Annotated in this window: 43 protein-coding genes, 1 pseudogene and 3 riboswitches (1 of these 47 running past the window's edge); of the genes and pseudogenes, 17 read left to right on the forward strand and 27 right to left on the reverse strand. The window is 69.7% G+C overall.

Translation table 11 applies throughout. From position 1 onward, the window contains the following. The first annotated feature begins 272 nt into the window (after window positions 1–272). Complete coding sequence (locus tag BLQ75_RS08085) at window positions 273–1,076, forward strand: DUF8017 domain-containing protein (protein WP_244515328.1); 804 nt, start codon at window positions 273–275, stop codon at window positions 1,074–1,076. A 99-nt stretch (window positions 1,077–1,175) separates the two neighbouring features. Here the strand turns inward: BLQ75_RS08085 and BLQ75_RS08090 are convergent, their stop codons facing one another. After that, complete coding sequence (locus tag BLQ75_RS08090; protein ID WP_092600202.1) at window positions 1,176–2,924, reverse strand: proline--tRNA ligase; 1,749 nt, start codon at window positions 2,922–2,924, stop codon at window positions 1,176–1,178. 244 nt (window positions 2,925–3,168) lie between these two features. On the opposite strand from BLQ75_RS08090, the gene BLQ75_RS08095 reads away from it, so the two are divergent. The 4 genes from BLQ75_RS08095 to cobM all read left to right on the forward strand — a co-directional run bounded on the left by BLQ75_RS08095 (window position 3,169) and on the right by cobM (window position 6,753). Then, complete coding sequence (locus tag BLQ75_RS08095; RefSeq protein WP_092600205.1) at window positions 3,169–3,444, forward strand: HC3 family zinc finger protein; 276 nt, start codon at window positions 3,169–3,171, stop codon at window positions 3,442–3,444. Window positions 3,445–3,577: 133 nt separating this feature from the next. Continuing rightward, window positions 3,578–4,318: a peroxide stress protein YaaA gene (gene yaaA, locus BLQ75_RS08100; protein ID WP_092600208.1), complete on the forward strand. Its 741-nt coding sequence runs from the start codon at window positions 3,578–3,580 to the stop codon at window positions 4,316–4,318. Between the two features lie 489 nt (window positions 4,319–4,807). Further along, a complete protein-coding gene (cbiE, locus tag BLQ75_RS08105; protein WP_244515329.1) occupies window positions 4,808–6,013 on the forward strand; it encodes a precorrin-6y C5,15-methyltransferase (decarboxylating) subunit CbiE in 1,206 nt (401 codons plus the stop codon). Continuing rightward, complete coding sequence (gene cobM / locus BLQ75_RS08110; protein ID WP_092600517.1) at window positions 6,010–6,753, forward strand: precorrin-4 C(11)-methyltransferase; 744 nt, start codon at window positions 6,010–6,012, stop codon at window positions 6,751–6,753. Before cbiE (BLQ75_RS08105) ends, cobM begins: the two co-directional genes overlap by 4 nt. Before the next feature lie 280 nt (window positions 6,754–7,033). Here the strand turns inward: cobM and BLQ75_RS08115 are convergent, their stop codons facing one another. Further along, window positions 7,034–8,134, reverse strand: coding sequence for a cobalt-precorrin-5B (C(1))-methyltransferase (locus BLQ75_RS08115; RefSeq protein ID WP_092600211.1), 1,101 nt, complete (start codon window positions 8,132–8,134; stop codon window positions 7,034–7,036). A 250-nt stretch (window positions 8,135–8,384) separates the two neighbouring features. Here BLQ75_RS08115 and BLQ75_RS08120 point away from each other — a divergent pair, with 250 nt between their 5' ends. Next, complete coding sequence (locus tag BLQ75_RS08120; RefSeq protein WP_092600214.1) at window positions 8,385–9,134, forward strand: cobalt-precorrin-6A reductase; 750 nt, start codon at window positions 8,385–8,387, stop codon at window positions 9,132–9,134. Here the strand turns inward: BLQ75_RS08120 and BLQ75_RS08125 are convergent. Genes BLQ75_RS08125 through cobG form a run of 3 tightly spaced genes read right to left on the reverse strand, consistent with a single transcriptional unit; the run spans window position 9,122 to window position 12,677 of the window. Further along, entirely contained in the window at window positions 9,122–10,666 is a 1,545-nt protein-coding gene (locus BLQ75_RS08125; protein WP_092600217.1) for a precorrin-2 C(20)-methyltransferase, read from the reverse strand. The two genes, BLQ75_RS08120 and BLQ75_RS08125, sit on opposite strands and share 13 nt — an antisense overlap. Further along, on the reverse strand, window positions 10,663–11,289 hold the full coding sequence (locus BLQ75_RS08130; RefSeq protein WP_092600220.1) for a precorrin-8X methylmutase: 627 nt from the start codon (window positions 11,287–11,289) through the stop codon (window positions 10,663–10,665). Before BLQ75_RS08130 ends, BLQ75_RS08125 begins: the two co-directional genes overlap by 4 nt. Then, window positions 11,286–12,677 (reverse strand): precorrin-3B synthase, encoded by a 1,392-nt coding sequence (gene cobG / locus BLQ75_RS08135; RefSeq protein WP_092600223.1) that lies wholly within the window; start codon window positions 12,675–12,677, stop codon window positions 11,286–11,288. The genes BLQ75_RS08130 and cobG overlap by 4 nt, the downstream gene beginning before the upstream one ends. A 124-nt stretch (window positions 12,678–12,801) precedes the next feature. Continuing rightward, a riboswitch (cobalamin riboswitch) is annotated at window positions 12,802–12,926 on the forward strand. A gap of 131 nt (window positions 12,927–13,057) precedes the next feature. On the opposite strand from cobG, the gene cobN reads away from it, so the two are divergent. After that, complete coding sequence (gene cobN / locus BLQ75_RS08140) at window positions 13,058–16,672, forward strand: cobaltochelatase subunit CobN (RefSeq protein ID WP_092600226.1); 3,615 nt, start codon at window positions 13,058–13,060, stop codon at window positions 16,670–16,672. Between the two features lie 158 nt (window positions 16,673–16,830). On the opposite strand, the gene cobA is transcribed toward cobN, so the two are convergent. From cobA to BLQ75_RS08195, 10 genes are all read right to left on the reverse strand, one after another. After that, window positions 16,831–18,066, reverse strand: a complete 1,236-nt coding sequence (gene cobA, locus BLQ75_RS08145) for a uroporphyrinogen-III C-methyltransferase (RefSeq protein WP_092600229.1) — start codon at window positions 18,064–18,066, stop codon at window positions 16,831–16,833. An 81-nt stretch (window positions 18,067–18,147) separates the two neighbouring features. Then, a complete protein-coding gene (locus BLQ75_RS08150) occupies window positions 18,148–19,218 on the reverse strand; it encodes a HoxN/HupN/NixA family nickel/cobalt transporter (RefSeq protein ID WP_092600232.1) in 1,071 nt (356 codons plus the stop codon). A 53-nt stretch (window positions 19,219–19,271) separates the two neighbouring features. Beyond that, window positions 19,272–19,467: riboswitch (cobalamin riboswitch) on the reverse strand. Between the two features lie 120 nt (window positions 19,468–19,587). Beyond that, a complete protein-coding gene (locus tag BLQ75_RS08155) occupies window positions 19,588–20,688 on the reverse strand; it encodes a pyridoxal-phosphate-dependent aminotransferase family protein (protein ID WP_092600521.1) in 1,101 nt (366 codons plus the stop codon). A gap of 526 nt (window positions 20,689–21,214) precedes the next feature. Beyond that, complete coding sequence (locus tag BLQ75_RS08160) at window positions 21,215–21,715, reverse strand: cobalamin biosynthesis protein (protein WP_092600235.1); 501 nt, start codon at window positions 21,713–21,715, stop codon at window positions 21,215–21,217. Then, complete coding sequence (cbiE, locus tag BLQ75_RS08165) at window positions 21,712–22,920, reverse strand: precorrin-6y C5,15-methyltransferase (decarboxylating) subunit CbiE (RefSeq protein ID WP_092600523.1); 1,209 nt, start codon at window positions 22,918–22,920, stop codon at window positions 21,712–21,714. Before cbiE (BLQ75_RS08165) ends, BLQ75_RS08160 begins: the two co-directional genes overlap by 4 nt. 155 nt (window positions 22,921–23,075) lie before the next feature. After that, window positions 23,076–24,716 carry an SAM-dependent methyltransferase gene (locus tag BLQ75_RS08170; protein ID WP_092600238.1) on the reverse strand — a complete coding sequence of 547 codons (1,641 nt, stop codon included), beginning with the start codon at window positions 24,714–24,716 and terminating at the stop codon, window positions 23,076–23,078. A 498-nt stretch (window positions 24,717–25,214) separates the two neighbouring features. After that, entirely contained in the window at window positions 25,215–26,612 is a 1,398-nt protein-coding gene (locus BLQ75_RS08180; protein WP_092600244.1) for a cobyrinic acid a,c-diamide synthase CobB, read from the reverse strand. After that, window positions 26,609–27,223: a cob(I)yrinic acid a,c-diamide adenosyltransferase gene (gene cobO, locus BLQ75_RS08185; protein WP_092600247.1), complete on the reverse strand. Its 615-nt coding sequence runs from the start codon at window positions 27,221–27,223 to the stop codon at window positions 26,609–26,611. Before cobO ends, BLQ75_RS08180 begins: the two co-directional genes overlap by 4 nt. 333 nt (window positions 27,224–27,556) lie before the next feature. Then, window positions 27,557–29,761: a VWA domain-containing protein gene (locus BLQ75_RS08190; RefSeq protein WP_092600250.1), complete on the reverse strand. Its 2,205-nt coding sequence runs from the start codon at window positions 29,759–29,761 to the stop codon at window positions 27,557–27,559. A gap of 57 nt (window positions 29,762–29,818) precedes the next feature. Next, window positions 29,819–29,944: riboswitch (cobalamin riboswitch) on the reverse strand. 66 nt (window positions 29,945–30,010) lie between these two features. Next, on the reverse strand, window positions 30,011–30,487 hold the full coding sequence (locus tag BLQ75_RS08195) for a GNAT family N-acetyltransferase (RefSeq protein ID WP_092600253.1): 477 nt from the start codon (window positions 30,485–30,487) through the stop codon (window positions 30,011–30,013). A 140-nt stretch (window positions 30,488–30,627) separates the two neighbouring features. Between BLQ75_RS08195 and BLQ75_RS08200 the strand changes: the two genes are divergently transcribed. After that, entirely contained in the window at window positions 30,628–31,629 is a 1,002-nt protein-coding gene (locus BLQ75_RS08200) for an adenosine deaminase (protein WP_211481236.1), read from the forward strand. A gap of 90 nt (window positions 31,630–31,719) precedes the next feature. Here the strand turns inward: BLQ75_RS08200 and BLQ75_RS08205 are convergent, their stop codons facing one another. Continuing rightward, window positions 31,720–32,583 (reverse strand): S1 family peptidase, encoded by an 864-nt coding sequence (locus BLQ75_RS08205; RefSeq protein WP_092600527.1) that lies wholly within the window; start codon window positions 32,581–32,583, stop codon window positions 31,720–31,722. Between the two features lie 322 nt (window positions 32,584–32,905). Here BLQ75_RS08205 and BLQ75_RS08210 point away from each other — a divergent pair, with 322 nt between their 5' ends. Further along, a complete protein-coding gene (locus BLQ75_RS08210; protein WP_092600256.1) occupies window positions 32,906–33,541 on the forward strand; it encodes a LysE family translocator in 636 nt (211 codons plus the stop codon). Between the two features lie 19 nt (window positions 33,542–33,560). Here BLQ75_RS08210 and BLQ75_RS08215 read toward each other — a convergent pair whose 3' ends face one another. Then, window positions 33,561–34,367: a S1 family peptidase gene (locus tag BLQ75_RS08215; RefSeq protein WP_092600259.1), complete on the reverse strand. Its 807-nt coding sequence runs from the start codon at window positions 34,365–34,367 to the stop codon at window positions 33,561–33,563. 491 nt (window positions 34,368–34,858) lie between these two features. Here BLQ75_RS08215 and BLQ75_RS08225 point away from each other — a divergent pair, with 491 nt between their 5' ends. Next, window positions 34,859–35,404 carry a YbhB/YbcL family Raf kinase inhibitor-like protein gene (locus BLQ75_RS08225; RefSeq protein WP_092600265.1) on the forward strand — a complete coding sequence of 182 codons (546 nt, stop codon included), beginning with the start codon at window positions 34,859–34,861 and terminating at the stop codon, window positions 35,402–35,404. A gap of 115 nt (window positions 35,405–35,519) precedes the next feature. Here the strand turns inward: BLQ75_RS08225 and BLQ75_RS08230 are convergent, their stop codons facing one another. Together BLQ75_RS08230 and BLQ75_RS08235 are read right to left on the reverse strand one after the other, a co-directional pair. Then, window positions 35,520–36,872, reverse strand: a complete 1,353-nt coding sequence (locus tag BLQ75_RS08230; RefSeq protein WP_211481237.1) for an MATE family efflux transporter — start codon at window positions 36,870–36,872, stop codon at window positions 35,520–35,522. Next, entirely contained in the window at window positions 36,869–38,407 is a 1,539-nt protein-coding gene (locus tag BLQ75_RS08235; RefSeq protein ID WP_092600268.1) for a cellulose synthase operon protein YhjQ/BcsQ, read from the reverse strand. Before BLQ75_RS08235 ends, BLQ75_RS08230 begins: the two co-directional genes overlap by 4 nt. Window positions 38,408–38,881: 474 nt before the next feature. Between BLQ75_RS08235 and BLQ75_RS08245 the strand changes: the two genes are divergently transcribed. The 3 genes from BLQ75_RS08245 to BLQ75_RS08255 all read left to right on the forward strand — a co-directional run bounded on the left by BLQ75_RS08245 (window position 38,882) and on the right by BLQ75_RS08255 (window position 41,969). Next, window positions 38,882–39,676 carry a CDP-alcohol phosphatidyltransferase family protein gene (locus BLQ75_RS08245; RefSeq protein ID WP_244515330.1) on the forward strand — a complete coding sequence of 265 codons (795 nt, stop codon included), beginning with the start codon at window positions 38,882–38,884 and terminating at the stop codon, window positions 39,674–39,676. A gap of 2 nt (window positions 39,677–39,678) precedes the next feature. After that, window positions 39,679–40,098, forward strand: a complete 420-nt coding sequence (locus BLQ75_RS08250; RefSeq protein ID WP_092600273.1) for an FAD synthase family protein — start codon at window positions 39,679–39,681, stop codon at window positions 40,096–40,098. 146 nt (window positions 40,099–40,244) lie between these two features. Beyond that, window positions 40,245–41,969 carry a right-handed parallel beta-helix repeat-containing protein gene (locus tag BLQ75_RS08255; RefSeq protein WP_244515331.1) on the forward strand — a complete coding sequence of 575 codons (1,725 nt, stop codon included), beginning with the start codon at window positions 40,245–40,247 and terminating at the stop codon, window positions 41,967–41,969. A gap of 144 nt (window positions 41,970–42,113) precedes the next feature. On the opposite strand, the gene BLQ75_RS08260 is transcribed toward BLQ75_RS08255, so the two are convergent. Together BLQ75_RS08260 and BLQ75_RS08265 are read right to left on the reverse strand one after the other, a co-directional pair. Beyond that, the gene (locus BLQ75_RS08260; protein ID WP_244515332.1) at window positions 42,114–43,745 is read right to left on the reverse strand and encodes a hypothetical protein; all 1,632 of its coding nucleotides are present in this window, start codon (window positions 43,743–43,745) and stop codon (window positions 42,114–42,116) included. Window positions 43,746–43,779: 34 nt separating this feature from the next. Next, window positions 43,780–44,976, reverse strand: a complete 1,197-nt coding sequence (locus BLQ75_RS08265; RefSeq protein ID WP_092600279.1) for a glycosyltransferase — start codon at window positions 44,974–44,976, stop codon at window positions 43,780–43,782. Window positions 44,977–45,204: 228 nt separating this feature from the next. Here BLQ75_RS08265 and BLQ75_RS08270 point away from each other — a divergent pair, with 228 nt between their 5' ends. Beyond that, window positions 45,205–46,494, forward strand: a complete 1,290-nt coding sequence (locus BLQ75_RS08270) for an O-antigen ligase family protein (protein WP_092600281.1) — start codon at window positions 45,205–45,207, stop codon at window positions 46,492–46,494. 64 nt (window positions 46,495–46,558) lie between these two features. Continuing rightward, on the forward strand, window positions 46,559–47,761 hold the full coding sequence (locus BLQ75_RS08275; RefSeq protein WP_092600283.1) for a glycosyltransferase: 1,203 nt from the start codon (window positions 46,559–46,561) through the stop codon (window positions 47,759–47,761). Window positions 47,762–47,889: 128 nt separating this feature from the next. On the opposite strand, the pseudogene BLQ75_RS08280 reads toward BLQ75_RS08275, so the two are convergent. Next, a pseudogene (locus tag BLQ75_RS08280) lies at window positions 47,890–48,877 on the reverse strand (SGNH/GDSL hydrolase family protein). Between the two features lie 260 nt (window positions 48,878–49,137). Continuing rightward, window positions 49,138–50,670 (reverse strand): sugar transferase, encoded by a 1,533-nt coding sequence (locus BLQ75_RS08285; protein ID WP_092600284.1) that lies wholly within the window; start codon window positions 50,668–50,670, stop codon window positions 49,138–49,140. 394 nt (window positions 50,671–51,064) lie between these two features. Between BLQ75_RS08285 and BLQ75_RS08290 the strand changes: the two genes are divergently transcribed. Continuing rightward, window positions 51,065–52,462, forward strand: a complete 1,398-nt coding sequence (locus tag BLQ75_RS08290) for a mycothione reductase (protein ID WP_092600531.1) — start codon at window positions 51,065–51,067, stop codon at window positions 52,460–52,462. Between the two features lie 215 nt (window positions 52,463–52,677). On the opposite strand, the gene BLQ75_RS08295 is transcribed toward BLQ75_RS08290, so the two are convergent. Next, window positions 52,678–53,994: a CynX/NimT family MFS transporter gene (locus tag BLQ75_RS08295; protein WP_043572166.1), complete on the reverse strand. Its 1,317-nt coding sequence runs from the start codon at window positions 53,992–53,994 to the stop codon at window positions 52,678–52,680. Window positions 53,995–54,043: 49 nt separating this feature from the next. On the opposite strand from BLQ75_RS08295, the gene BLQ75_RS08300 reads away from it, so the two are divergent. After that, window positions 54,044–54,727, forward strand: a complete 684-nt coding sequence (locus BLQ75_RS08300; protein ID WP_043572169.1) for a FadR/GntR family transcriptional regulator — start codon at window positions 54,044–54,046, stop codon at window positions 54,725–54,727. A 52-nt stretch (window positions 54,728–54,779) separates the two neighbouring features. On the opposite strand, the gene BLQ75_RS08305 is transcribed toward BLQ75_RS08300, so the two are convergent. The 3 genes from BLQ75_RS08305 to BLQ75_RS08315 all read right to left on the reverse strand — a co-directional run. Next, window positions 54,780–56,303, reverse strand: coding sequence for a cobyric acid synthase (locus BLQ75_RS08305; protein ID WP_092600533.1), 1,524 nt, complete (start codon window positions 56,301–56,303; stop codon window positions 54,780–54,782). Between the two features lie 85 nt (window positions 56,304–56,388). Continuing rightward, complete coding sequence (map, locus tag BLQ75_RS08310) at window positions 56,389–57,246, reverse strand: type I methionyl aminopeptidase (RefSeq protein WP_043572172.1); 858 nt, start codon at window positions 57,244–57,246, stop codon at window positions 56,389–56,391. 123 nt (window positions 57,247–57,369) lie between these two features. Continuing rightward, window positions 57,370–57,671: the 3' portion of a type II toxin-antitoxin system VapC family toxin gene (locus BLQ75_RS08315; protein ID WP_092600535.1), read on the reverse strand. Its footprint extends 112 nt past the window's final position; only the last 302 of its 414 coding nucleotides appear in the window; its start codon lies beyond the right edge, outside the window; its stop codon occupies window positions 57,370–57,372.

The raw sequence follows: 57,671 nt of genomic DNA on the forward strand, positions 1-57,671 counted from the left end.
GCCCCGCGCGGAACCGCTCCGGGCGAGCCCGTGGTGTGGCGTCGGTCCACTCGGTGGTGGCGAACCGCCCCCGACTCGGGAGCGGTAATCTTGTTGATGTGACGCAACCACCCGGTGGGCCGTACGACACGTCCGGCCAATCAGGATTCGGTCCACGAGGCGGCCAGCGGTATCCACAATGGCCGTCCCATTCGGGCGGTTCCCCGGGCGGGTGGTCGACGGATTCCCGTTCCAGCCCCTACGGCTGGCAACAGGACTCCAGCCGCTCGGGCATGCCGAGGGAGTCCGTCTACCGCGGCTTCGGCACGTTCGACGAGCCAAGCGGTGGTCCTCCCCGCAAACCCGGATGGGGAGTGATCACCGGGCTCACGCTGGCGGTGCTGATGCTGGTGGGGGCGATCACCATCAGCATCTACTACGGCACCACCTCCTCACCGACGAACGGCGACACGGCCGCTGGCGGGGACCTGCCCTCGACCACCACCTGGACACCTCCCCCGGCTCCCGAACCGCGGATCGACGGCTGGCAGGTGGGCTACAACAGGCGGATCCAGCTGGCCTACGACGTGCCGGAGAACTGGAACGTACTCCCCTCGGACCAGCGGTACTCGATTCCCGAGCTCGGCGACATGACCTTCCGCGGCCTCGTGGACGGCCCCTCCTACCAGTGCGGCGGCACGACCCTGGTCGGCGGACGCGCGGTGAGCACGCGGGTGCTCGCCGAGGACACCATGTCGCGAACCGCCGAGGCCTTCTTCGACGCGGCCGGGGCGAACTTCTACGACCCCGGTGGTGACGCGCGCGACATCTCGCTCGAACCCGGCGAACCGCGCGAGACCACGGTGGAGGGATACGACGCGGTTCGACTGTCGGGGACCGTGAAGCTGCCCGCCGACGGCGGGGCCAAGTGCGTCCCCACCGAGGCCACGATGGCGGTGCTGGTTGTGGAGGCCCGAGACGACTACGTCGTGCTCGTGGCTAGCGCGGACAGCGAGCGTCCCGCCCCGTCACCGAACGCCCGGGGCGATCGGATCGTTCCCCGGATAGTGGAAAGCGCACGCCCGGTACGCCGGTGAGCCGGGAAGCGGCTCACCGGATACACCGAGAACCGCGTTACCCGCGACGGGCGAACCGCGCCGCCGTCGACCACCCGGGAGTGCCGGAACGACCGCCGATCAGCCACGCACCAGACCGACCAGGTGCCCCACGATCCGGTCGGCGGCGACCTCGGTGCGCTCGCCACTCGCGCGATCCTTCACCTCGACCACACCGTTGACGAGCCCCTTGCCGACGACCAGGATCGTCGGCACCCCGACCAGTTCCGCGTCCGCGAACTTGACACCGGGCGAGGCGTTCCGGTCGTCGAGGATCACGCGAACCCCGGCGTTGTCCAGCTCGGTGGAGATCCGTTCCGCCTCACCGGCCAGATTCTCGTCCTTGCCCGCGATCACCACGTGCACGTCGGCGGGTGCGGCCTCCTTCGGCCAGACCAGACCGAGTTCGTCGTGGTGCTGTTCCGCGATCGCCGCGACCAGGCGGGAGACCCCGATCCCGTAGGACCCCATGGTGACCCGCTTCGGCTTGCCGTCCTGCCCGAGCGCGTCCAACGAGACGGCGTCGGTGTACTTACGGCCCAGTTGGAAGATGTGCCCGATCTCGATGCCGCGCGCGGAGCGCAGCACGCCACTGCCGTCCGGTGAGGGGTCGCCCTCCCGCACCTCGGCGGCCTCGATCGTTCCGTCCGGGGTGAAGTCACGGCCGCAGACCAGGTCGACCACGTGGTGATCGGGCTTGTCCGCGCCGGTCGCCCAGGCGGTGCCCCGCACGACCCTGGGATCGACGAGGTAGCGCACGCCGTTGTCCCGCAGCGCCAGCGGGCCGACGTAGCCCTTGACCAGGAACGGATTGGCCTCGAAGTCGGCATCGTCCAGCAGGGCGACCTCGGAAGGTTCCAGAGCCGCCTCCAACCGCTTCATGTCGACCTCCCGGTCGCCGGGAACGCCCACCGCGAGCAGTTCCCACTCCGCCGACCCCGGGGCGCGCGTCTTGACCAGCACGTTCTTCAACGTGTCCGCCGCCGTGAAGGTGCGTTCCCCACTCTCGGAGTTGAGGAAATCGACCAGGGTCTCGATCGTGGGAGTGTCCGGGGTGTGATGCACCTCCGCCGGAGGGTGGTCCTCGATCCTGCCCTCGGGCGGCGCCGGAGTCGTGACGGCCTCGACGTTGGCGGCGTAGTCGGACTCGCTACTGCGTACGAACGTGTCCTCACCGGTGGCGCACTCGGCCAGGAACTCCTCGGAAGCGGACCCGCCCATGGCGCCGGAGGTCGCCGACACCACGGTGTAATCGAGCTCCAACCGGTCGAACAACCGGACGTAGGCCTCGCGGTGCAGCCGGTAGGAGCTCAGCAGCTGTTCGTCGTCCAGATCGAAGGAGTAGGAGTCCTTCATCACGAACTCCCTGCCGCGCAGGATTCCGGCACGTGGCCGCTCCTCGTCGCGATACTTGGTCTGGATCTGGTAGAGGATCACGGGAAAGTCCCGGTAGGAGTTGTACTCGCCCTTGACCGTCTGGGCGAACAGCTCCTCGTGGGTGGGCCCGAGCAGGTAGTCGGCCTGCTTACGGTCCTTGAGGCGGAACATGTTCGGCCCGTACTCGGTCCAGCGACCGGTCGCCTCGTAGGGCTCCTTGGGCAACAGCGCGGGCAGATGGATCTCCTGGGCGCCGATGGCGTCCATCTCCTCCCGAACCGCCCGCTCGATGTTGCGCAGCACGCGCAACCCCAACGGCAACCAGGAGTAGATGCCCGGTGCGACCCGGCGTACGTATCCGGCGCGCACGAGCAGACGGTGACTCGGCACCTCCGCGTCCGCCGGATCCTCCCGCAGGGTACGCAGGAACAACGTGGACATCCTCGTGATCACGGCTACGCGCTCCTTTACGCCCGGCACTGTCCTCGCGTATTACCGGGAAGCGTAGCTGCCGGATTCGTGGTCGATGGCGGCGGACTCCCTCCCCGGGGAGCGACTCCCCTCCACGCACCGTGCATCGCCCGGGCGGCGGTCCCACGATCGAAGCACGACAGTCGATCTCCCCACATCCGCCACGCGGGAGTGTGGCTCAATCGTTCCGCACCTCGACCGACCCGAGCGCACGATGGGAGTTGTGATGAGCTCGGACGAATCCAGCGACGGAGGGCTGTTCTGGCACCCGGCGCGGAAATTCGACGGGAAACGACACGCGATCCGCGGTGACCGACCGCCGCGCGGCTGGCCGGAGGTCGAGGCACTGTGCGGCTCCCGGCTCGACCCGGCTCCGGTCAGCTCGACGGAGTGGCTGCTGCACCCGACCTGCGAGTCGTGCTGGGAGAGCCTGGTGCGGCAGCAGGTGCCGGACTACCCGTGGGCGAACCCCGGGGACGGCCGGTCGTCCGAGGACCGCTAGGCTGCGATGCCCTCGGTGGCTCTCGCGGCGCCCCACCCCGCCACGATCCCGCTCTCCACCTCCGCCCCGCGGGACGGGCCCCGGACCACCGGCCCCGAACCGAGGAATCCGACCGGAAAGGACCCCGAGTTCCGTGCTGGTGCTGCTTCCCCCGTCCGAGACCAAGTCGAACGGTGGCACCGGAGCGCCGCTCCGGCTCGACTCGCTGTCGTTCGGGGAGCTCAACCCGACCCGGCGGCGACTGGCCGACGCGCTGACGGAACTGGCCGACGACCCCGACGCGAGCCTGCGGGCCCTCGGGCTCTCCGAGCGGATGGCCGGCGAGGTGAAACGCAACGCCGCCCTGTGGAGCTCACCCACCGCTCCCGCCCTGGAGCGCTACACCGGAGTGCTCTACGACGCGCTGGAGGTCGATTCGATGTCGGCGGTCGAGCGCTCCCGTGCCGACAGCAGGCTGGCGGTGGCCTCGGCGCTGTTCGGCCTGGTTCGCGGTGGAGATCCCGTCCCCGCCTACCGGCTCTCCGCCAACTCGGCACTGCCGGGTGTCGGCGGGTTGCGCTCCGTGTGGCGCCCCGCGCTGGAGCCGGTGCTGGCCGCCGAGGCGGAGCCGGTGGTGGATCTGCGCTCCGGGGCGTACGCGGCACTGGCGAGGGTGCGCGGGGCCGTGGAGGTAAACGTGGTCACCGAACTCCCGGACGGCTCGCGGAAGACGGTGAGCCACCACAACAAGGCTCACAAGGGACGGCTGGCACGCGCGCTGGCTTCGACCCCGGAGGAGCCGGAGGATCTCGACGACATGGTCACTGTGGCGGAGCAGGCCGGGATCAGGGTGGAACGAGCGGGAGAACGAGCGCTGCGCGTGATCGCGGGTTGAGCGGTCCGGCACCGCTCACCCTCGTCCCGAGGTGCGATAGAGTGTTCCCTCGCGTCCGGCCGCGGCGATGGGCGCCGCAACGGCGCTCCGCTCGGCTATGACGCTCGCGGAGCAGTCCCACTGATCCGGCCGGGAACCGGCCACGACGTCCGGACCTCACCGATCCCGGCGGGTCGGCGCCCCCACCGACCACCTCGCACGGCGGTCGTGGACCGTGCACCGCCTCGGGCGGGCCCGGCGGCCGTCGACGTCGCCGACGGCGGTGGCCCCTGCTCCGAGGAGCACCCGATCCCGTGGAGAAGGAGACAGCGCGAACGTGTCCGAATACCTCACCGGTGGGGGACCGGGCCCGCTGCCCGGCACGAACGGGAAACCACGCGCGGCCCGGGAAGACGTGGCGACCGGAACCGTCCCGAACGGGAGCCCGGTGTCCGGGGCACCGGGGCGACTGTGAACGGGACGGGAACGGACCCCACCGAACGAGTGCGCGTGGTGGGCATCGGCGCCGACGGCTGGGAAGGCCTCTCCCCAGCCGCCAGGGAGGCGGTCACCGAAGCCGAGGTGCTGCTGGGCAGCCGTCGCCAACTCGACCTGGTACCGGAACCGAGCGGGCTCCGGGTCGCCTGGCCCTCACCACTGCTGCCCGCGCTGCCCGGCCTGCTCGCCGAGTACGCCGACAGGTCCCGTTGCGTGCTGGCGAGCGGGGACCCCATGTTCCACGGCATCGGGGCGACCCTGGCGAAGCTGCTGGGACCGGAACGGTTGGAGGTAATCCCCCGGCCGTCCTCGGTGTCGTTGGCCTGTTCCCGGCTGGGCTGGCCGCTGCAGGAGACCCGTGTGGTCAACCTGGTCGGCAGGGCGGTGGACAACGTCCTGGCCGCCCTCGAACCCGGCGCCCGCCTGCTGGTGCTCGGCTCCGACGGCACGACGCCCTCGAAGGTCTCCGAGCTGCTCACCGAGCACGGTTTCGGCCGCAGCGAGCTGACGGTGCTGGAGAACCTGGGCTCGGAGCGCGAACTGCGACACCGCACCATCGCGGCAGAGCTGCGGGAGCACACCGGACCGCTGCACGTGCTCGCGGTGGAGTGCCGCGCCGAGGACGGGCCGCGGGAATCCCTCGACCGTTTCCGGACCGTGGGGGCACCGGGACTGCCCGACGACGCGTTCGAGCACGACGGGCAGCTCACCAAGCGCGACGTGCGGGTGACCACCCTGGCCCGACTGGCTCCCTCCCCCGGAGGACTGCTGTGGGACGTGGGCGCGGGCGCGGGAAGCGTGGCGATCGAGTGGATGCGCGCCTCCCCCGCCTGCCGCGCGGTCGCGGTCGAGCGGAGCGCCGAACGGGCCGAGCGCATCACCCGCAACGCCGCCCGGCTGGGTGTCCCCGAGCTGGACGTGGTTCGCGGGGCCGCCCCGGAGGCCCTGCGCGACCTGGAACGCCCGGACGCGGTGTTCATCGGCGGCGGGGTGACCACACCCGACGTGTTACGGACCTGTACGGAGGCGCTGGCCCCCGGTGGACGCCTGGTGGTCAACGCCGTCACGATGGAATCGGAGTCGATAGTGTCCGACTGGTACGGCCGACTGGGCGGCGAACTGGTGCGCATCGGCGTAGAGCAGGCCGCGCCGATCGGTGGGTTCACCGCTTGGCGCCCCGCGATGCGGGTGACCCAGTGGGCGGTGACGAAGCGATGACCGTTCACTTCGTCGGTGCCGGCCCCGGCGCGGCCGACCTGATCACGGTCCGGGGCCGCGACACCCTCGCGAACTGCCCGGTGTGCCTGTACGCGGGCAGTCTGGTTCCCCGGGAGCTGCTGGAGCAGTGCCCGGCCGACGCCCGTCTCGTGGACACCGCCAGGATGACGCTCGACGAGATACTCGACGAGATGCTGGCGGCGGACCGGCGGGGGCAGGACGTGGCGCGGCTGCACTCCGGGGATCCGGCGGTGTTCAGCGCGGTGGCCGAGCAGATGCGCAGGCTCGACGCCCACGGTGTCGCCTACGAGATGGTCCCCGGGGTTCCCGCTTTCGCGGCCGCCGCCGCCGCGCTGAACCGGGAGCTCACCGTTCCCGGCGTGGGGCAGACCGTGCTGCTGACCAGGATCGCGGCCAGGGCCACTCCGATGCCGGAGGGTGAGGAGCTCGAGACACTGGGACGCGGCGGGGCGACGATGGTGCTGCACCTGGCGGTCAACCGCGTCGAGGAACTCGTGGAGCGGCTGGTGCCGAACTACGGCCGGGAATGCCCCGTGGCCGTGGTCGCCGGGGCGAGCAGGGACGACGAGACCGTACTGCGCGGCACGCTGGCCGACATAGCCGCCCAGGTCAGGCAGGCCGGGATCGAACGGACCGCCGTGATCGTCGTGGGAGAGGTGCTCACCGCGGGCGAGTTCCCCGACAGCCACCTGTACTCCGCGAACCGGTGCCGCGAGTGATCGCCCGTTCGTGACTGCCCACGGGGTGGGTCCGCTCGCGAGCGGGTCGACGTTCCCACGCGACGCGGTCCGGGAAGACCCACCGGCCAGCGGGTCTTCCCACCACTCCGGTGGCCGGGGCGTCCCCTTCGGCTCACCCCGAGGATCGTCCCGTGGTACTCCCCGATCGGGGAACGACGTGGTGCGGTGACCGCTCGAGGTGAGCCCGGACGAGCTGGCGAACCGGAGCTCGCGGGAGGTACTACCGTCGGGCACCCCCCTGAGGGGGCCGCGGAGTCGGTCAGTGCGGGACGGTGCGTCCCACGACGGCGCCCGCCCGGTCGATGACGATCACCTCGACCCGGACGGCGACCCCCCGCAGCGTCTCCAGCGCCACCTCGCGCGCGTCACGGGCGACCAGGTCGCCGAGGGGGAATTCCTCGGCACGGGCCGCCTGCAGCGCGTCCAGAGCGGTGTTGGCTCCGGCCACGCGCTCGGCGAGCTCCTCGCCACCGCCCTCCTGCCGCACCAGGCGGGACAACTGGGCGAAATCGACCCGCGAACGCTTCGAGTGCAGGTCCAGGTGGCCGTCCGCGAGCTTGGCGATCTTGCCGATCCCGCCCGCGATCGTCAGCCGGGGCACCGGGTGCCTGCGGAGGTACTTCAACACCGCCCCCGCGAAGTCGCCCATGTCGAGCAGCGCCTCGTCGGCGAGTCCGTAGAGCTCGACGACCGTGCGCTCCGATGTGCTGCCGGTGCATCCCGCCACGTGGTCGAGCCCTTCGGCACGGGCCACGTCCACCCCGCGCCGGATGCTGTCTATCCACGCCGAGCACGAGTACGGGATCACCACGCCGGTCGTCCCGAGGATCGACAGCCCACCCGTGATCCCCAACCTCGGGTTCCAGGTGTGCCTGGCCAGTTCCTCGCCGTCCTCGACGGAGACCTCCACCACCAGGTTCCCCGAGTCGCCGTGGCGCTCGGCTAGTTCGGTGACCGCCTCGCGCATCAGCCTACGGGGAACCGGGTTGATCGCCGGTTCCCCGACCTCCAGCGGCAGGCCGGGCTTGGTGACGGTTCCCACACCCGGACCCGCGCGGAACGTCACCCCGCTCCCCGGTTCGCCACGGCTGACGCGGGAGCGGACGACGGCGCCGTGGGTGACGTCGGGGTCGTCCCCGGCGTCCTTGACCACCCCGGCCAGGGCCCAGCCCGGCCCCGAGCTCTCCTTGGTGAGCGCGAACGAGGGGCGGTGTCCCCTCGGCAACCGCACCGGCACGGGGTCGGGAAAGCTCCCCGTGAGCAACGCCTCGTAGGCGGCTGTGGTGGCGGCCAGCGCGCAGGCCCCGGTGGTCCAGCCGTACCGGAGGCCACCCGACTGCTCGGCACTATCGTTTGCCACGGCAGAATGCACTCCAACGGGTTCGATCGTGAGTCGTGGCCGAGCGGGTCCCGGCCGGCTCGGCCGCCCCGGCTCCGGACGTGGCCGGTGCTCCCACCGGCTCACCCGCACGAACGCTGGACCGACCGTACGACCGGTGCCGTGGGGCGCGGGCACGGTGGTCCGGATCGCCGCGAGCCCGCTCCCGCTCCGACGGACCTTCGCACCGGCCGGGGCTCAGGAAGTCCGCAGTCGATTCAGGGGTGTGCCGATGAATCCGCGTGTCCTCATCCTGGGAGGCACCGGCGAGGGCAGACGACTGGCCGAACAGCTCGACGAGCTGGGGGTGCCCGTGGTGTCCTCGCTGGCGGGCCGGGTTCGTGAACCGAGACTGCCGAAGGGCGAGGTGCGGATCGGTGGATTCGGCGGCCCGGAGGGCCTGGCCGAATACCTGCGGGACGAGCGGATCGGGACGATCGTGGACGCCACCCACCCGTTCGCGAGACGGATGACCGACAACGCGGTGGCAGCTGCGGCGACCACGGGCACCGACCTGCTGGTACTGCGCAGGCGGGCGTGGTCGCCGGAGTCGGGCGACGACTGGCACCAGGTGGAATCGCTGGCCGAGGCCGCCGAAAAGGTCGGCGAACTGGGACAGCGCGTGCTGCTGACCACCGGCCGCCAGGGAGTGGAGCACTTCGCCACGGCGCGGGACAACTGGTTCCTCGTACGCAGCGTCGACGAGCCCGAGCACCCCCTCCCGCCGAACATGACCACGCTGCTCGCCAGAGGACCGTTCGACACCGCCGCCGAGCTGGACCTGCTCCGACGGCACCGCATCGAGGTGGTCGTCAGCAAGAACAGCGGCGGCACCATGACCGAGGGCAAGCTCACCGCCGCCCGTCAACTGGGGCTGCCGGTGGTGCTGGTTCGTCAGCCCGAACTTCCGAAGGTTCCGGTGGTGCACACGGTGGAGGACGCGCTCGCCTGGCTCCGGAAGCACCGGTCTCACGCCGGGTAACGCCTGGGGGTGAAGACCGCCCGGCCGTCGGCGCGCTCCACGAGCCGGCTGGTGGAAGAGCCGATCAGCAGCAGGCAGCGCATGTCGACCTGTTCCGGGTCCAGCTCGTCGAGCCGGACGATCCGCACGTGCTCCTCGGGGCCTCCGACGTCCCTTCCGATCACCACCGGCGTGTCGGGTGCGCGGTGCCGGAGCAGCACGTCGCGGGCCGCGCCGACCTGCCAACGCCGGCTCGCCGAGGCCGGGTTGTAGACGGCCATCGCGAGATCCGCGCCCGCGGCGGCCTCCAACCGCTGTTCGATCACCTCCCACGGCTTGAGCCGATCGGACAACGAGAGCACGCAGTAGTCGTGGCCCAGTGGTGCCCCCACCCGGCTGGCCACCGCCTGCGCTGCCGTCAGTCCCGGCAGCACGCGGACCTCGACGTGCTCGTAGGCCGGCTCGGAGGCCACTTCCAGCACCGCGCTGCCCATGGCGAAGACGCCCGGATCACCGGAGGAGACCACCACGACCTCCCGGCCGTTCGCGGCCAGTTCGAGTGCCTCGGCGGCACGTTCGGCCTCCACCCGGTTGTCCGAGGGGTGCTTGCGCTGCCGCGGATTGCTCGGTAGCCGGTCGAGGTAGGGACCGTAACCGACGAGGTCGTCGGCGGCGCCGACCGCCGCCTGCGCCTCGGGAGTGGTCCACTCCCGCCCGGCGGGGCCCAGCCCGACCACCACGACCCGCCCGGAGCCCGAACCGGGGTTCCGACCGGTGGAACCGGTTTCCGGGGTGGCGCTGCCCCCTGTTCCCACCGGGCTGGGAAGCAGCGCCAGCGAGAAGTAGGGGACGCTGTCCGGGTCGACGTCGGCGAGCGGCTCGACCCGCTGCCGCCGGGTGCTGGCCCGCTCCACGTAGTAGGCCCTGTCGAGGCAACCCGCCCGGTCGAAGGCGTCACGGACTCCCTCGAAGGTCCGGCCCAGCTTGAGCACGGCGGCCGCGTCGGTCTCGCGCAACCGCTCGGCCAGCACCTCGGGTTCCAGGGTGCCGGGCAGCACGGTCAGGACCTCGTCGCGCTCCGCCAGCGGGCGCCCGAGCTCGGCGGAGGCGGCGCCGACGGAGTTCACCCCGGGCACGACCCGCGTCTCGAACCTCCCCGAAAGCCGCTTGTGCATGTGCATGTAGGAGCCGTAGAAGAACGGGTCCCCCTCCCCGAGCAGCGCGACGTCACGCCCGGCGCTGAGGTGGGCGGCCAGCCGTCCGGCGATCTCGGTGTAGAACTCGTCGATCGCGCCCTGGTATCCCCCCGGGTGGTCGGTGGTCTCGGTGGTGACCGGGTACACCAGGGGTTCCTCGATCTGGTCACCGCGCAGGTAGGGCTCGGCCACCGACCTGGCGATGCTGTTGCCGTGCCTGGCGCTGTGGTAGGCGATCACGTCGGCCTCGCCGATCAGGCGTGCCGCCTTGACCGTTACCAGTTCGGGATCGCCGGGTCCCAGCCCCACTCCGAACAGTCGGCCGGGTGCGGGGGTGTCGCTCTGTTGGCTGTTCACTCTTCCTCGCTCGCGATCGCGTTGATGGCGGCCGCGGTCATCGCACTACCGCCCCGCCTGCCGTGCACCACCAGGGACTCCGGGCACCCCGGGTGCCGCCGCAGCGCCTGCTTGGACTCGACCGCACCGATGAACCCCACGGGAATCCCCAGCACCGCTGCTGGTGTACCCGCCCCCTCCTCGATCAGCTCCAGCAGCCGGAACAGGCAGGTGGGAGCGTTGCCGATCGCCACCACGGCCCCGTCCAGCCTGCCGCGCCACAACTCCATGGCGGCGGCGCTGCGCGTGGTGCCGAGGCGCCGCGCGAGGTCGGGAACCGCCGGGTCGGACAGGGTGCACAGGATCTCGTTGTCCGCCGGGAGCCTGCGGCGCGTCACACCCGCGGCCACCATCTCCGCGTCGCACAGCACCGGGGCTCCGGCGTTCAGCGCGCCGCGAGCGGCGCTGACCACCCCCGGTGAGAAGGCGAGATCGTCGACCAGATCGACCATGCCGCAGGCGTGGATCATGCGCACGGCCACACCGGCGACGTCCGACGGCAGCTCGTCGAGACCGGCTTCCGCGCGGATGGTCGCGAAGGAGCGCCGGTAGATCTCCTCGCCGTCCCGGATGTATTCGATCACCGGTAGTCCTCGTCACCTGTTTCCTGGTCGTTGTCCTCATGGCCGGTACCGGCCGGGACGGTGGTCGTCCCGGCGTGACGGGCACGCCTGACGGCCTCGGCCACCTCGCGATGGCCCGCATCGGCCACCCACGTGCTCGTACCGGACTCCGTGGTGGAGCTGACCGAGTATCCGGAGGGGCCCGCCAGCACCTCCACCACGGGACCGGGCGGCCGCCCGCAGCGGCGGGAACAGCCCACCCAGTGCACCGGGAGCACACCGGCCTCCGCCGTCTCGTCGTCCACCGCCTCGACGTAGGCCAGACCGCGCGCGGCGTCCCGGTGGACGTCGGCCAGGGACTTGGCGCAGCCGGGCTTGCCCGCGCAGGCGGTCGCGCCGTTGAACGGCGAGGCTGTTTCGACGATCAGGCCGCACGAGTGCAGCTCGGAAAGCCGTGCCGAACACTCACCCTCGTCGACGCCGGGGACGACCACCGTCCGCCAGGGCGTCAGTCGGACGACACCGGACGCGGCTTCGGCCGTTCGTATGATGCTACGCAGTTGCGCCGGGGACAAGCGGCCCAATGGCGCCCCGACGCCCAGCGCGACCCGGCTCTCGGAGCGGCCCAGCTCCCCCACAGTGGGCCTTTCCTGCGGATTCCGCCGTCGGGCGGGCGGAGTCCTCTCGCGTGATGTGACATCGACAACGGCTCCGGTCCACCGGCCGCAGTAGGCACACAGTGCTTCCGCCAACTCATCCTGCGTGTCCAACTCGGCCACTCGCCACGCCGCGCCACCGTGCCGTCGGCGCACGGCGAGGAACTCCCGCGCGGCGGTCACCGCGGCGGAGGGCGCGTCACCGGGCCGGACCCGCAGTCCCGAGTCGGCCCCGGCCAACAGCACGGCGAGGCTGTCGGCCGACACCGGCAACAACCCCACGTCGGCGCACAGCGGGGACAGGTCACCGCTGCCGTCGTCGACGGTGAACAGGAACCTGCCGGACAGCTCGGCCAGAGCCGGATCCGCGCACAACAGCGCGTCCAGCTCAGTCACGAGCCAGCGCACCGAGCCCAGCCGGCCGCGTCCGTCGAGTCCCGCGTGAGGGGCGGCCACGATGTTGCGCACCCGTTCGTGGGTCAGGGAGGGCAGCAGGCCGACCTCGTCCAACAGCCGCCCCAGCTCATCGGGGGCTTCTATCCCGCGCAACTGCAGGTTGGCGCGGGAGGTCAGCTCGATCGTGGAGTTCCCCAGCTCCACGGCGGCCCTGTTCAGGGTCCGCAGCTGTCGGCTGTCCAGCCTTCCGCCTGGAACGCGGATCCGCGCCAGCCCGCCGTCCGCGGCCTGGTGGAGCCGGAGCGCGCCCGGGCAGGCATCGGGTCTGTCACGATCGGCGCTGAAGTTCTCGGACACTCCGGGGATGCTACGGGCCGCGGCACTGTGCGCCGCGACACGATGGCGCGATCCGGCTGCCCGGCAGCTTGACGAGGCATCCGCACGTTCCCGAAACTGGAACGCGTATCTGCGGTGGATCATGGAGGAAGCCGGTGCGAGTCCGGCGCGGTCCCGCCACTGTCACCGAGGAGCGGACTCCGTCGACGGTCACTGTCCCGTCGGGATGGGAAGACCGGAGCGAGCGATGATCCGGGAGCCAGGAGACTCCGACCACCGCCACACTCTGGAAAGGGGCGAGGACCCCTGGGAAGGTTACTGATGCGCCGTTCGAACGCGCGTGCATCGCGCGTCCTGTCCTGGTCGGTCCCCCCGGTTCTCGACGCCGAGGAGCCAATCGCATGATCCTGCTGCTGTCAACTTCCGACACCGACCTGCTCAGTGCGCGGGCCAGCGGAGCCGATTACCGGCTCGCGAACCCGGCGCGGGTCGGTGCGGACGACCTCCCCGAGCTGCTCGACGGGGTCCACCTCGTCGTGGTGCGACTGCTCGGCGGCCGCAGGGCCTGGGAAGAGGGACTCGACGTCCTGCTCAACGGGTCTCGTCCCGTGGTCGTGCTCGGCGGTGAGCAACAGCCGGACGCCGAGCTCATGGAGTGCTCGACCGTCCCCGGCGGTGTGTGCGCCGAGGCCCATGCCTACCTGGCCCACGGTGGGCCGGAGAACCTGACCCAGCTGTACCACTTCCTGTCGGACACCGTGCTGCTCACCGGCAACGGCTTCGCGCCCCCCGCTGAGACCCCCACCTGGGGCGAGTTGGAGCGCACTCCCGTCAGACGGGAGGGCCCGACCGTGGCCGTGTTGTACTACCGGGCACACCACATGGCGGGCAACACCGCGTTCGCTCACACCCTCTGCGACGCGATCGAGAACGCGGGTGGGCAGGCCATGCCGTTGTTCTGCGCCTCGCTGCGCACGCCCGACCCGGAACTGCTGGAAAAGCTGCGCGGGGCGGACGCCCTCGTGGTCACGGTGCTCGCGGCGGGCGGGAGCAAACCGGCGGTGGCCACGGCCGGGGGCGACGACGAAGCATGGGACGTCGGTGCGCTCGCGCAGCTGGACGTCCCGATCCTGCAAGGGCTGTGCCTGACCAGCAGCCGCGCCGCCTGGGAGGACAACGACGAGGGGCTGTCCCCACTGGACATGGCCACCCAGGTCGCGGTTCCGGAGTTCGACGGCCGCTTGATAACGGTGCCGTTCTCGTTCAAGGAGAACGACTCGGAAGGGCTACCGGTCTACGTCGCCGACAGCGAGCGAGCGGCACGGGTCGCCGGAATCGCGGTGCGGCACGCCCGGCTGCGGCACGTACCTGCCCGGGACAAGCGACTCGCCCTGATGCTGTCGGCCTACCCGACCAAGCACGCCAGGGTCGGCAACGCCGTGGGGCTGGACACCCCGGTCTCGGCGGTGCGGATGCTGCGCTCACTGCGCGAACACGGCTACGACATCGGCCCCGACGAAGGCCCGGACGCCCTGCCCGGTGTCGCGGCGCAGGACGGCGACGCGCTGATCCACGCGCTGATCGCGGCAGGCGGGCAGGACCGGGACTGGCTGAGCGAGGAGCAGCTGGCGGGCAACCCGGTGCGGATTCCGGCCAGGCGTTACCGGGAGTGGTTCGACTCCCTGCCCGAGCAACTGCGCTCCGACATCGAACAGCACTGGGGACCTCCCCCCGGTGAGTTGTTCGTGGACTACTCGCGGGACCCCGAGGGCGAGATCGTGCTCGCCGCCATCAGGGCGGGCAACGTGGTGCTGATGATCCAGCCGCCGCGCGGCTTCGGGGAGAACCCGATCGCGATCTACCACGACCCCGACCTGCCGCCGAGCCATCACTACCTGGCGGCCTACCGCTGGCTCGTCGACGACTTCGACGCGCACGCGATGGTGCACCTGGGCAAGCACGGCAACCTGGAATGGCTGCCCGGAAAGACGGCGGGGATGTCTGCCGCCTGCGCCACGGACGCGGCGCTGGCCGATCTGCCGCTGGTGTACCCGTTCCTGGTCAACGACCCGGGTGAAGGCACGCAGGCCAAGCGCAGGGTGCACGCCACACTGGTGGACCACCTCGTGCCGCCGATGGCCCGCGCCGAGAGCTACGGCGACATCGCGCGGTTGGAGCAGCTGCTCGACGAGCACGCCAACATCACGGCCATGGACCCCGCCAAGCTGCCCGCCATCCGCAGCCAGATCTGGACGCTGATGCAGGCGGCCAAGCTGGACCACGACCTGGGCTTGGAGGAACGCCCGCACGACGCCGAGTTCGACGACATGCTGATGCAGGTCGACGGCTGGTTGTGCGAGGTCAAGGACGCCCAGATCCGGGAGGGGTTGCACGTGTTCGGCGATCCTCCCACCGGCGAGGCACGGGTCAGCCTGGTGCTGGCCATGCTGCGGGCACGGCAGATGTGGGGTGGTCAGCAGGCCGCGGTTCCGGGACTGCGCGAGGCACTGGGCCTGGCCGAGGACGGTTCGGAGGCCCGTGACCGGGTGGACGACATCGAGGCCCTCGCCCACTCGCTGGTAAGCGCCATGGAGGAGCGCGCCTGGCGCGTCGATTCCGTCGAGGAGGCCTGCCGCTCGGTGCTGGAGGAGGTGCCGGAGCGGGTTCCCGAGGTGCTGCGGTTCGCCGCCACGGAGATAGTGCCCCGACTGGCCGCCACCACGGACGAGATGGGCTCGACCCTGCACGCCCTCAACGGCGGATACATCCCTTCCGGTCCGAGCGGTTCCCCGCTGCGCGGACTGGTGAACGTGCTTCCCACCGGCAGGAACTTCTACTCGGTGGACCCCAAGGGAATCCCCAGCAGGCTGGCCTGGGACACCGGACACGCAATCGCGGAGTCACTGCTGCGGCGTTACCGCGAGGACAACGGTGAGTGGCCCGGCTCGGTGGGGCTGTCGGTGTGGGGAACCAGCGCGATGCGCACCTCCGGTGACGACATCGCCGAGGTACTCGCGCTGATCGGTGTCCGCCCCACTTGGGACGACTCCTCGCGGCGAGTGAACGGTCTGGAGGTGATCCCGCTCGACGAGCTCGAACGGCCCCGCGTGGATGTCACGGTGCGCATCAGCGGTTTCTTCCGGGACGCCTTCCCGCACGTGGTCAACCTGCTCGACGACGCCTTCCGCATGGTCGCGGAGCTGGACGAGCCCGACGAGTGGAACCACGTGCGGGCGCACACCAGGGCCGACATAGCCGAGCACGGCGACGAGCGGCGCGCGACGATGCGGATCTTCGGCTCCAAACCCGGGGCCTACGGCGCGGGGATGTTGTCGCTGATCGACAGTCGCAACTGGCGCGACGACTCGGACCTCGCCGAGGTGTACACGGTCTGGGGCGGCTTCGCCTACGGACGCGAGCTGGACGGCGTCGAGGCCAGGTCGGACATGGAGACCGCCTACCGCAGGATCTCGGTGGCGGCGAAGAACACCGACACCCGCGAGCACGACATCGCCGACTCTGACGACTACTTCCAGTACCACGGCGGAATGGTCGCCACCGTTCGGGCACTGACCGGTCAGTCACCGGCCGCCTACATCGGGGACAGCTCGCGACCGGACTCGATCAAGACCCGCTCGCTGCACGAGGAGACCTCGCGGGTGTTCCGCTCCCGGGTGGTCAACCCCCGCTGGGTCTCGGCGATGCGCGACCACGGTTACAAGGGGGCCTTCGAGCTCGCGGCCACCGTGGACTACCTGTTCGGCTACGACGCGACCACCGGCGTGGTCGGTGACTGGATGTACGAGAAGCTCGCCGAGACCTACGTCTTCGACGAGCGGAACCAGAAGTTCCTGACCGAGTCCAACCCGTGGGCGCTGCACGGCATCGCCGAGCGGCTGCTGGAGGCGGCGGACCGTGAGCTGTGGGCCGAGCCCGACCCCGAGACACTGCAGCGGCTGCGCGAGGTCTACCTGCAGGTGGAGGGCGACCTGGAGGAGGGCCCCGGCGGCGACTGACACCGCGCCCCGCTCCACGGTTTCGCGAGAAATCCACGCCGCCCTGTCCGTGGCCGTTTCCCCGCCACGGACAGGGCGGCGATCTCGTCCGCAGCGGGTGGGGTTCGTGGGTTTCGACCGCGCCCGTTCCGCTTAGCCCGTTCCACCTCCGGCCCGGATCAGCCCACCGGTGACGCGTCGCGTTCGGGAGCCAGTCCGGCCACCGGCCCGATGACGATCACCGCGGGCGGGCGGATCTCCGAGTTCTCCACGTCGTCGGCGACGTCGCGGAGCCTGCTGCGCAGCGTCCGTTGCGTGTGCGTGGTGCCTTCCTGCACCACAGCGACCGGCGTGTCCGGACTCCTGCCGTGTTCGAGCAGCACATCGGCGAACTCTCGGATTCGCTTGACGGCCATCATCAGCACCAGCGTTCCGTTCAACCGCGCCAGGGCGGGCCAGTCGACCAGCGACTGCTCGTCGTGCGGACCGACGTGCCCGGAGACCACGACGACCTCGTGGGCCACTCCTCGATGGGTCACCGGTACGTCCCCGATGGCGGGAGCCGCGAACGCGCTGGTTATGCCGGGTACCGCGGTCACGGCCACCCCGGCCTCCACACAGGCCAGCAGCTCCTCGAAACCGCGCCCGTACACGTAGGGATCGCCGCCCTTGAGCCGCACCACGAACTTGCCCGCCGTGGCACGCTCGATCAGCAGCTCGTTGATGACCTCCTGGTTCGCCGCACGGCCGTAGGGAATCTTGGAGGCGTCGATCACCTCGACGTTCGGTGACAACTCCTCCAGCAGTTCACGCGGCGCGAGCCGGTCGGTGATGACCACATCGGCCCTGCCCAGCAGCTGCCGCCCCCGAACCGTGATCAGGTCAGGGTCACCGGGACCACCGCCGACCAGCGCGACCCCTGGCTGCGGAGGTTCGGCGCGCTCATCGACCTGCCCGGTGCGCAGGGCCTCCAGCAATGCTTCCTTGACCACGGCGGATCTCCGATGGTCACCACCGGCCAGCACTCCGAACAGCAGCCCGTTGTGCTCGGCGACGGCAGGCGTGACCGCGGAGCCCCGGCTCGCCTCGTCCGCGCGTACGCAGAACACCCGGTCACGTTCGGCCTCGGCGACCACCCGCTCGTTGACCTCTCCGCTGGAGGTGCACGCCACCGCGTACCAGGCCCCGTCCAGATCCCCCTCCGCGTACCGCCTGCGGTGCCACACCAGTTCGCCGGACTCGGCCATGGCCTCCACGGCCGGGGTGGCCTCGGGAGAGATCACCACGACTCGCGCCCCGGCCTTGAGCAGTCTGGGGACTCGGCGCTGCGCGACGGATCCGGCTCCGACGACCACCACCCGCCTGTCCTGCAGGTCGAGTCCGGCGAAGTAGTGGTGCTGGCTTTGCGAGGTCATCTGGGTAGTCGTTCCTGTCGAGTCACACCCCCGGCGGCGTCGGCGGGGTGGGTTCGGGAGTTCTGCTGCCGCTGATGTCGGTCACCGGGCTGGAGGACGTACGGCTTCGTGCGTCCCGGTGCGGGAGAGCTTCCACCAGAGCGCGGCGCCTCCCCATACTGCCATGAAGGCCGCCAGCGTCAGATATCCGAGAAGCTCGAAGTGATCCCCGATACCCGCGACCGTCTCGGCCAGTGGGACGCCGAGCTCGGAGAGCACGCCCGCGAGCACCACCACGCCGATGACCACCGCGAGCGCCACCGTCAGCGCGGTGGTGGTGACGTTCACCCACAGCCTGCGGACCGGCTGCGCCAGCGACCAGGTGTAGGCCCGGGACATCAACATCCCGTCCACGCTGTCCACAGTGCACATACCGGCCGCGAACAGCAGCGGAAGGGTGAGCACCACCAGGGTCGACCCCTCGGTCGGGGCCACGAGGGCCAGCACGGTGATCTCGGTCGCGGTCTGCATCCCGAGCCCGAACAGCAGGCCGATCACGAAGAGGTGCCAGGACCTGCCGATCAGCTTGCGCATCCGCCCGCGCAGCACTCGCGCCAGCAGCCCGCGTCTGCCGAGCACCTCCTCCACCTCGGCGTCGTCGACACCCGAGGTGCGGGCACGGCGCAACAGCCGGGTGGCGTCGCGCAGCACGAGGGCGTTGAGCACGGCCAGCACCCCCACGACGAGCACCACGAAGACGTCCACGAACAGCGCCGTGTGCGAGCCGAAGCTCTCGGCCCACCCCTTCGCGGCGACACCCGCGACGAAGGCGACCATCGTCGCCAGGATCAGCACCACGCTGGAGTGCCCCAGCGCGAACCACATACCGGTCGAGACCGGTTTCCTGCCGCGCTGCATCAGCAGCCGGGTGGCGTCGTCGATCACCGCGACGTGATCGGCGTCGAAACCGTGCCGCACACCGAGCAAGTAGGCCACGCCGCCCGCGGCGGCCAGCCCGCCAGCGGCGCCGAGGGAGTTCTGGTAGATCAGATAACCGCCCCAGCCGAGCAGGTGCAGCACGGCCAGCGCGACGAACACGAGCATCACTTTCCGGCGCTCCGTAGTGGACCAGCCGCTGTCCGGCCGGCTCGGCAACGCGTCGGAAGACGTCATTCGGAGGAACCTCCCGGGTTTTCCCGCCCTGGGGACCGATTCCGCACGTCACGGCGTGACGCGGGGCCGCGGGAAGTTTCCTGACTTCCGGATCGTCGCCCGGGTTCCCGCCTTCCAGCCCGTCCGAACGGGCCGTGGCGTCGCTTGGGAACCTGCTCCCCGGTCACAGTGGCGGGACCGCCTCGGACTCGCACCGAGTTCCTCCCCTCACGGCGCGAGCATCTTCACCCGAAGGCACCGAGTCAATCAAGGTGAGGTTGTTCACCCCCGATCGTCGCGGCACCGGAAAAGTCCCGGACACGACCGTGCCGGGGATTCGCCACTCCGACGAATCCCCGGCACGGCCGGGCGACTTTTCACTAGGTAGAGTTACCTACCCAGCACTGTGCGCAGCGCGCCGAGCAGCATCTCGACGCGATCCAGCCGCGCGTTGTCGCCCATCAGACCGATACGCCAGACGCTGTTGGCGAACTGACCAGCACCGGAACCGATCTCGATACCGTAGTCGGTCAACAGCTGCTTGCGCACGTCGGCCGATTCCACACCTTCGGGAACCCACACGCTGGTGAGCTGGTGCAACCGGTTGCCCTCGGGGGCGAACAGCTGGAGCCCCATCCGCTGCAACCCCTGCTGCAGCGCCTCGCCCGCTGTCCGGTGGCGTTCGGCAACCGCCGACATCCCCTCGTCGAGTACCCGGCCGAGCGCGGCGTGCAGCGAGGCGACCATCGCGGTGGGCGCGGTGTGGTGGTAGGCGCGTCCGCCGGAAGCTCCTCCGGTCACGTAGTTGCCGATGAGCCCGAGGTCGAGATACCAGGTGGTGGGCTTTTCGACCCTGCGCTGCCAAGCGCGCTCGGAAACCGTGAACGGCGCGAGTCCGGGGGGCACGCCGAGGCACTTCTGCGTACCGGCGTAGGCGATGTCGACGTTCCACGCGTCGAGCTCGATCGACTCGCCCGCGATGGAGGTGACGCAGTCGGCCAGCAGCAGGGTCCGGTCGTCGCGGGCGCGCAGCGCCTCGCCGAGCCGGCCGATGTCGCTGCGCACGCCGGTGGAGGTCTCGGCGTGGACGGCGGCGACCATCGCCGGGGAGGGATGGGCGTCCAGCACGCGCTGGATGTCCACGGGCTGTCCCCACTCGTGTTCGACACGCACGACCTCGGCTCCGTAGCGGCCGGCGACGTCGCACATGCGCTCGCCGAACAGGCCGTTGACGGCCACGACGACCACGTCACCCGGGTGCACGAAGTTGACGAAGGCGGCCTCCATACCGATGGAGCCGGTTCCGGAGAGCGGAAGCGTACGGAGGTTTCGGGTTCCCCAGACGGACCGCAGACGTTCCCCGGTCTCGTCCAACAGCTTCAGGAACTCCGGGTCGAGGTGGCCGAGCAGCGGTGCGGACAGCGCCGCGGTGGCCTCCGGATACGTGTTCGACGGCCCGGGGCCGAGCAGAGAGCGTTCAACCAGTGCCATGGCTTCCACCCTAGGCACACTCTCGCAGCGCACCGGGCCGTCCCCACTTGACGAGGATCCGACCTGGGCACACCCGATTCCGGAAGGCGAAAACAAGATTCCACGAGCATGTCCACACGAAGTGTTGACAATGTCACACACACGTGGGGCACCGCCTCCGAGAGAAGGAGTCGTCGGCCACCGCGCGACCAGGAGACGCGGGCGAGCCGGAGAGGAAGAGAGCACCACCGCACACCCCCAGTCAGTGCGGTGGTGAGCGTGGTCGATCACCTTCCGGGCCCTGGACAACCACGCAAGCTGAATTTTTGTCACATATTGCTCGCAGCACTGTAATTGAAATCCACTCGATACAGTCAAGATCTGTCATAAAATCGGTCTAACTGTCAGTAAATCGCTAACTTCAAGTAGTCATTTTCCGCTGGCGATTACAGCGGGTCACTCCAATCAGGGGACAATCCCTCCAGTGCCTTCACTCGAACGAGGGAGGAGTGGGAACCGTGGAGCTGAGCGGCTCACGAAGCGACGGTCAGCGCGACCGGTACGGTCGCAGCAGGTACACCCCTCGTCCGGAAGTGGTGGATTCGGGGAGGCCGGGCGTCCCCGTCGCGACAGCGGCCGCGAGCGTGACCCCGGACGCCACGAACTTGCGCACCACCAGCCGCGCCGGGCCGTCGCCGAGTTCGGCGGCGGCCCGCAGGCACGATGCCTCCGCGACACTGGGAGTGCCAACCCGAGCGCTGACGGAATCACTCGGGTTGGCGACACTGACCCGAGCGAGCTCCTCGGCCGGGTAGCAGAGCAGCGGTAGCCCACCGGTGACGGCGAGCACCCAGTCCCTGGAGTGCTCCCGCACCGCCGCCCGGAGCTCCGCCGAACGAGCCACGCGATCGATGGTGGCCACGGCCCGCACCACGACCGGTCCGGTGGGCCACTCCCGGTCCAGCCGGGAGAGCGCTTCGGCGAACGCGGCGGCGGTGACACCGCTGGAGGCGCCGAGGCCGACGACGATCCCCGCGAGATCACTCACTCGTTCTCCGCGGTGGGCAGCTCGGCGGACAGCAGCACCACCGGCTCGACCGCGGACAACCTCGGCCCCTGCTCATCGGAGGTGAACATCCGATTGGCGGAGAGCTGTACTCCCTCGACGTGATACCCCGCGTTGCGCAGCACGTCCCTGCTCGCTCCTATTCTGTCCAGGGCGGACAGGACCAGCACGACACGGGTGGCCCCCACGTGGGCGCAGGCGGTGAGCACCTCGGCGTCGTCGATCCCCACGAAAACCGAATCGGGTTTGGCGAGCCCGCGCAGTACGGCCGGAGCCGCGCCCTCCTCCACCCGGACGTCCACCCCGTGCGCGGCCGCGTTTGAGACCAACCGCACGACCTGCGCCTCGTCCGACTCGACAGCCACGCACGCCGCACCCATCCTGGCGCACTCCACCGCCACCGAGCCGGAGCCCGCCCCCACGTCCCACACCAGGGCCCCGGGGCGGGGCCGCAACCTCGCCAGCGCCAGCGCACGGACCTCGGCGGAGGTTATTGTCCCTTCCCGGTGCGAGAACTCCTCCTCCGGCAGGGCCCACCGACGGGGCGGGGTGGGCTCCCCACCGCTGTGCCAGTTCCGATCCGGAACCGCGTCGGGATCGTCCAGGCAGCAGACGATGTTGGGTTCGAACCAGCTGCGCTCGGCGGCCTCCTCCGGATCGACGGTGGTGACACGCTCGTGCTCACCACCGAGGTCCTCTCCCACGATCATGGTGCGACGCCATCCTCGCAGGCCGGAGGCGAGTTGAGCCGGTCCGATCCCCCCTCCGGTCAGCACCACCACGGCCGAGCGCGCGCGGCAGACGTTGAGGGCGCGGTGCAACCCACCGATACGTGCGCTGACCACGCTCGTGTCCTCCCAGGAGCGCCCCATCCTGGCGAGCAGGCGTTGCACACTGGACAGGGCGGGCATCACCGAACAGCGCACTCCCTTGTCGCGCAACGCGCGAACGGCCCCGAAGTAACCGGGATCTCCGGAGGCGAGCACCACACCCGTTTCCGAGGCGGTCAGTGCCGAGAGCGCGTTGAGCGCGGGACCGAACGAACCGAGTTCAACCGTGCGCGCTCCTTCCGGCGCGTGCTCCCGCAGGTGCGGCGGAGCTCCCACTACCAGCGCCGCCGAGTTCAACACCTCGGTCGCTCCCTCGGGCAACGGCCCGCCGTCGATTCCGATAACCGTGACCGCCACGTCACACACTCCGTCCAACTAGCCGTCTGCTGCCGTGCTCGACGCGGGCCGACACGCTGTCACAGCGGTCACCCGACGACCGGCCCGGAAACCGGCACCGACGATATGGGATCGAGCGCCGGGGAGCCGGACGATGGTCCGGAGGGGCTCCGAAACTACTCGGCGGTGCGCCGCTTTCCGGAAGCGGAGTTCGAGGAACCACCCTTGCCACCGGAAGCGGTGTTCTTCTGCTGCGACTTGGTCCTGCTGCCGCTCTTCGTCGAGCTCGTCCTGCCGCCACCGGTCTTGCCCGACGCACTCCGGGCTCCCGACTTCGCCGAGGTGCCGGAGCGGGAACCGCTCCGGGTTCCCGACGTCGAGGAGCCGTTCCCGGCCGAGGCCGTCGAGGTCCCGGCCTGTGCGGGCGCCTCGGCGACCGCCTCCTCGGTAGCGGGACGATCGGCGGCGAGCTCCTCGGTCGCCTCCCCCGCGTCCGACGGTTCACCCTCCCGTTCGGTGGGGCGTTCATCGTCGGGGGAGGCCGTACGGGTTGCCTCCTCGGGGGGCGCCTCGCCGGAGGAGGTCGGCTCGGCGGACTCGTCCGACTCGGCGGCGGAGTCCGCCCCGGACTCAACGGCGGAATTCCCCGATAGCCGGGAGCAGTCACCGCCCGCCTCCCCCTGGACCCGGGCAATGTCGGAGTCGCCCGCTTCGGCTCCGTCCGAGACCGTGAACAGGTCGGGGGACTGCGGTTCGGCGACGGCAGGCTGCCGGACCGCACCGCCACGGCCGGTGGGCCGGACGGTGTCCCGCGCGTTCTGCTGCCAGTCCCGAACCGCCCACCAGGCGACGTCCGCGTCGGCGCGGGCACCACCGCGCTGCTCGTCCGAACGCGGCCGCGGCAGCGGCCCGTCACCGTCGTGCGAGAACTCGTCCGACCCGCGCCTGGAACTCGAACCGCGCGCCGTTCCGCGTCCGGCGGAGTACCGGGGTCCGGCACCTCCGCGCCATCCCGGCTCCTGATCCGCGTAACGCCCTCCTGAAGTGGCACCACCTCGGCTCCGGCCGGACGCGTAGGAACGAGAGCGCGGGGCGGTCGACCGCAGCACGTCCCCCACCAGGAAGAGGGTCTGGCGCCAGAGCTTGTGCTCCTTGACGACCCCTTCCAGCTCACCGAGCGTGGTGCGCAGCACCAACTCGTCGGAACAGGTGACCTTGTAGGCGACCACGACGGGAACGTCGTCCGCGTACCCGGCCGCGCGCAGCCGCTCCACGAGCTGTCCGGTGCGTGCCGCCGAGACCGACAGGGCCATCGTCATACCTTGCTCGGCGAACTCACGCACCGCCGCGGCATCGGGCACCGCACTGGAGCCGCCGTCGAGTTTGGACACCATGACGGGACGGGCGTGCTCGGTGCCGGTGAGTTCCTTGCCGACCGACGCGGCCGCCGCGGTGTGCCCGGAGACACCGGGAACGATCTCCACCTCCAGCTCCATGCGGGCGCAGAAGTCGTACTGCTGCTGGACCGAGCTCCAGACCGCGGAGTCACCGGCGTGCAGCCGCGCCACCCGCAGCCGTTCCCGCTCCGCCCTGCGGTAGATCTCGTGAACCTCGCGCTGGTCGATCGGGTCCGTGTCGACCAGTTCGGCCTCGGCTCGTGCGTGTTCCCGCACGCACTCCGGAGAGACCACACTCGGAGACCAGAGAACGATGTCCGCCTCGGAGATCCGCCGCGCGGCACGCAGCGTCATCAGATCCGCCGCACCGGGGCCCGCCCCCACGAACGAGATCAGACCGGTACGTGTTCCCGAAGTCATGTGATCGTTCTCCTCTCCGCGCCTCACGCGGTGCAAGTATTACCACTGCGGACAACCGACACGCGCCGTGCCCGGCCCCGACCGTTCCCCCACCTGGAGACGGCCGCGTCACCGGCGGCCCAACGGACGCTCGCGGGGCCTCGTGCTGCCCCCGTCCGGAGCGGAGGCGGGATTCACGCGTTCCAGAAACACCGCGCTTCGATCATTGACGCCACCACGGAAACCACGACGCGCACTGATCGACCGTATCGCGAGGGTGACGACGGCACGGAGCGCATCGACTCCCCGGCAACGACACGCGGGCGGACGACCGCGCATCAACCGTGGCCGGCGAGGAGGCCCGTTTCCGGGAGTTCCGGGGTGGAAAACGCGGAACCCGTACCGCCGAGGAGAACCGCGCTCGCTCCGGTGCGAGCGCACGGTGGGCGTGGCCGCGAACCGGAAATTACCCCGATCGGCGACCGAACCGCGTCCGGGAGGGACTCGACGAGAGCGGTCTCAGCCCGCGCACCGCCGCACGAACCGCGCGACCGCATCCGGGGTAGCGGCGGGATGCGTGTGCAGGTAGGAGGCGTGGAGCCCGCCGCGCACGAACCCCTCGGTCACAACGTCCCCATCACGCCAGAACCAGGCCGGCTTCTCCCCCACGCCCGGAGTGAGCACGGTGCGGTGGAACTCGTGCCCGGTGACCCGGCTCCCCTCCCGGAAGAGCATCGAGTCACTGGCCGCCACCGCCTCGCGGTACCCGAGCGTGAGCCGGGGCGACATCCGCGCCTCGACGTCCAGCACCCCGCACAACGGATGACCGTCCAGGTTCCGCGCCAGGTACAGCAGGCCCGCGCACTCGGCGTGTACCGGCAGACCTTCGCCGATCCGCTCGGAGATGTCCCGGCGCAGGCCCTCGTTGGCGGACAGTTCGGCGACGTACTGCTCCGGAAAACCACCGGGCAGAACCAGCCCCGAAGTTCCGACGGGCAATCGCTCGGCCCGCAACGGGTCCACCACGGTGACTTCCGCGCCCGCCGCGCACAGCAGTTCGACGTGTTCGGTGTAGCCGAAGGTGAACGCCGGCCCTCCCGCAATCGCTATCCGGGGCGACCGGTCACCACTGAGCACCGGACCACCGAGTGAGGTCTCGGGGCACCACGGTTCGGTGGGGAGCTCGGGGGCCGAGGCGGCGAGTGCGGCCACCTCGTCGAGGTCCACTCCCGAAGCCACCACGTCCGCCATGGCGGACACGGCGTCGGTGGCCTGGGTGCCGTGCTCGGCCGCCGTGACGAGCCCCAGGTGCCGCGAGGGCACGTGCAGCTCGTCGGCACGCCCGAGCACACCGAGCACGTCGATCCCCACGGAGCGCGCCGCGTCCCGCAGCACCCGCTCGTGCCGCGCCGAGCCGACCCGGTTGAAAATCACTCCGCCCAGCCGCAGCCCCGGCTGGAAGGCGCGGAACCCGTGCAGCAGCGCGGCGACGCTCTGGCTCTGCCCCCTGGCGTCCACCACGAGCACCACCGGCGCCTCCAGCAGCGCGGCGACGTGCGCCGTCGAACCGTACGGCGGTACCTCGTCGGCGGTGCCGAGCCGACCGTCGAACAACCCCATGACGCCCTCCACCACGGAGAGGTCGGCCCCCTCGGCGCCGTGGGCGAACAGCGGTGCGACCAGCCCCTCCCCCACGAGCACGGGGTCGAGGTTGCGCCCAGGCGCTCCCGTGGCGACGGCGTGGTATCCGGGATCGATGTAGTCGGGGCCGACCTTGAAACCGGCCACCCTGCCTACCCGCCTCCGCAGCGCCGCCAGCAAGCCGGTCGCCACGGTGGTCTTGCCGTGTCCGGAAGCCGGGGCCGCGACCACAACGCGCGGCCGGGACCCGCTCGTCGTCGCGACCGAGCGGCTCACCACTCGATTCCCTTCTGCCCCTTCTGCCCGGCGTCCATCGGGTGCCTGAGCTTACCGGTCTCCATGGCCAGATCGGCGGCGTCGAGCAGTTGCTGCGGCGCACGGCGGCCGGTGATCACCACGTGCTGGAAGCCCGGACGTCGCCGCAGCGTGTCCACCACCTCCGCCACGTCGACCCAGCCCCAGTGCAGCGGGTAGGTGAACTCGTCGAGCACGTAGAGGTCGTGCTGCTCCCGCTCGATCCGGCGGGCGATCTCGTGCCACCCCTCCAAGGCGGCCTCGGCGTGGTCCTGCTCGGTGGAACGCTTGCGGGTCCAGGACCACCCTTCGCCCATCTTGTGCCACTCGACGGGACCGCCCTCGCCGGTCTCCTCGTGCAGCCTGCCCAGCGCTCGGAAGGCCGACTCCTCGCCGACCCGCCACTTGGCCGACTTGACGAACTGGAACACCCCGATGGACCAGCCCTGGTTCCAGCCCCGCAAGGCCATCCCGAATGCGGAGGTGGATTTGCCCTTCATGTCACCGGTGTGCACCGCGAGCAGGGGGCGGTTCCGACGTTGCCTGGTGGTCAGGCCGTCGTCGGGCACGGAACTCGGTTTTCCCTGTGGCATAGCGAGATCTCCAAAGCGACGATGGTTGTTCCGGTCCGCGATCCCGGCGGTGAGCCGGGCTCCGGAAGTCGGGAGGTCGATGTCGGCGACCGTGCGGTCGGCCGTGCCTCGGCGGGACGCCGCTCTCCGAAGCGGGTCGCCTTCGTGGAAGGAAATTCCGGGAGGACACCTCCCGGGACGGCTCGGCGAGAAGACGCCCTCGCACTCAACCGGCCTGGGGGCACCGGGAGCGCGAGGGCGCTGTGGTCCACCCCTGGGGGTCAGGTGGACACCGCGCATTGTATCAGCAAACATCCCTCGTGCGTAGCCAGCGGTGCGCTCAGGCAGTCGGTTTCACCCGACCGCCGCACCCGCTCCCCGCGCGGCACGCACGACTCCGGCCACGTTGTCGGCGGACAGTTCCTCCAGCCGAAGGTTGGGAGCCCCCAGCACGTAAGCCAGCCGATCCGCCAGTCCGAGTCGGACCGGACCGTTCTCGCAGTCGACGACGACGGAGGAAACGCCCATCTCGTTGAGCAGCGCGGCCGAACGCATCGCGTCGTCGACCGCCCGACGCCCCCTCGTGGCGGCACCGCCCTCGGGGTCCACCCCCACCGTGGCCTTGCCGTCGGTGAGCACGACCAGCAACGGACGGCGGTGGGGATCGCGCATCCGCTCGGTGCGGATCACTTTGCGGGCGGTGAGGAGACCGCCCGCCAGCGGTGTCTTCCCTCCGGTGCTGAGCCTGCGCATACGCGTGGCAGCGGTCTCCACCGAGGAGGTCGGCGGCAGCGCGATCTCGCCGTCCGAGCCCCGGAAGGTCACCACCCCCACCTTGTCCCGCCGCTGGTAGGCATCGCGCAGCAACGCGATGACCGCGCCGCTGACCGCCGACATCCGCTCGCGCGCCGCCATCGAACCCGAGGCGTCCACCGCGAAGAGCACCAGGTTGCCCTCCCTACCCTCGCGCACGGAGTGGCGGAGGTCGGCGGCGTGCAGTCGCAGACCGGGACCGGAACGTCCCCGGGAACGCTGGTGCGGTGCCGCGGCGAGCAGCGTGGCGGGAAGATGAACACCATGCCCGTCCACCGCGGACGGCCGGACCACCTGGCCGGTGCGGGAGCGCGAACGCGAACGCCGTCCCGGTGCTCCCTCCCCCAGCCCGGGGAGCTCCAGCAGACGTGCCCGGAAGGTGGACTCGGAGGCCTCGGAGGTCCGCTCCCGCGGTGCCCGACCGGAGTCGTCGGAGCGGTTCTCGTCCGGACGGTTCGAACCGTTGGACGCGTTGTCGTCCGTGGCACCCTCGGCGGAAGGCGGCTCGTTCGCACCACCGGCCGGGCCGCTGTCGGGTCCCTGCTGGTCGTCCGGCCCTCCGGAGCCACCGCCACCGGGACCGCCGTCCTCGGGGCCCTCGTCGTCCGGTCCTCCCTCGTCCGGCCCCTCCTCGGAGTCGTCCGCACCGGAAGCACCGTCCGAACCGGAGGGAGCGGCATCCACCTCGGAGTCCCGCTGCTCGGCCTCCCCCTCGGCGTCGGCCAGCGCTTGCCGCAGCTGCTGCTCGTCCATGCCGGGCTCGTCGAACGGGTCCCGTCGCCGCCGGTGCGGCAGGGCCAGCCTGGCGGCTGCTTCCACGTCCGTCGCGGCGACGGCCTCCACACCGCGCCACGCTGCGTGGGCCACCGCGGCGCGGGCCAGCACCAGATCGGCACGCATCCCGTCCACCTCGAACGAAGCGCACACGGAGGCGATCCGACGGACCTCGGAGTCGGGCAGCCGGACGGACTCGACGCGGGAACGGGCCTCCGCGATGCGTCGCGCGAGCTCGGCGTCCTCCTCGGCCCACTCCTTGGCGAACCCGACCGGATCGGCCTCGAACCGCAGTCGACGGCGTACCACCTCGGTGCGGGTGTCGACCTCGCGCGAGGCCTCGACCTGAACGGTCAGCCCGAAGCGGTCCAACAGTTGGGGACGAAGCTCCCCTTCCTCCGGGTTCATGGTGCCGACCAGCAGGAAGGAAGAGGCGTGCGACAGCGAGACGCCCTCCCGCTCCACGTGCGAACGGCCCATGGCGGCGGCGTCGAGCAGCAGGTCGACGAGGTGGTCGTGCAGCAGGTTGACCTCGTCAACGTAGAGCACGCCTCGGTTCGCGGCGGCGAGCAGTCCCGGCTGGTACGCGCGCACCCCCTCGGTCAACGCGCGTTCGACGTCCAGGGAGCCGACCAGGCGGTCCTCCGACGCACCCACCGGTAGTTCGACGAGCTGGGCGGGCCGGCGGACACCATCGGAGGTCTCGCCGTGCGGCCCGTCGGGGCAGTCCAGGTCGGGCTCGGCCGGGTCGCAGCCGAACCGGCAGTTCTCGACGACGTCGAGCGCGGGCAGCAGGGCCGCGAGCGCGCGCACGATGGTCGACTTCGCGGTCCCCTTCTCCCCTCGTACCAGCACCCCGCCGATACGCGGGTACACCGCGTTGAGCAACAGCCCCAGTCGCAGATCGTCGTGCCCGACAACCGCGGAGAACGGGTAACGCACGGTGGACGGTGCCGACGTGGCAGCGGTCATCGCTGGTATTCCTTCCTAGGGTCTCGGACGCCCCTGGTTGCGGAACGCGGCGACGGCAGTGTCCTGACTCCCGGATCACGGCGTTCTTCCGGCCTTCCCGGATGCCTCCGGTGGCCAGTCCCGCGGGAAGAACGCTCCCCGGTCACAGTGGCGCCGACCGTGCCGGATTCACACCGGCTTCCTCACCGTCGCTCGCTCGGACCACGTCGCATCCTCGCAGAAGCCCTTCCGGCCACCAAACGTCGTGCCCTATCGCGTTACTCCCGTCACTGTCGGGTCCCGACACATGTCGATGTGCGGTATCCCGTCCTCCTCGTAGGGCTCGCCGCACTCGACGAAGCCGAACGACCGGTAGAAGTCGAGGGCGTAGGTCTGGGCCGAAAGCACCGCGTACGACTTGCGCACCTCGGCCACGGCGGCCCGCATCAACTTCTTGCCTAGTCCCAGCCCCCGGCCGGAAGGAGCGGTGCACACCCGACCGATCCGGTAGGAACCGTCGGGTTCCTCCAGCAGTCGCAGGTATCCGAGCACTCCGTCGTCGGCGGAGTCGATCCAGAAGTGCCGAGTGGATCCTTCGAGATCCCGACCGTCCAGTTCCGGGTAAGGACAGCGCTGTTCCACGACGAAGACGTCCACCCGCAGCCGCAGCATGCGGTAGAGGTCCTCCGGCGCGAGATCGGCCGTGTAAGCGCGGTGCACCGCGGTGGCGAGGGGCTGCAGGTTCACTCCCCAGTACCTATCACACCCCCGCGTGATCCCGGCGGCTCGTGAGGAACGGAAGTAGCGGGCACCACGTCACGACGAACCGTGCGGCGCGGAACGGTTAGAGTTGCTGGCTCCGTCCACCGGCACAGGAAGGAGACGCGGTGACCGCGGAAACGTCCACGGCACTGACAGTGCCCAAAACCGAGCTGCACATCCACATCGAAGGAGCGCTGGAGCCGGAACTGACGTTCGCGTGCGCCGAGCGCAACGGCGTCACCCTGCCGTACGCGGGGGTCGAGGAGCTGCGTGGCAGGTACGAGTTCAGCGATCTGCAGTCGTTTTTGGACCTCTACTACACCGGGATGAACGTGCTGCACCGCGCCGAGGACTTCACCGCGCTGGCGGACAGCTATCTCACCAGGGCGGCCGCCCAAGGGGTCCGGCACGCCGAGATCTTCTTCGACCCGCAGGCGCACACCACTCGCGGGGTCACGCTGGAGACGGTGCTCGACGGGCTGGAGGCCTCGCTGTCGACCAGCGAGGAGCGTTTCGGGATCAGCACCGCCCTGATCGCCTGCTTCCTGCGCGACCGCGGCAGCGCGGAGGCATCCCGGATGCTCGACGAACTACTTGAGCACCGGCAACGCATAATCGGTATCGGCCTCGACTCCGCCGAACTGGGGCATCCGCCGGGGGACTTCGCGGAGGTGTTCTCCCGGGCCCGTCGGGCGGGGCTCCGGCTGGTGGCGCACGCGGGTGAGGAGGGGCCCGCGGACTACGTCTGGCAGGCCCTGGACGTGCTGGGCGTCGATCGGATCGATCACGGTGTTCGAGCCGTCGATGACCCCGAGCTGGTCAAACGGCTGGCGCGCGACCGTGTCCCGCTGACGGTGTGCCCGTTGTCGAACGTACGGCTGCGGGGAGTGGACGAACTCGGTCAGCACCCGCTGCCCCGTCTCGTCGAGGCGGGTGTGGTCACCACGATCAACTCGGACGATCCGAGCTACTTCGGCGGCTACGTGGGTGACAACCTCCGGGCGATCGAGCGGGAGCTGGGATTCGGCGAGGACGCGCTGCGGGAGTTCGCACGCAATTCGGTGGCGGCGGCGTTCCTCGGGGCGGAACGGCGTGAGCGCCTGCTGACCGAGATCGGCTCCGGCTGACCCACGTGGGTTCCCGCCCCGCCCCCGTGACGCACGGCTCCGGGCGGTGGGGCGGGCACGGGCCCCGGCCGAGGTCCCGAGACCCCCGACTCACCCGCTCCGCCGCACCGGGGTCACCGCGCTGATCTCGTCGGCGTAGGTGGCCAGCCGGGTGTAGACCCCCGGAAAACCGGGACGCGCACAACCGCTTCCGAAAGAGACCAACCCCACGAGCCTGCCGTCGACCACGAACGGCCCACCGGAGTCCCCCGCACACGCGTCCTTGCCGCCCCGGGGGAAACCGGCACAGAACATGGCGTCGCGGTCGAAACCACCGTACGCCCGGGCACACCTGCCCCCCGACATCACCGGAAGCCGCACCGAACGCAGCACCGGTGACGCCGGCCTCCGCTCACCGAGGCGGCCCCAGCCGTAGACCGTGCCACGGGTTCCCGGCAGGTAGGGTTCCCGCGCCCCCGGCTCGACCGGTTCGAGGGTCGGTTGGGAGGCCGCGTTGTCCAGGGTGAGCACGGCCACGTCGTGGCCTGTCGTGAAGTGCTCGTAGTCAGGGTGCCGCCAGACCCGCCGCACGGTGATCACCTCTCCCGCGTCGGTGCGCAGGTCGCGGCGGTCGAGCACGACCCGGATGTCGTCACCACCTCTGGGCTCACCGGTTCTCGGGTGGACGGTGCAGTGCGCCGCCGTCACCACCCTGCGCGGCTCGACCAGGGCACCTCCGCAGAAGTGAGCTCCCGAGGAATCGGTGAGCGCGACGGTCCACGGCGCGGTTCCCGACTCGGCCCTGTCACCCCCGACGATCCTGGCCCGCACCTCACTTCCACTCGCCGGCACGGCTTCCGCCGCGGTGGCGGGAGCACCGCACAGCAACGACACCAGGCAGCACACGAGCGCCCGGACGCGCCGCGACGTCGAAGGAGTCGCCTTCCGGCTGTCGTGGGCACCGCTACAACGCAACCGGAGCCTCCAGTCCCATCCGAGCGTGTCGATCTCTGAACGGAACGTATCCACCACTGTTGACTCGCTCACAGGAGGGACAACTCACAGCTGGAACGTAATTTTTTTCGATATTATGGGCAACTGCCGGAAAAGTTGCTGAGATATCAGACCTGATCCGGCTTTAATCCTGAACTGCCAGTTGAATGGTCCATCGGGCGACGAGACGGGGAGCGCGAATCACCCCCGATCGTGTGAAGCCCGATCGGTGTTGGTGGTCGCACCCGTCAGACCAGTGCCGGCGACCCGGCTCGACACGTCACCACGTAAGGAAGGAAGCGGCATGCTGCTGGATCCGGGAACCCTGCCGGGCTTCGTGCTCATCAGCGCGGTGGTGGTCCTCACTCCGGGCGTGGACACCTTCCTGCTGTTGCGGACCTCGATGCGATTCGGGACACGCCCGGGGATGTACACCCTGGCCGGAATACACACCGCGAGCCTGGTCCAGGTGGCGCTGGTGGTATCCGGCCTGGGGGCGCTCGTCGCGAGCAGGCCGGAAGTGCTCTCGGTGATGAAGTGGGTGGGAGCCGCCTACCTGATCTACCTGGCCGGCACGATCCTGCGCGGACTGTGGCGCTCCCGGAGCGGCGGCCCGGAGGCCGCGCTCGACTCGGACCCCGGCACTCCGGACGCCAATCCCTACCTGCGCGGGCTGTTCAGCAACATCACCAACCCCAAGATGCTGCTGTTCAGCCTGGCCTTCCTGCCCCAGTTCGTGGGTGAAGCCACGAACCCGGCCCTGCAACTGACGATGCTGGGGGTCGTCTTCCTGGCACTGGCCGCCGTGTGGGAGCTGGCGATCGTGCTCACCGCTTCCCGGGTGTCGGTCAGGCTGCGGAAACCGAGCGTCCGCAACTCGTTGGACCTGGTCAGCGCGGTCGCTTTCCTCGGAATCTCCGTCGGGCTGGTGGCCGGCTGACCGTCCGGGCGGGCTCTCCTCAGAACCGGGCGCGTATCCGGTCCACGTAGGTCGCCACCTCGGTGTAGACCCCCGGTTTCCCCGGGCGGGCGCATCCGACCCCCCAGGAGACGAGACCGATGAGCTTGTCCCCCACGACCAGCGGCCCTCCGGAGTCTCCCTGGCAGGCGTCCACCCCGCCTTCGGGGTATCCGGCGCACACCATCGCGTTCGCGACGAAGTTGCGACCGTAGGTCGCGGCGCAGTCGGCGTCGGCGATCACCGGAACCGTAGCCCGGCGCAGTCGTTCGGCGGTCTGCCCTCCCTCGAAGCGGGCTCCCCACCCCAGGACGGTGGCCCTGGTGTTCTCGCGGTAGAGATCCTCGTCACTCGGGGTGGCCAACCCGGCGGTGGAACGGGAGAGCGCTCGGTCCAGCGCGAGCACGGCCACGTCGGCTCCCCGGTAAGGAGTCACGTAATCGGGGTGGACCCAGACGTCTCCGACGCCGACCGTCGTACCCTGCTGGCTGTTCTTGTGAGTACGCCCGGCCACCACCCGGAGCCCCGCGGGCCGCCGGTCGACCGCGCAGTGGGCCGCGGTCAGCACTTTGTCGGCGTCGACCAGCGCTCCGCCGCAGAACTGCTGTCCGCTGGAGTCGACCAGATAGACCGCCCAAGGATACTCGGAGACCTCGGCCGGTTCGCCTCCCACGATCGGGCGCGGTGCGGAGGAGCTCATCTCGGGAGGCGGTTGTTCGACCGCCGCCGCTGTGACGGGAAGCACTGCCCAGAGCGCGAGGACCGCGAAGAGCGCTGCCGGGCGACTGGGCCGCACACGTTGTCGCATTCAAAGCTCCCTGTAACCGTCATCGTCCACGGAATCCGACGAAGCGCTGGTCGGGCCTCGCGCATCGGTGGGTCGTTCCCGTCACCGGGCTGTTGCCGTCAGTGTCCAAGACGTCCCCCGAAGCGGCTCGCAAGCAAGCCGAGGCGGGACACCGCATCACCCGATTCGGTGACGAATACGCTGTTGTCGCTCCGAACGGCGAACATGGCGAAACCACGGCTGACCGCTCGCGCCGAGCGCTCCGTCCGAACTCGCGGGCAACGCCCTCACCGGCCGAACCGGCGCACGTGGACGGTGCCGCCACCGGAGCGGTGCCGGTGGTTCCCGCTAGCGGCGGAACCACGGTCCCGGACCGCGCGCTCCGAGAGCCCGGCGGGAGTGGGCACGGCCTGCCACGCGGGGGTGACTACGGTTGGGAGCGGCTGATCTCCGCGCGGCGGTGATCCCTGCCGAGGTGTACCGAACTCCGATCGACGAGAAGGGAAGGCGCAATGAGCCTCGAGCGTCCCATCGATCCCGATCCCTACAGCCTGTTGCCCGAAGTACCATCGTTCACGGTCACCTCGAACGACGTAACCGATGGCCAACCCATGTCCAAGGCGCAGGCTTTCGACGGCATGGGGGCGGGCGGCGACAACATCTCACCCCACCTCGCCTGGCACGGCTTCCCCGAGAGCACGAAGAGCTTCGTGGTCACCTGCTTCGACCCCGACGCCCCCATCCCCGGGGGATTCTGGCACTGGGTGCTCGTCGACGTCCCGGTGTCGGTCACCGAGCTGCCCACCGGTGCCGGGGACCGGAGTGGAAGCGGCATCCCGGAAGGAGCCTTCCACGTGCGCAACGACGTGGGAGAACAAGCGTTCGGCGGAGCGGCCCCGCCGGAGGGCGACCGCCCGCACCGCTACTACTTCGCGGTGAACGCGGTGGACAGTGAAAGGCTCGGTGTCGACAGCACCGCCACACCGGCGGTGGTGAACTTCATGCTCGCCTTCCACACGCTGGGACGTGCCGTGATCGCGCCGACCTACGCGCACTGAGCCGCCGCGACGAGAGCGGTTCCCACTGTCCACCGGTCACGCCGTGCGGCCGACCGCTGTGGTTCCCGGCCCGTCGCCCGAGCACGGCGGGGCCGGGTCCGCTCCGGCCGGTCCACTACTTCCTCTCGCCCGATCCGGGTGCTCCCCCCGGGAGGTGCGGGGTCCGTCGCGAGTGGGACTCCGCCTCCTCCGCCGGGGCGGTTTCCTGCCGCTCATCGCACACGCCGCTGGACACCGTGGACTCCGAGCCGGATTCGACCAATACGCGCAGCCGGTACACCGCGTAGACCCCGCCGAGCGCCAGCGACCAGGGCAGCGCGGCCACGGGGGCACCCAGCAGCAGCGCGGAGGTGGCCAGGGCCAGGCCGACGAGCGAGTCGGCCAGCCGCGGGACGAACACTGCCCGTGCCCTGCGACGAGTGACGAGTTCGGTGGCATAGGGAAGTCCCGCCGCCCACACCGCGAGGTAGGCGACCCAGCCGAACACCGTGGCGGCGTCGACGGTTCTGCCGAACACCAGCGGCGCGAGCAGCACGGCCGCTGTAGCCGACAGCAGCCCACCGAGAACGGTCCCCGCTGCCAGTGACCAGGCGGCCCTGCCGATCGAACGCGGATCACGCCGGTCACCCCCGCGTTCGCGCGCCGCCAGCTTGCCCAACAGCAGACTGCCCGAACCGTTGATCACCACCTGCAGTGGGGCCACGACCAGTCGGGCCAGTTCGAGCACCCCCACCGCGGCCGTGGAAACCACGTTCGCCACCACCAGCCTGGCCGCGAGCAGCGTCAGCGGACGCAACCCTGACTGCAGGGCGCGCCACACCGCGAACTCCGCGAGTCGTGGCAGCTCCGTCCACCCCGGCCGCAGGCCACGCCATTCGACGGCGGGAAGCTGCCACAGCCCCACCAGGACGGTGGCGAGCGCACCGCAGCACATCGAGCCGAACAGCACAGCGGGGGTGGGGCTCCACACCACCGTGGGCAGCGAAGCCAGGGCCAGCGCGGTGACCACCAGACAGCACACGTCGTTGAACAGCAGGGCGCGGAAGGCCACCCGGGCCACGAACAACCTGCGCACGGTTTCCGCGACCAGCTTGCATCCGACCAGCGCGGCGTACAGCGCCGCCGAGCGGATTCCTCCACCCGCGAAGGTCAGCGCCAACACCGCCGCTGCCGTGGTGAACAGCACGATCAGCAGCGACGCCGCGCAGACCAACGCGGCACGGCAGCGCGGCGCGTGCCGGTCGAAAACGGTGAAGCTGTCGCAGACGAATCCGATGTAGAGCGCGTTGACCCCCACCAGCATGGCGAGCAGCACCGCGAACACCCCGTACTGGGACAGCCCCAGCGAGACGGCGGCGATCAGCTGTGCCAACAGACTGGTGGCGGCGGTGACCCCCTGGGACAACACCCCCGCCACACCGTCCCCCAACTGCCCGCGAATCCGTCCGGGGACACGGGAGGAGGTCACTGCCCGTCCCCCCGGCCCGGTACCGCGGAGACCCTGCCCTGGGGCTCGGACTGCTGCTCGGTGAACTGCTGGCTCGTCTGGGAGCTCTGGGAGGCGAACGTGAACACGTACCCGGCGATCTTGCCACCCAACAGCTCGATCCGCTCCCTCGCGCGACGCAACGCGGCCACCGACCGCTCCTTCCGGACGGTGAGCACCACGCCGTCGGCGGCGGGAACCAGGGCGCTGACCTCCGGCGCGGACTCCAGCGGCGGAAGGTCGACCAGAACGAGGTCGTAGCCGCCACGAGCCTCCACCATCGCCCGACGCAGCAGGGAGGAGCGGAAGTAGTCGGGAGCTCCCTCACTGGCACGCCCGGCGGGGATCACGCGGAACTCGATACCGGGCCCCACTTCTATGACCCTGGTCGAAGCGTGCACGGTCGCCGCGCCGGTGGCGATGGGGGCCATGCCGTACCAGTCGTTCTGCAGCGCGACGTTGTGCGAGAGCTCCCTGGTGCGCACCGCCGCGTCCACCACGAGCACGCGGAGTCCGTCCCGCGCCGCCGCTCCGGCCACCTGCAGCACGGTGGTGGTGGCGCCGTCCCCCACCGAGACGCCCGTGACGGCCACCAGTCCGCCCCGGACGGTGTTGCGAAGCACCGAGGAGACGAGTCGGTAGGAGCCCAGCGGCGGAACCACCAGATTGTGCAGCCGTGCGGCCTCGCCCTCGCCGAGCGCCTCCACCTCGCCGAGTAGTGGCTCGTCGGACAGCCGTGCGAGGTCCGCCGCGTCGCGGACCCTGCGGTTGCGATCGGCACGAGCCCAGGCCACGGTCGCGGCCAGCAGCACCCCAACGGCGATACCGACAAGCGCGTCACGCAGCAGGGCGGTGAGCACACCGGAGGAATCGGTCACGGCCTTGTCCACGAAGGACACACCGTCGCCGAACTGCCGGGAGGCGATCTTGATCTCGGTGATGCGCTGGTCGAGCTCACTGATGGTGCGACTGGCGGCCGAGTCCGCCTCCGAAGCGGAGTCAGCGACGTCGGACACGAGCTGTTCACGGCGGCCGCGAAGCGCTTCGAGTGCTTCCTCGGCGGAGCTGGAGACCTCCGCGCGGGACTCGCGCTGGTAGGCCGCGACCACGGCGTTGGCGATCCTCGTCGATCGGCGTGCGTCTCCTATGTCGACGCGCAGGAGTATCGAGTCACCGTTGTCGGAGGCCTTCGCGGTGACCGCCTCACGCAGCTCCTTGATCGTCTCCTGCCCGCCGAGCTGTTCCTGAGCGGCTCCCAGGGTGCGGTCGGAAGTCACGAACAGCGCACGCTGGTTGACGTAACGAACGAAACCGGACTCGCTGGTCACTTCGAAGCCGAGCGCCTGCGCCGAATCGGGGGCCTTGAGCACGATACGCGCCTCGGCCACTCCCGCGCTCCCCACCGTGAGCGCCACGACGAGGCTGAGCAGCACGGTACCGACGACGATCCCGAGCGAACTCCACCGGTATCGCCATAACGCGCCGAGGACGTTCGGGGCGGGCAGCGGTTCGTTCATTGCGGCTCCATTCGACGCGAGGTCGCTCCCCGGCGACAGTCACGATCGAGCGATCAACGGAAACGGTCGACTCGCGCGGCACGACGACGGGGATCACGATAGCCGCCCACCGGTCATCGACCGCTGCGCGGACGGCCGAGGTCCTCGGCACCCGCACGAGTACCGTCCGGGCGGCACGCCACGCCCGGATGGCGGAATCCTACGGCGACCGCCGGATCACGGTGCCACACCCCGAGACGAACACCATGATTACGATAGCGGTGTAACGAACCGCGAGCACTTGACGAGTATCCGGGCGCGTCCGAGAGTTTGGCGAATCGCGAGGTTTCCGCCCCTCGGAGCACGACGGAGTTCTCCCCGACTCCCCGGAGTGCCTCCCCTCACCGCGGAGATCGATTCGAAGGCATCGCGCGGCCCTGCTCCGGGTGACGCGTTCGGAACCGGACGACGAGTACCTTCGACGAAGGAGAGCCTGTGCGCGAACCCGCCTTGCGGAATGCTTCCCGGACCGGGCAGGACCGGACGGACTCGGCATTCCGGGAAGCGTTGCGGCGGCTTCCCGGCGCGCAGAAGTCGGCCAGGGGAGCCCCCGCCTACTCCAGGTTCGTCAACCGCAAGGCGGGCGGTTACCTCGCCGCGATGGCCTATCTGACGGGAGCAACCCCTAATCATGTGACGCTGACGAGCGCGGTGTTCACGTTCGGGGGGATCGTCGCGCTCGCGGCCGCACCACCCTCGTCGCTACTCGGAATACTGGTTTGTCTGGCCCTGTTGCTGGGATACGCACTCGACTCGGCCGACGGGCAGCTGGCCAGGCTGCGGGGTGGGGGAAATCCCGCCGGGGAGTGGCTGGACCACGTGGTGGACAGCGCGAAGATCCCGGCGCTGCACATCGCGGTCCTGCTTTCGACGTTTCGGTTCGCCGAGGCACCGGACCCGTGGTTGTTGGTACCGCTCGGTTTCGCGATAACCGAAAGCGTGCTGTTCTTCGCGATGATCCTCAACGATCAGCTGCGACGAGCGAATCCGAGTGATTCGTCGTCGCCGGAAAGCGGGAATTCCGCGAAAACGGGAGTGAAACGCTCCCTGCTGGTCGCTCCCACCGACTACGGGGTGCTGTGTTTGTGCTTCTTCCTGCTGGGTACGACGGTTCCTTTTCTCACGGTCTACACTGTGTTGTTCGCCGCTCACCTCGGATTCGCGTGTCTGGCCCTGCCGAAGTGGTTCTCCGAGATGGGAGCACTGCGCTCGCCGGAACCGGGTCGGTGAACATGCCGACGATCGGATACGCACCCGGTGCCTACGACATGTTCCACATCGGCCACCTCCGGATTCTGCAGCGGGCGCGCTCGACGTGCGACCGGCTCATCGCGGGGGTGGCCACGGACGAGATGATCCTGCGCGCCAAGGCCAGACGTCCCGTCGTACCCTTCGAGGAACGCCTCGAGATCGTCGCCAGCATCCGACACGTGGACAAGGCCGTGGCCGATCCCTACACGGACAAGTTCCTCTCGTGGCGGCGAATCGGTTTCCACGTCCTGGTAAAGGGTGACGACTGGAAGGACACCGAGCGGGGAGCGGACCTGGAGGACAGACTCGGTGCCGTGGGGGTGAGGATCGTGTACTTCCCGTACACCGCACACGTGTCGAGCACCTCCCTGCGCGACCGGGTATCGGTTCCCGAACTGTGATACCGGCCCCGGCAGCGCTCGGCGCCCCCGACGCGACAACACGATGAGGTCAACCCGACATGTTTCCCCTGGTTCCACGTACCGAAAACCACCGTGCTCGGTTCTCGTCGGCCGTGGGAGCGGTCGTGCTGTGCGCGTGCGCTCTGGTGACGGGCCTCCTGGTGCGCGACAGCTCGGGAACCCCGGAAACGGCCACCCACCACTCGCTGCCGGTTTCCCCCCTTCCCACGGTGCCGGGCACGAGCGCGCCGGTTCCGCCGGACGCGGTCTTCGTCTCCAACGACGGGGAGGACAACGCTCCCGGAACCCGGGGTTCCCCGCTGCGTACCCTCGAAGCGGCCGTCGGGAAGGCGGACCCGTCCGCGACGATCGTGCTCCGGGCAGGCACGTACCGCGAGAGCCTGGGAATAGTCCGCAAGCAGCTGCACATCAGGTCTTTCCCCGGAGAGCAGGTGTGGCTCAAGGGCAGCGAGGTCCTCAGCGGCTGGACCCGCACCGAGCGCGGTTGGCGGCACCGGGGTTGGTCGCCGGAGTACTGCCGGGACTGCTTCCTCCCCGAGATAATCGACTCGAACCACCCGAACGCGGGACTGCCGGACATGGTCTTCCTCGACGGGAAACCGCTGCGGCAGGTGGCCTCGCGGGAGGAGGTCACGGACGGGACGTTCTTCGTCGACCCGGCGGCCGACACCCTGCTGCTGGGTTCCGACCCGACCGGCGAAACCGTCGAGGTGAGCGCGTACCCGTGGTTGCTGCAGTTCGACGGCCCGAGTGCGGCGGGAAGCAGTCTACGAGGGATCGGGATCGCCCACTACGCCGCTCGTCAGGAGTACGGCCGGAAAGGTGCGATGGTGGTGGTCAACGCCGCCGACGTCGTGCTGCGCGACAACGTGTTCGCGTGGTCGGCTTCCAGCGGCGTGGCCGTGTTCGCGCCGAACGCGAAGGTGGACGGCAACATCATCGCCGACAACGGTCTGGTCGGGTTGATGTCGAACCTGGCGCACGACGTGCGGATGGTCGACAACCTGGTACTGCGCAACAACCGGGAGCACTTCGCCCTGTCCGGGCCGGCCATCGGGGCGGGCGGGGTGAAGATGACCCGCACCAAGCGTGCGGTGATCGAGCACAACTCCTTCGTGAACAACATCGGTTCCGGCTGGTGGTGCGATCTGGGCTGCACGGACGCGACGGTCGTGCACAACCTCGCGCGGGAGAACGTCAAGCACGGCCTGTACTACGAGGTCTCCTCGAAGGCGCTGTTCGCATCGAACCTCCTGTTGCGCAACGAGCAGTTCGGCATGAAGATCTCCAGTACCGACCACGTCGGGTTCCGCAACAACACCTTCTGGAACAACCACGGTTCCCTCGGGCTCTACAACGACCCTCGGTCCCCCGAGTTCGATCCCTACAGTCACGAGCTGGGGATGAGTTGGATCACCGCCGACACCCGGATCGTGAACAACCTCTTCGCGGGAACCGCCCACGACGAGCCGTTCATCCGGATGGGCGATAACAAGCCGGAGGAGGTCACCACTCCCGCCTTCGTGTCGCGCGGCGACGGCAACGTCTACCTGCGTGGCGACGAGCCCTACCTCGCGGAGTGGTACCACGGCGACGGCGAACGCGACAGGTTCCGATCGCTGGACGAACTGAACGAGGCCACCGGGCAGGGCGAACACAGCGTCTCGGAACGCACCGATCGACACCCGTTCCGCGCCCCGGACAACGGTGACTACCGGCTGCGCGCCGGTGCGCCGGGCAAACAGGGCGGCCGCCCGCTGCCTCGGGAAGTGGCGGAGAGGATCGGGGTGCCGCAGTTCCAACACCCCGACGTGGGGCTGTTGACGCAGCCGGGAGCACGCGAAGGGTGATCCGGCGGAGTTCGTCCGCCCGGTCGTCCGGCAACGCTCCCTCGGCGGAACTTCCCACTGGTCCCAGCGGTTCCCAGAACTCGCGGGAAGAAGCGAAGCGGCCGGTCCGTCCCGCGGGGGACGGACCGGCCGCTCAACGGTCGCTCACCAGTCGGTACTGCCTCGCGGTGAACCGATGGAGGCTCCGTCGGCGTCGACGGCCCTGATCCAGTACTCCGTGCTCCCGCCAGGAGCATCGGTGTCGGTGAACCGCATGGTCGGCAACGACCACGGCCAGGACTCCTTCGTCACGGTGTGGATCGGTTCGGACTCGCCGACCCGAATCACCTCGTAGCGGATGGAACGGTTCTGCGCGTCCCAGGTTCCGGTCCACTCGATCGTGACGTCACCACTCAGCCACTCACGTCGCACGTCCGGAGCCCGGAACGGGATCTGCGGTCCGTTGTTGACCGCGTCCGGGACCGAACGCGCGGCGAAACGGGTCAGCGACTGCTGCCGCTCACCGTTGACCGTGGTGAACTCACCACCGACGACGACGTACTCCGAGTTCGCCTCGATCGCCCACGTGCCGTTCTGCCAGGGGCTGTCCTCGGGACCACCGTTGGTGTTGGGCAACCAGGGCAGCAGCTCCGGAACAGGGTCGCCCTCAGCCACGTGATTCGTGTCGCGGGGTGCCGTGCCGGTGGCCCCGGCGGTCTCCGCGGTCAACCGCTGGTAGTCGATCGGCCCGTCCTCCGGGATGGCGTCCAACGCGGCGCACGCGTGGGTGTGGGAAGCCGCGTAGACCACTCCTTCGGACACCGCGACCGACTGGGTGTCGCCGTAGCAGCCGTCCATCCAGACCGTGGACCCGTCCTCGATGCGCACGGCACCACGGCCCTCGAACCGATCGACGTTGCCGCCGTCCCAGTTGTACGAGCCGATGTAGGCCCGCCCACTGCCGTCGGTGTCGATGTCGGTCACCACGTCCGCGGCGGAGGGCGCTTCCCACTGCCAGGGGACATCGGCGCCGGTCGTGTCGTCGACAGCCGTCAACGCGACGTGGGACCGCCCGTTGACGTTGTCGAAAGCACCACCGATGAGTGTGCGCCGCTGCTCCGGCGCCGCCAGCAGGCTGTGCACCGTGGCGTCGGCCGTGGGAGACCACGGAAGCAGCTCACCCGAAGTGGACACCGCGGCCAGCCTGGTGCGATCGGTGCCGTCGACGCTGTCGAAGGCCCCGCCCAGGTAGACGGTGTCCTCGGTGGCCGACAGCGCCCGAACACGACCGGCGACCCTGGGGTCGAACCCGTCGACCAGCGTGCGGTCGGCCGGGTCGAAGGCGGCCAGCCGGGAACGCCACCGATCGTTGATCCGGTCGAAGTCACCACCGACGTAGACCCTGCTGTCATCGGGTGCCGCGGTGACGTTGAAGACCGTGTCACACCGCCAACGGTTCTCGCCGAGCGAGTCGCACAGCGGTCCGGGATCGGCACTGGACTCGAACTCGGTGGAGGTCACCGAGGGAGACCAGTCGAGCAGTTCGCCGGTTCCGAGGTCGAAGGCGAGCAGGTTGTCCCTGGTCACCTCACCGGCACCGCCAGGGGCGACCCCCGCGGGACGGGCCTTGCTGAAATGGCCGCCCGCGTAGACGGTGTCACCCACGATCGCCATCGAAAGCACGATCCCGTCGGTCTGCGGAGTGGGCAGCGCACCGGCCGTGACCGGCTGCGGTGGCTGCTCGGCCGCTCCCGCCGTGGGAACGGTCAACAGCCCCAGCCCGACGATCCCGGCCATAGCCGCACCGACTCTTCGGCTACGACGTAACATCTCACTCCTCTCTGTCAGGTTGGCTTCGCCACGCCTGCCCGCGTCCGGCCGCTTCCCGGCCGAACAGGCGCGACGCTCTCCCGGTTGACGGGGAGCCCCGAGAGACACGTAGCCGCTCCGCGAGTTCGGCGTAGTCACGTGCCACAGCGTCCCAGTCGTAGTTGTGCCGGAGCTCGGCGAGCTGCCCCCGCCCCCGGTCCACGGTGTCCTGCGGGCGCTCCTCCGCGCGGTCGAAACACTCGGCCAGCGACGCTGGGTCGGTGAAATAGGCGCCGTACTCCCCCAGGACCTCCCGGTTGAACGGCACGTCGAAGGCCGAGACCGCCGTGGCGGCCCCCATCGCACGCAGCAACGAAGGATTGGTGCCGCCGACCGAGTGACCGTGCACGTAGGTCAGCGCGTTGGCGTAGAGTTGATCGAGCGCGCGCTGGTCCCAGACCGCCCCCAGCAACCTCACGCCAGCGCCGCGCGAGGCGAGCCCTCGGACACGGGCGGTGTAGGCGTCCGAGTAAGGGGCCTCCCCCACGACCACCAGCGGGCGTACGGCGCCGCTGCGGTTGTATCCGGCCACGGCGACGTCCACGTGGTTCTCCGGTTCGAAACGCGCCACCACCAGGTGGTACTCCCCCGCACGCAATCCGTGCTCGGCCAGGGTGTCGGCACCGACGGTGTCCAGCACGGGAGCTCCGTAGGGAATGTATTCCGTCTTGATCCCGAAACGCTCCGCGTAGTACTCCTGGATGCCACGGGAGTCGGCGATCAACGCATCGGACCAACGAACCGCCGCCGCCTCCGCGGCGCGGTAGTAACGCGACCCCACCTTTCCCCACTTGGCGCGCTTCCACTCCAGACCGTCGACGTGAGTGACGACCGGCACGCCCCTGGCACGCAGCAAGGGGAGAAACGGCGCGTTCGCGGCGTTGAACACCACGGCCACATCCGGTGGATTCGGTAACGCGTGACCCACCGACACGCCGGTGTGGCTCAACGTCTCCAGGGTCTTCCTGCGAACAGCGGGCAGCCGCACCAGCTTCATCCCCAGGTGTTCGGTGCTCCGTTCGAGGTCGTTGCCGTCACGGCAGTAGACGGTTACCTCGTGGCCCAACCGGACCAACCGTTTGCCGACTTCCTCCACACAGGTTTCGAACCCGCCGTATCGCGCGGGAACACCCCGTGTTCCGAACATCGCTATGCGCATCGCCGTCCAATCACATCGCACCTCCACGTCGTGGTTCGGCAACCAATGGTGCGGGTACACGAACCGCTGGATAAGCTCGCGGTACCGGTTCGTTACAGGATCTCTCCCGACGCGCGCCGTCGCCGCCCACCTCCAGGCCGGGAAAACCCTTCACCACGACCGAAGCCCAACACACCGGACGGGGCTGGTAAAAACTCGTTCCGCAACACTTCCAAGACGAGGGTTCCCGTGCTCGACTACCGTCACTTCCTGACCGACGCGCCCGGCTCCCGCTCCGACAGGGACACCTGGCGACTGGTCGCGTGCGCACTGGCTTTCATCGTAGCCAGCGAGTACGAATTCCGAATCCGCAGTCAGGACCAATCCATCTCCGGCAATCCGGACTTCTTCGTGCTGCTGGAGATCGCCACCTACGGAGTGGTCGCCTGTTGGCTGTTCCTTCGTTTCCGACCGGCGCCGAGGCTCACGACGGCCCACTGGACGACGCTGGCCGCCTACGGCTACATCGCGACACTGTTTTTATCCACAGTGTACTCACCGTACTTCGAGATGGCGTTGGTGCGGTCCTGCCAGATGGCGATCATTCTGGCGCTGACGCGTTCGACGGCACGGCACTCGAACCGCGCGAGCATGCACTGCTTCGCGCACGCCTACAGCGCACTGATCACCGCCTCGGTGATCTTCGGCGTACTGGTCCCGTTCCCGCGTAGAGAGAGCCAACCGGATCGGTTCACCTGGCTGTACCTGCACCCCGTAGCGGCGGGTCAGCTGTTGGCGATCGCCGTGATCGTACTGGCGAGCTACATCATCGGCAGGCGCAACACCCGGATCGGCCCCCGATGGCCGCTCGGGGTCTATCTGGGAATGCTGGCCGTCTGCGCGGGTGGCCTGGTGGCGACGAACACGCGGGGCGCCGCGCTGGCCGCCGCCGTGGGATCGGTGACGGCGCTGTGGCTCAGGTGGCGGGGAACCCGCCGACTGGAGATCACCGCCTTCCTCTCGGTCGGCGCGCTGGCGGTGGGACTGGCAGCCGCCCCCGCCATCGCGGGATTCTTCACTCGGGGACACTCGATGTCGCGACTGATGACCCTCAACGCCCGCACCGAGTTGTGGGGCTACGCGTTGGAAGCCTTCGCACAACGGCCGCTGTACGGGCACGGCCAGAGCGCCACGCGTGGTCTCTTCCTCGACGAGATGGGTCTCGGCGGTGGGCACAACGCCGTGATAAACCTGCTGGTCAACAGTGGTTTGCTCGGCCTGGTCGCGTGGTCGGCACTGGTGATCGGCGTATTCGTCAACAGCGCACGCGCCAAACGGCTGACCCCGGAACCACGAGTGGACCGCACCATCATCATCTCGGTCTCGCTGGGGATGCTGGCCAATTCGGTGTTCACCGAAGCCCTCGGGGCTCCGGCCAACGCGGCGGCCGTCTGGTTGCTGATGCTGGCGGCCTGGGCCGGCATGCTCCGGGACGAAGCCGACGGTGCGAGCCGAACAGTGTCCACGGCCGCGCGGTGACAACGACGAGACCCTCCACTCCTCCCCGCTCCGAACGGCGGGGGCGCGACGATGGGAGCAGTAGATGATCCGGCCGTCCTCGAAAGGCCTGCCCACGAGCCGGAAAGCACCGGCCGAGCCCCGCCCCACCCACCGGGAAGCGGGAAACCCCCTGCTGCTCGTGCACCCCTCGGCCGAGTTGTACGGCTCCGATCGGGTCTTTCTCGAATCCGTGCGGGCCCTGACCAGCGCGGGAAGACGGGTGGTCGTGGTGCTGCCCGAGCACGGCCCCCTGGCTGACCACCTCCGGCGGAGCGGAGCCAGGGTGCTCCACCGCCGGACCGCGGTGCTCCGCAAGAGCGTCCTGAGCCCTCGCGGCATGCTCACCTTCCTGCTGGACTGCCTGACCTCGCTGCCAGGCACGCTCCGGCTGCTGCGGCACCGATTCGACGCCGTCTACATCAGCACGATCACCGTTCCCGTATGGACGTTGTCGGCGGCGGCGCTGGGCCACCGCGTGGTGACCCACGTGCACGAGGCGGAGGAGACACCGCCGCTACCGGTACGGGCGGGACTGGCGCTGCCACTACTGGCGTGCCGGGAGGTCGTGGTCAACAGTCGTGCCGCGGCGAACGCGCTGCACCGGAGCATCCCACCACTGCGGAACAGGACGAAGGTGGTCTACAACGGTGTACCCGGGCCCGATCCGGCCCCGGAGGCTCCGAGCGAGCGGCCGCGACGGCTCGTCCTGGTCGGCAGGCTCTCACCACGCAAGGGGACGGACACGGCGGTACGCGCCACGGCGCTGCTCCGCGAACGCGGACACCCCGTCACGCTGGATCTGGTCGGTTCGGTGTTCAACGGCTACGAATGGTTCGAACGCGAGGTGCGGGAGCTGATCGCTGAGCTGGGGCTGCCGGACGCCGTGGCGTTGCACGGCTTCGACTCCGCTGTCTGGCACCACTACGCCCGGGCCGACATCGCGCTGGTGCCCTCCCGGTTCGAACCGTTCGGCAACACCGCGGTGGAGGCCCAGCTGGCGGGGGTTCCGGTCGTGGTCACCGATGTCCAGGGGCTTCCCGAAACGGTCGGTGACGGCAGGCGGGGCCACATCGTCGCGGCAGACGACCCCGAGGCGCTCGCGGACGGGATCGAACGGCTGCTGCGCGACTGGTCCAGCGCGACGGAGCGTGCGGAACACGCCCGTCGGGAGGCCGCGGAGCTGTTCGATCCCGCCCGTTACCACGATTCGATACGCGAGCTGCTCGTCGGACCCGACCACCGGTAGGGCTCCGCCGCGCGGGGCCGACCGCCTCGTGGCGAGAGCACTCGCGACATCGCACCACGCTGGCCCGCGCCGAAACCGTGGTCGCGGAGTCCGCCGGACAGGCCCCGCCCCACCCCGGACCGGACCGCTCAGCTCCGATCCGCGAAGGGGCCGTCGGCGGTGAGGACGAACCGGTGAAAGCGTTCGCCGATGCGGCGATGGGCGGCGGCGTCCGGGTGGAGCTGATCGGGCAACGGCAGCTCCTCGAAGTCGACCGCACCGTAGAGCTCCCTGCCGTCGAGGTAGTGCAGGTTCGGGTCGTGCACGGCCCGCTCCCGCACGATGCGCTCCAGCTCCTCCCGGATGACGTTCAGGGTGAGCTTCCCGTTCTCGCGTTCCGCCGGATCACCTGCCGCCCGAAACCGCGGTTTCCCACCACCGAGGTCGGTGAAGTCGGGGAAGCTGGGCCCGGGGGGTGTCCTCGTGGATCGGGCAGTGTATGGGTGAAACGACCAGCAACGACGCCGAGGGGTGTCCGTCGCGGACGGTGTCGAGGAAGCCGTGGACGGCCGGAACGAGGGCGCGCCCGCGTATCAGGGCGGTATTGATCAGATTGATGCCGATCTTGACGCTGATCAGATCCGCGTTGGTCTCGCGCAGCGTGCGGGCGGTGAACGGGTCGAGAAGCGCGCCGCCACTCGGTCCCAAGTTGATCAACTCCACCCCGGCGGTGGCGGCGGCGACCGCGGGCCAGGTGCTGGTCGGGCCCGCCGCGTCGGAACCGTGGCTGATCGAGCTGCCGTGGTGCAGCCACACGCCGCGGCCGCTGTCCGCCACGAGCTCGGTGGTCTCGTCGTGCGGCAACCAGATCTCGACGTCCTTCTCGCGTGCGGGCAGGCCGGTGAAGGAGAGGGTGCCGACCTCGCCGGGACGGTTCTCGGTGGCTCCGGTGGTCATGTCGATGACCAGAGTGTCACCGCCGCCCACGGGAGAACCGTCGACGAGCAGTTCGTAGACACCGTCCGGACGTGGTGGCAGTCCCGCGTAGACCCGTTTGGTGGGCACCGTGTCCAGTTCGACCGCGGTGGCGTGGCCGCGGAACTTCAGCCGGACCCCGGAGGGCTGGGTCTCGGCCATCGCGAGCTGTGCGTCGGCGCCGCGCTGTCAGCCCGGTGCGCACCCTGCTCTCCCCTGTTCGACGAGAACTGTCCTACATTCGCCTAAAAGCTTCAGGCGACCGACGCGTTCCAGAGCACTGACCTCGTGGGATACACGGGACCGACGAGAAGACCAGCAGCCCTGGGAGGGAGCGCGGGAGAACGGTGACGACAGCGGCCGGAGTCCCGTGTCACCGGATTCGCGAGCGGCGCCGCTCCGTCGAAGCGGGGATCGCGGCCTCAGTACGCCCCTTCCTTGGTCACCACCGCCCGCACCGTCTTCCAGAGGATCATCCCGTCCAGGGTCAACGACCAGTTCTCCACGTACCGCAGGTCCAGCCGGACGCTCTCGGCCCACGAGAGGTCACTTCGACCGCTGACCTGCCACAGCCCCGTCATCCCGGGACGCACCAGAAAACGGCGGTGCATCTCCGGCTCGTAGGACTCGGCCTCGTTCGGCAGCGGTGGGCGGGGACCGACGAGTGACATGTCGCCGAGGAGAACGTTGAACAGCTGAGGCAGTTCGTCCATGGAGTAGCCCCGCAGCAGGGAGCCGATTCGGGTCATCCGGGGATCTCGCCGCGACTTGAACAGCGGACCGGCCCCCTCGTCGGTCACTTCCTCACCGAGCGTCGAGCGGTCGGCACCGGTGACCATGGTCCGGAACTTCAGCATCGTGAACACGCGGCCGTTGTGACCGACCCGCCGCTGGCGGTAGAAGACCGGCCCGGCACTGTCGGCCTTGATCACGACGGCGATCAGGAACAACAACGGGGACAGCAACAACAGCAACAGCAGCGCGCCGACTCTGTCCACGGTGAACTTCACGAACAGGCGAGGCCCCGTCAACACCGGTTCGCTCAGCCGCAGCAGCGGCATGCCGAGCACCTCGGACACGTGCACTCTGGGACCGGCGATGTCCATCAGCACCGGCGCCACCACCATCTCGGTGGCGGTCCCCTCCAGCTCCCAGGACAACCACTGCAGCCGACTGCGGGTCCAGTACCGGTCGGCGCTGATCATCACGGCGCGATAGGCGTCCTCCCGCGCGCTGCGAGCCACCTCGTCGAGGTCGCCGACCACCGGAACGGAATCGATCTGTTCGACGTCCGCCCCGTCTCCCGAGCTTCCGGCGGTGCACACCGCGCGGATCTGCCAGCCGAGATGGGACTCCCTGCGGGTACGCGCGATCAGATCGCGCAGCGCCTCGGGGTGGCCGGCCGCGACCACGGGCAGCATGCATTGGCCGACGGCCCTCCTGCGGTGCAGTAGCTTGCGCAGCACGTAGCGCTGCAACAGACACAGCACGGCGGCTCCGGGAAGCACGACGAAGATCCAACCACGCAGCTCGCCGACGCCGGTGGCGACCGCACCGAAGGCCAGCAGCACGGCGGCGATGAGCAACGCCCTGCCCAGTCGGTGGAACTCCTCGGCTCCCTGGCCGAGGATCCGGTGATCCCAGGCCGGAACGAGTGCGGTGAGCAGTGCGGCAGCGGTGACCGTGGCGAACAGGACGGTCTGCCAGGACTCCGGCGGAGTGGAGAACACCGCCGCCCCCGCCACCGCCACCCCGGTGGCGACGACATCGCCGAGGGCGACCACCAGCCGGTAACGGCGTTCCCAGGGAAGCACCCGAGTTCCGTACGACCTGCGTCCCCTCTCACGAGTCCGACCAGGTCCGGGCCGGAGAGTCGTCGGACCGGAGGGCTCGGGCGGGGGAATCGCCTCTCGTAGCTCGACAGGTCGGGTTCGTCGCCCCGAGGATAGCCGCATTCGTACTCCACTCACCACGAACGCACGGGCCGAGCAACGGCCCGGGGAATCTCCGGATTCCGATGTCGCGGGGACGTTCGACTTGCTGTTCCCCCACTTTTTCGAGCATCTTTCATATCACGTTACATCCGGAACACCCAGCGATACTTCGAAATATTCCCTGCACAGGACCTCTCGGGGGAGAGCGAACCAAGCGGTTCCAAGTAGAGAACAACCGCATAACGATTGACTATTTTCTACTCAAGAAGGCGATTCGTTCCGTCGGGAGATCCCGCCGCTTCCCACTCCGGACCAGCGGTCGGGCCACCGGATGGTTCCAACCGAACGGCGGGAATTTCAGGAACGAACCCCGGGTTGTACGCGGCGGCAAGGCGAGCGAGACAGGATGGGGCACGTGCGACACTTCGATCTGATCATCATCGGTACCGGCTCTGGCAACGCGATCCTCGACGAACGATTCGCGGACTGGGACGTGGCGGTCGTGGAGAAGGGCGTCGGCAGCCACGCTTCCTACGGCGGCACTTGCCTGAACGTGGGTTGTATCCCGACGAAGATGTTCGTTCACACCGCGGACGTCGCCAACGCTCCCGTCTCCGGGGAACGGCTCGGTGTCGAACTGCGGCTCGACGAGGTGCGGTGGCCCGAGATCAGGGACCGTGTCTTCGGCAGGATCGACACGATCGCCGAGAGCGGTAAGCGCTTCCGCAGGGACGAGAATCCCAACGTGACGCTGTACGAGGGCCTCGCGCGGTTCACCGCGCCCCGCGAACTCTCGGTCGAGACGGCCGGGGGGCCGACCACGATCAGCGCCGACCGGGTGGTGCTCGCCGCCGGGGGACGTCCGGTGATCCCGGAGATACCGGGGATCGAGGACGTGGAGTACCACACCAGCGACAGCGTGATGCGTCTGGAACGACTCCCGGAACACATGATCATCCTCGGCACGGGGTTCATCGGGGCGGAGTTCGCCCACATCTTCTCCGCGCTGGGGGTACGGGTGACCATGATCGGCCGCTCCGGGCGGGTGCTCCGCAACGAGGACACCGACGTCTCCGAGCGTTTCACGGAACTCGCGGCACGGCAGTGGGACCTGCGGCTGAACCGGAGGGAGACCGGGGTGGAACGTGCCGGTTCGGGGGTGCGACTCCACCTGGACGGCCCCGAAGGGGCCGAGAGCGTGGAGGGGCAGACCCTGCTGGTGGCGACGGGGCGCCGCCCCAACTCCGACCTGCTCGACACCATCGCCGCCGGGATCGAGACCGCCGAGAACGGCAAGATCAAGGTGGACAGCACGCAGCGCACCAGCGCCGAGGGCGTCTGGGCACTGGGCGACATCAGCAGCGACCACGAGCTCAAGCACGTCGCCAACCACGAGGAACGGGTGGTGCAGCACAATCTGCTGCACCCCGAGGAGCCCGTGGAGTCCGACCACCGCTTCGTCCCGCACGCGGTGTTCTCCGCCCCACAGATCGCCTCGGTGGGACTCACCGAGCAGCAGGCGGTCGAACGCGGTGTCCGTTACGTCACCGCCACCCAGGACTACGGCGGCATCGCCTACGGCTGGGCGATGGAGGACACCACCGGCTTCGCCAAGCTGCTCGCCGACCCCTCGACGGGGAAGCTGCTCGGCGCGCACATCATCGGACCGCAGGCTCCCACCGTGATCCAGCCCCTCATCCAGGCCATGGAGTTCGGCATCGACGCGCGTTCCATGGCACGCGGACAGTACTGGATTCACCCGGCGATGCCGGAACTGGTCGAGAACGCACTGCTCGGGCTTCCCCTGGACTGATCGAGCTCCGCACTCGTCCCGGGGCACGCCCACCGGGCAACCCTGGTTCGCCCGCGCCCCGGGACGCGGAGACGTGGATCGGCGGCTCGTAGGGGGAAGAGGTCGTCGGTGACGACCGGAGCGGGACGTCTCTCCGGCGCTGCCCGGTGGGCGGCGGAATTCACCGGTCCCGCTCCCGCGTCACCCCTCCGATACCGCCCCGGCTCTCGGACGAGTCAGACGGTGCGGGGACGACCCGCGAACGTTCCGACCAGCGCCTGCACCGTGAGGACACCTATCAGCACCACGAGCGAGGCCGACCAGCTTCCGGTGACGTCGTGCAGCATGCCGAACAGGAACGGGCCCGTCGAGGCGATCAGGTAGCCGATGCTCTGCGCCATCCCGGACAGCCTGCTCGTGTCGGCCGCACTGCTCGTGCGCAGCGAGATGAGCACCAGTGCCAGTGGGAAGGCGCTCATTCCGACCCCGATCAGCAGCGCCCAGAGCAGCGGTGCGCTCATCGGCGCGAACAGCACTCCCAGGAAACCGCTGATGGCCGTGGCCGCCAGGCAGACCGTCCAGACGGACTGCCCCTTCGTCCTGGTCACCAGGGGCGGTAGCACCATGCTGATCGGAACGCCGATCAGCAGGACCAGTCCGAGCAGTCCCCCCGCGGCGCCCGCTCCGGCCCCCGCCGACTTGAACACCTCGGGAAGCCAGCCCATCACCACGTACGCCACCAGCGACTGCATGGCGAAGTAGACGGTGACCGCCCAGGCGAGCGGGCTGCGCAGCAACGAGGCCCCACCGTTCGCCGCCCCGGCCGTAGCCTTCGGAGCGGCCCCGGCCCCGGAGTCACCGCCTCGCCCCGCCGAGTTCCACACGAGGAAGGCGGCCAGCGCGAGCACCGCCCAGGTGGCCAGCGCGAGGCGCCATCCTCCCAGCTCGGCGCGCAGCCAGGGGGTGAAGGCGGAGCCGACGGATCCCCCGGCCGCCATCGCCGTGGTGTACAGGCCGGTGGCCATCCCCACCCGTCGGGGGAAGGACTCCTTCACCACCACCGGAATGAGCACGTTGCACATGGCGATGGCCGCGCAGGAGACCACGGTCCCCACCAGAACGGTGGTCGCGGCACCGGTCACCCGGAACAGCATCGCCGCTGTCAGCACGCCGAGCGCGATCCCCACGACGCGCCGCATCCCCCAGCGGCGGGCCAGCAGCGGTGCGGCGATCCCGGCCACTCCGAAGCACAGCGTCGGCACGGAGGTGAGCACGCTGGCCCAGGTGGTACTCGCACCGAGCGAGTCACGCACCCCGCCGAGTATCGAGGAGAGGCTGGTCACGGCGGGACGCATGTTCGCCGCCGCGAGCGCGACACCCGCCAGCAGCAGTCCGCCGCCCGCGGCCGCCGCCCGGTCGGAGGCACCGTCGGTCTCGGGCGCGCTTTGGTTGGCTTGCGAAGTCGTATCATTCCGGGTCTCGTCCGCCCCCGGAGTGGCATCCTGGACGATCAACCGATCGGAAACGGTTTCGGTACGCGACTCGGAATACATCGCGTACTAGTATGGCAAACGTAGGATGTTTGGATGAAAGGACCTCGCTGTGCCCTTGGTCACGACAACGAGGACCGGCCTGGTGGACCAAGTCATCGCCCAGATGCGAGAGCTCGTCGCGTCAGGCGAGTGGCCACTCGGACAGCGGATCCCTCCGGAGGCCGAACTCGTCAACGCGCTGAGCGTGGGACGCAACACGGTGCGCGAAGCGGTGAGAGCCCTGTCCCACGCGGGCCTGCTGGAAGTACGGCAGGGTGACGGCACGTTCGTGCGCGCGACGAGCGAACTGTCGGGAGCCGTGAGCAGGCTCTGCGACAGCGAACTCCGGCAAGTCCTGGAAGTGCGGCGGGCTCTTGAGGTGGAGAGCGCCCGACTCGCCGCCAGCGCCCGGACCGAAGCCGACATCGCCGACCTGGAGGTCGCGCTGCGGGACCGGGACGCGGCGCTGGCCGAACGCGACCGCGAACGGGTCGTGCGCACCGACAGCCACTTCCACCTCCGGCTGATGGAAGCTTCCCACAACCCGGTGCTGGTCCAGCTCTACCAGGGCATCAGCGAAGCGGTCCAGTCCAGCGTCGCCACCACCTTCGACCCCGAGGTCCCGCCGGAGCGCGCCGTGTCGCACACCGAACTGTTCGAGGCAGTCCGCGACGGACAGCCCGAACGAGCGGCGGCCGAGGCGGGCGGATTCCTCGACGAGCTGCTCGCAGAGTTCGAACCCGAACACCCGTAACGGACGAGGGCAGGATCGCCACACCCTCCCCGGCGGGGCGTGACCGGGTGATTCAGGAAGACGCCGCACCCACGGCGACACTCGGCAGACCGGACGGAGCACCGTGGTCCAGCAGTCGGAGCAGCGCGTCGGTGTCCAGGTTGTGCTCCACCATGTCGCCGAGCAGCTCCAGCTGGGTGCGACGCAGCTCGGCGAACGAGATGTTCCGCGACCCCCGGAAACCGGTTCTGCCTGCCAGTTCCGCCGCTCGCCCGAGGAAATCGCGCCGGAACTCGTCGTTCTCGAACAGCCCGTGCCAGTGCGTTCCGGCGACGGAGCCGTGGAGCGCCCCCTCACCACCCCCGTCGGGGAGCAGTACCAGCGGCTCCACCTCCGGTGGACGCCGAACCCTGCCGTGATGGATCTCGTAGCCGGCCACGGGACGCCCCAGAGCGGTCCCCACCGGGTTGCCCAGCGTCTTGGTCGTGTCGAACTCGATCTCCATGTCCAGTAGGCCCAGCCCTTCGACCTCGGCCCCCGACTCGACGTGATCGACGATCCGTTCCCCGAGCATCTGGAAACCACCACAGATCCCCAGTACCGGCGCACCGGAAGCGGCGTGTTCGAGCACGGCTCGCGCCAGCCCGGTCTCCCGGAGCCAACCGAGGTCGGCGACCGTGGACTTGGATCCGGGCAGCACCACCAGATCCGCGTCCGCCACCCGCGAGGGCTCGGTCACGAACCGCACCGAGACCCCCGGCTCCGCGGCCAGCGCCTCGACGTCGGTGGCGTTGGAGATGCGTGGCAGCCGGGGCACGGCCACGCGCAGCCACTGCTCGCCCACCGGCGGAGCGGGCCGGCCGACCACCCCGTCTGCCACGTACGACAGCGAGTCCTCCGCGTCGAGCCACAGCTCCTCCGACCACGGGAGCACGCCGTGCACCCGCCGACCGGTGAGCTTTCGGAGGTCCGTCAGACCGGGGGCCAGCAGGTCGGGCTCGCCTCGGAACTTGTTGATCACGAATCCGGAAACCAGCGCCTGGTCGGCGGGGTCCAGCAGGGCGAGCGTGCCGAAGAGCTGCGCGAACACCCCGCCCCGGTCTATGTCGCCGACCACCAGCACGGGCAGGTCCGCCGCGCGGGCGAGCCCCATGTTGGCGATGTCGTGGGCGCGCAGGTTGATCTCGGCGGGCGAACCAGCTCCTTCGCAGATCACGTAATCGTACTCGGAGCGCAGTTCGGAAAGCGTCCCGGTGACCGTACGAAGCAGCTCTGCCTTTCGCTCGCGGTAGGACAGCGCGGTGGCCTCGCCCGCCACGCGCCCCAACACCACCACCTGCGAGCTGCGATCGCTTCCCGGCTTCAGCAGCACCGGGTTGAACCGCACATCGGGCTCGACCCCCGCTGCCATGGCCTGCACGGCCTGAGCGCGCCCGATCTCACCGCCGGAGGCCGTGACCACGGAGTTGTTGGACATGTTCTGGGCTTTGAACGGCGCCACCCGGGCTCCGCGACGCGCCAGCCACCGGCACAGAGCGGCGGCCAGAACACTCTTGCCCGCATCGGAGGTGGTCCCGGCAACCAGCAGTGAGTTCACGTCAGCTTTCATACACCACGGCCGCGTCCCCGAGCCTTCGCCCGCCGCGAGGAGTGCCACCACTCACACCGCCGCGCGGACGGTCTCAGGGACGGGTGAGGATCTCGTTGCCGTCCTCGGTGATCAGAATGGTGTGCTCGAACTGCGCGGTCCAGCTCTTGTCCCTGGTCGTGACGGTCCAGCCGTCGTCCCACACGTCGTACTCGTGGGTGCCGAGCGTAATCATCGGCTCGATGGTGAACGTCATGCCGGGCTCGATCACCGTCTGCACCGACGGTTCGTCGTAGTGCAGCACCACGAGACCGCTGTGGAACGAACGGCCGATGCCGTGCCCGGTGAAGTCCCGCACCACCCCGTAGCCGAAGCGCTTGGCGTAGGACTCGATGACGCGCCCGATCACGTTGAGCTGCCGCCCCGGCTGTGCCGCGCGGATGGCGCGCATGGTCGCCTCGTGGGTGCGTTCCACGAGCAGCCGGGCCTCCTCGGAGACGTCGCCCGCGTGGAAGGTCGCGTTGTTGTCACCGTGCACACCGCCGACGTAGCCGGTCACGTCGACATTGACGATGTCACCGTCCTCGATCACGGTGGAGTCGGGTATCCCGTGGCAGATGACCTCGTTCAGCGAGGTGCAGCACGACTTGGGAAACCCCCGGTAACCGAGCGTGGAGGGGTAGACCCCGTTGTCGACGAAGAACTCGTGCACCACGGCGTCGATGTGGTCGGTTGTGACACCGGGGCGGACCGCCTTGCCCGCCTCCTCCAACGCCTGGGCCGCGAGCTTGCCCGCGACTCGCATGGCGTCGATCACCTCGGGGGGCTGGACATCGGGGTCCGTGTTGCGCCGAGGGGCCGGCTTGTCGACGTACTCGGGCCGCTCGATGTTCGACGGCACCGGACGGCGCGGGGTTTGCTGTCCTGGCTGCAGCGGGCTTCGTACGGGCATGCCCTCACTCTAGAACGTCGTCACGGCGCGGAACCGCCCACGGGCGACCACCTCACCCCGAAATGACCAACCACACAACGACCACCCCCACGACTCTCCGGCGCCGCGTGGGTGCGGAACAGCTCAGCCCCGCGAGTCGGACACGCCGTTGCCGGGCGAGACCGTCACCAGACCGGCGCGTTCGGCGGCCCGGAGCATCACGGGGTCGTAGGAAACGAAGGCGTGCAACCCCTCGCCCGCCTGGCAGGCCGAGGCCAGGTGGATCGCCTCCGTGGAACTCAACGGCGAGTCGAACCCGCTCGCGGCGTCGAGCACCTCCTGACCGACGGGCAGCTGTTCGATCTTCGACACCACGATCGAGGCGAGGTCTTCGGCCGCCGGCCCGGCCGTACGGAAACTGCGCAGTATGTCGACCTTGGACACCG

The organism is Actinopolyspora xinjiangensis (genome assembly GCF_900104475.1).
Lineage (GTDB): Bacteria > Actinomycetota > Actinomycetes > Mycobacteriales > Pseudonocardiaceae > Actinopolyspora > Actinopolyspora xinjiangensis.

Excerpts from the sequence above, each read along its gene's own strand:
- BLQ75_RS08085 (WP_244515328.1), top strand. The coding sequence starts at position 273 with ATGCCGAGGGAGTCCGTCTACCGCGGCTTCGGCACGTTCGACGAGCCA.
- BLQ75_RS08095 (WP_092600205.1), top strand. The coding sequence starts at position 3,169 with ATGAGCTCGGACGAATCCAGCGACGGAGGGCTGTTCTGGCACCCGGCG.
- cobM (WP_092600517.1), top strand. The coding sequence starts at position 6,010 with ATGACCGTTCACTTCGTCGGTGCCGGCCCCGGCGCGGCCGACCTGATC.
- BLQ75_RS08120 (WP_092600214.1), top strand. The coding sequence starts at position 8,385 with ATGAATCCGCGTGTCCTCATCCTGGGAGGCACCGGCGAGGGCAGACGA.
- cobN (WP_092600226.1), top strand. The coding sequence starts at position 13,058 with ATGATCCTGCTGCTGTCAACTTCCGACACCGACCTGCTCAGTGCGCGG.
- cobA (WP_092600229.1), bottom strand. The coding sequence starts at position 18,066 with ATGACCTCGCAAAGCCAGCACCACTACTTCGCCGGACTCGACCTGCAG.
- BLQ75_RS08150 (WP_092600232.1), bottom strand. The coding sequence starts at position 19,218 with ATGACGTCTTCCGACGCGTTGCCGAGCCGGCCGGACAGCGGCTGGTCC.
- BLQ75_RS08155 (WP_092600521.1), bottom strand. The coding sequence starts at position 20,688 with ATGGCACTGGTTGAACGCTCTCTGCTCGGCCCCGGGCCGTCGAACACG.
- BLQ75_RS08170 (WP_092600238.1), bottom strand. The coding sequence starts at position 24,716 with ATGACTTCGGGAACACGTACCGGTCTGATCTCGTTCGTGGGGGCGGGC.
- cobO (WP_092600247.1), bottom strand. The coding sequence starts at position 27,223 with ATGCCACAGGGAAAACCGAGTTCCGTGCCCGACGACGGCCTGACCACC.
- BLQ75_RS08190 (WP_092600250.1), bottom strand. The coding sequence starts at position 29,761 with ATGACCGCTGCCACGTCGGCACCGTCCACCGTGCGTTACCCGTTCTCC.
- BLQ75_RS08210 (WP_092600256.1), top strand. The coding sequence starts at position 32,906 with ATGCTGCTGGATCCGGGAACCCTGCCGGGCTTCGTGCTCATCAGCGCG.
- BLQ75_RS08215 (WP_092600259.1), bottom strand. The coding sequence starts at position 34,367 with ATGCGACAACGTGTGCGGCCCAGTCGCCCGGCAGCGCTCTTCGCGGTC.
- BLQ75_RS08225 (WP_092600265.1), top strand. The coding sequence starts at position 34,859 with ATGAGCCTCGAGCGTCCCATCGATCCCGATCCCTACAGCCTGTTGCCC.
- BLQ75_RS08235 (WP_092600268.1), bottom strand. The coding sequence starts at position 38,407 with ATGAACGAACCGCTGCCCGCCCCGAACGTCCTCGGCGCGTTATGGCGA.
- BLQ75_RS08250 (WP_092600273.1), top strand. The coding sequence starts at position 39,679 with ATGCCGACGATCGGATACGCACCCGGTGCCTACGACATGTTCCACATC.
- BLQ75_RS08260 (WP_244515332.1), bottom strand. The coding sequence starts at position 43,745 with ATGGCCGGGATCGTCGGGCTGGGGCTGTTGACCGTTCCCACGGCGGGA.
- BLQ75_RS08265 (WP_092600279.1), bottom strand. The coding sequence starts at position 44,976 with ATGCGCATAGCGATGTTCGGAACACGGGGTGTTCCCGCGCGATACGGC.
- BLQ75_RS08275 (WP_092600283.1), top strand. The coding sequence starts at position 46,559 with ATGATCCGGCCGTCCTCGAAAGGCCTGCCCACGAGCCGGAAAGCACCG.
- BLQ75_RS08285 (WP_092600284.1), bottom strand. The coding sequence starts at position 50,670 with ATGCGGCTATCCTCGGGGCGACGAACCCGACCTGTCGAGCTACGAGAG.
- BLQ75_RS08295 (WP_043572166.1), bottom strand. The coding sequence starts at position 53,994 with ATGTATTCCGAGTCGCGTACCGAAACCGTTTCCGATCGGTTGATCGTC.
- map (WP_043572172.1), bottom strand. The coding sequence starts at position 57,246 with ATGCCCGTACGAAGCCCGCTGCAGCCAGGACAGCAAACCCCGCGCCGT.